A 45,692-nucleotide genomic window follows, 5' to 3' on the forward strand; every position below is an offset into this window, starting at 1 on the left:
TTATCAGGTTTCAACGCACAAAATAAAGAAAGGAGCAGTGAGACACTGTAAACTTTATCGGTAAAAAACAGCATTTTTTAATCGGCAAAAAACGACATTTTCACATCGGCGTTGACAGAACACTCTTTTTGTTAGAAATAAGCGAAAATTTGGTGCCGTTCGACTCCTATTAAGTGATCTTGAGAGAAGTACTAGTATAAAAGCACTTTGGGATTGCTACTTATACTTAAATTTTTCCGATGAAAATAAAACACTTTTGTTTTTCTATCCGTTGACCAATAAACAACTTTTGATTTATTACCATTTCTGTACAAGAAGGCATAGATATTTTTTTTCGTTTTCAGACGTTTATAAAAACTATACCCGTGTAACTGCTTTAGCATATGATGAATATCTTTTCCGGAACTATTCAATGTTCCGTCTTTATTCTCAATTGACCAAGTGTGATCAGTCGAATCCGCAGTCCATAAAATAATCTGTTTAGCACCGAGGGCATCTAAGATTAATATTTCTCGCCTTAGATAGCTACTTTGCTGTTGTCGAGTGTAACTGCCATTAAAATTTTTGGGAGTGCCAAATCCTAGTTCTGTTGCCGATATATCTGAAGCTTTCGCTTTATTCAAAGCCCTAAAAAACTTCTTGTAATATCTATTTGTTAGTAGCTGTTCCGGTCGCCCATAAATGTATGGATGAAAGCTAACATGTTTATTCTTTAATGGTATACCTGCAAAAACAGATAATTCAAAAGAATCAATTGTTTGCTTACCCATAAAAGTATAATTTCCGGTTAAAAGTATGGGATTCTCGACATACTGCATCAAACAGCTACAGATATACTCATCTAGCTTAATGTAATCCTTCGCTTGTGTAAGCGAAACTGGTTGATTAAACCAATAATTACCTCCATAGTTCGCCTCATTCATATCCTCCCAAATGATATTTTCCTGGGCATAGTGTTTAATGGTATTCCTTACTACCAACCTGTAGTGCTTCTGAGCTACCTTATAATCTCCAAAATGATTGGTATGCGACATTCCATCAACCGCATTATTATCTCCTAGAGCAAAGAAAGAAAATATTGGTGTAATATGCTCATCCTTACATTTTTCTAATATATAATCCAACATCTGATTATTCAATTTAGTATTATTGAATGACCCCACAGAGACTCTCAAATAGCTCGGTGAAAATTGCTTGATACCTACAAAGTCTTGATCCACCATTGCCTTAAATGTCTCATAATTACTATTGGAGGCAGTAATCTGCCACGACCAATAATTCACACCTATTTTTTTATTAATAGGTGTATCTTGTTTTTTTAGTGTTCCAATTTGAGAGTGTTGTACAAGTAGTAATCCAATGCCTAAAACGAATACAACAAATACAAATATGACAGTAATTATTGTAATCTTTTTTTTATTCAAGAAAAATTCTCCCGCTACATACATTCTTGTCAACACATTATAGATACTTTTTTACAGGTGGTATCAATCTCACGACATTTATCGTGAGTGCTGCTAAAACAATAACTACTACCACCCAAATCCAACATGCAATAAAAGATCCTACTAATGGTAATAACCATGTAAATACTGGCAACAGTAAGATTCTGTACATCTCTTCTAACAAATAGACTCCAAGAACAGTTGGTGCAAAAAAATTAATGAATAAATGTCGCTTCTTTGAATTTAACTTTTGTTCATGGTTCTGAAAAAACAGAAAAATTGCTCCAGCTGGCAATGTGGTAAACAACATGAAAAAAGTCTGAGAGCTTTGTTCGGTCAAAACATGCGTTAATCGAAACTGATACAATACCATAGCAATAGTTATAACCAGCCCTAAAAGGGCCAATATCCACACGGTTCGTACTATTGACTTATTACCCGCTATATCAGGCCTACGAACATGCAAGTAATACCCTAAAAGCATATAAAAAATTGCATCGGTTGATACGAAAGGAATACTCAGGTCTACTGACCCCATTCTAAAAATATATTGCATTATAGGTAGTATACCTGTTAAAACCAATTGCAAATATATTAAGTATTTGAATTCTTGATCTGACAATTTAGTAGCTAACGCACGTAAAAACGGCAGCATAATCAGAGCGGCTAGATAAGTATACAGAATCCAATAAGGGATTTCCATAGGGGCAGCATATATATATCTGAAAAAGCCAAGTAACGTAAAGCTCTTCCAGTTATTGTAATACTGTAAATCAAATAAATATCTAATGAACGAAAAGACAATAACAATAACTGTATATCTAAGTATTCTCTTTTTCCAAAGCACTCCCAAGCTTTCCTTTTTATTCAATAACAGAGCCCCAGATACCATGAATAGTAAAGGAACTGCAACTTTACAAACTAATGAAACAAGCAGATAAAAATAGAATAATGGACTATTCATTTTCTGAGAAAATAAAAAGAAACCTCTGGTATTAGTGTGGTTAAAGACAACGAATATGATAGCAAATATCTTTATACAATCTAAGTAATAGTACCTTCTAGTGTTAGCCATGATAATTCTCCAGAATGATTGACTGATTCTTCAACAACTTGGTAAAAGCTTCTCTAATATACAATCCCTGTTGCATTCTTTGTGCAACAACCCGTGCATTTTCTGTGTATATTTGATACTGATGATCTGTAACGCCACTTATTATGTCACCTAATTCATCAAGTGATGATACGGAAAGTCCTAAATTATTCTTTTGAACCCAATCACTCATTGCAGAATCATCCCAAACAATTACCGGTAAACCGCTTCGAATATATAACGATACTTTATGTGGATTATTAATTTTTAGATATTCACCATAAACACCAGAACATGTTGTAATACTATCTCCATCCCAGGCCAACCCGTATCCCGAAGCAAATTGCTCACTTAGTTGTTCAGGCGAATATATCCCCTTATAAGCTAAGACTGCAGAGTATTTTTGGGGATTTGGACCATAGATATGATATTTGACATCTGTGCTTGTTATTTTTGTTAAAAAGGAGGACTTTGCAAGATTACCCGCAAAATTCACTACATTACCCGATTTGCGCTGGATTGGAACACTAAAATCAGATAAATAATCAAATGCACCCAATACTTCACTCGGAATCGTCAGACCATGTTCGATTAGCCAGGACTTCATTTTCGTATTATGCACAATTAGAAAGTCAAATCCATTCAACAAATTAATTTCTGCATTAATCGCGTCCTCATGATTGACATCAATGCGTAACGACTCAATATCATGAACAATTGCCATCATCTTAACATTTGGCCTCTTGCCTGCTTCCCTCACTAGTTGCTTGGTAATAACTTTGGAGTAAAGCGGGTATTGCACTACAATTAATCCTTCATTCAGACCGTTGAATGCTTTCTTCCAAACTTTGATGGCATACAATACTCGCTCGACACGATTTGTTGGAATGATCAATGACAATTTTTCTAGCCCAGTCTTAAACAGAATTGTTTCAATATCCTGTTTTGCCTTACTACCAGCATTATTATTTTTTTCCAATTTTGTAGAAACTAAGTAACCCTTCATAACCGATACTCCTTGTATTTTCTCTTACCATTCTTTTAACTCTGCATACCTAACATATGACATTTCATTTTTATGTTCTGATGTTCTATTCATAAACTCAGCACAAATTCCAAGCAAAAATACATTATATTGTACTTCTAGTAAATGCTGATCAACAGCAGAAACAAGTAGAATTGAACACCAGACAAATATATATAATGCATCTTCAGCTTGGATACGGTGATACAGATTTACAGAAATAGCGCTAAGCGTAATCACCGTAAAAATTACACCATAGCAAAGAAGCATTCCAATATACGACGAATCAATAAAAAAATACGTGAGATTTCCAATTGAATTATTGAACATCTCGCTACTGGCTCCTCCCCACCCACTTTGAATGATATATTGACCAAACATTTTTATGCCATTGACCAGATATCCCTGATTTCCAAGTGCTAAACGATTAGTTAATAAACCGTTCAGTCGAACAAAAACTCCATTTTGGTAATTGAACGTAAATGTTAATACACACATCAAAAAGAATATGATTACTGGTGAAAAAAATAAATTTCGTACTGCATGCTTGTAAATCTTTCCGAGCTGCTTTTTCCTTTTTATCCTATTCTGGAAAGCGAATAGGATAGTTAAAAAGAATAACATCCCGATTCCAATCATATCTGCCTGAGTACTGGTCAAAATTGAAACTCCTAGAAACCCCACTCCAATAATACTCAAATCAATTAAATTTATCTTTTCTGCCCTTAAATACACGTATGCACACAACAAGTAGAAAATATGCGAAGCAAAGTCCGTTGGATAAATTGTACCCATGGCATATCGTACATTTCCGGCATCAGAAAAGACCAGATTGGTCGTAAAACCGGTCAGAGTAGACAGATACGCAATGACTAATATCGGCACAACAATCTTCAAATAGCCTTTGATAATTTTCTTAAAAGGAATTTCTGAGCAACCAAGAATCAATAATACCGTTGGGATAATTCCATGTAATCCTGATGTATGAGCTGCAATTAGAGTCACAAAAACGGTTGTAAAAATTAATACGGCACGAATATTGGTTATTCGATCTAAAAAAAATATTTTACTAACTAATAGTATGCTAGCTATACCAGTTAATCCACTCAAAAAAATTCCAGGAATATATGAGGTTAGTACAGTAGTCTGAACTGTCCGAGTGACTAACAACATAACAAATGATATCCAAAAAACTAACCTAGACACCTTAACTCTATTCTTAATTTCTCTTTGATTCACTGTGCTCGTCATGCTGTACCTTTAATCCTCCAAATTCTATGCCAAGCGATACCATACCCATTATAAAGATTCCCACGATACCACTATAGAAAATCACATTTGTATTTCCATGCTGTACTGAGTATCCTGGAATGATTTTGAATGACGCGTTCATCGATTCATCAGCATCCTTAATTCTCAGTTTTATTACATGTGCCATTGCCCGAACGCCATATCGTGATAGTTCTTTGGATGACGAGATGCAATTAATAGTCAATGATTGTCCATCAGCGGCAACTTCAGAGCCAAACATTTGTCCTAGATCCACATTGTTTATCCAAACACCATACTTATAGTGCAAGGAATCGTTGACTGCCTGGATAGTATCATATGACTTCACAACTACTGAATATTTAGAAAGATCATTCAACTCCGTTTTTTTTTGCTTAATATAAGCTTGTTTAGACATGCTCTTCGATCTTGAGTGATATGCTTGCAACGCCACACTTGATTTGTATACAGGTTTCGATCCAAACTGCCTTAGCCCCGCACCAAATAGTAAACCGCCAAAAAGTCCAATTGCGAGCAGCCACCACCATCTTCTCAAAAAAGCAATCCTATCTGAAAAAAAGAACAATTTCGATTTCAACTTATTCAACCCTCAATCCACACTGTCATCGTACAGAAAAGTCATGTGTAGTAAAGTCTATATCTGCCTTTTTTTGCTTTGAAAAACTGCTGTTATTTTTCAAGAACGCACGATACATCATACCATCAGAAAATCCTGTTTTTCGATCAACCAATGTATAGCACATTAATAACCTATTTTTTATACTAATAATTTGTGCTGCTTGATAAGAATAGCGCTTACTAGTTAATACTACTCCACTCTGCTTCCAATTATCTAAGGATGTTGTTGATTTAAGTACCTTAACGTGCCCCTGACTATCGGTACCAGTCAAGTAATACGTATTATCTTGGTAACTAACTGAAACATCCACCAACCTAGCCGGTAGGCTTGAAGCTGCAATCCTATTCCACTTTGATTTCACAGTACCATCTTTGGTATTAATCCGTGCATAGTATACCCTATTTTTTTTGTTCTTATTTGTATTACCCAATATCAGCATATAAGTCTTTCCCTTAGCAGAGAAAACATGTTGTTTCTTGATTCTTCCCTTATTGAAGTGAGAACTCCATCTCAAAGTCTTCCAGTTCTTGAAATCGTTTGTATACATTGCTTCCTTACCAAAATACACATATAGCTCATGTCCATTCCATAGTGGTGTGGTATTACGCATCTGAACATTTGGATAATCAATGTTCAACCTTTGCCAACTAGTACCATTACTACTGGTCAATATTCTTAATCGTGCAACAGAAGAGGAACTGTAGTTAGCTTTTTGGCTACCACCTAGACTCGTTGTACTTAATTCTTGTGCCATACTTAGTATCAAGTGACTCTTATTCAGAGTATTTGTCACATCTTTAAGATTCAGATTTGAGTTATACTTAAGGGTTAAATTTTGATTATTTCTGGTAAAGTTGCTTGGCAAATCAACGCTGTTAGTTAAGTCATAATCCTGTATTTGGGGATTAAAATCATAATTGTGTAGAAATTTTCCAGCTAAAATGATTGGTGAGTTAATTAGTGTTCCATTTCTATCCACCTGTTTTACTTTTATTACAGTATCTTGACCTGTTCCAATTAGATATGTATAACTACCATATGCAATTAGCGCCATAAAAATGCCAGCAATCATTAAATTAATTTTCTTTTTCATTATCTAATTCCCTGATTTGACTGTCCGAATATTTCAGTTAGTGCCATAACAAAGTGATTATCATATTCTTGACTTGAAAACTTATCAGTAGTGCGCATGATTTTATCAACATCTTCAAAAGAATCTAACCGATTCCTTAATATCGTTAGCTTCTTTGTAAAATCTTGGACATTGTTCTGTGTGAATAAATATCCATTTTTACCATTAACTACCTCATCCTCTGGACCAGTCGCACAATCACTTGTAACTACGGGAATTCCACGCTGGAGGGCTTCTAGAATCACCATCGGAAGTCCTTCATAATTGGAAGTTAGCAGCAAAGCATCAACTGCATTCATCTGCGCCCACGGATCCGCCACCCAGCCTTGCCAAACAATTTTATCATCTAATTTTAGCTCTTTAGCGTACATTTTACACAGAGCTAAATCCTTCCCGTCACCAAAAAAATCCATTCGCCATGCAAATTTCAACTGGGCTAGCCCATCCAGCATAAACTTTAAGTTTTTTTGGCCTATATAATCAATTCTTCCAACATATACAAACCTAACTTCATCAGTTTTTGACCTTCTGACCACCTGATCCACATGTTGAATAGGATTGTAAATCAGATATATTTTGTGTTCATCAATTCCAGCGCTTATCAACTGCTTTTTTATACCAGAACTAATTGCAAAATGTGCGTCGGCATATTTGAGGAGTTTAGGCTTTGAGAAACTCGTACCAACCATCGTAAAATGTATCCAAGAAACTATTTTATAGTGTCTTTGAAAAAAGAAACGCATCACATATGCAATTAAAATTGATCTAACACCCAAAATCAATAATACATCTGCGCTACTTGATGCATAGAAGAAAAACTTTTGTAACAAGTTTTGAAGACGATTGTTCTTCGCTAAAGTTAACTTTTTTAGGCTTGGCGCGATGCTCCGTAACCAGCTCTGGTTCTGAACATAGTCTGGAGTAAATAATGAAAACTCTATTTTCGAATTTAATTTTGATGAGTTCAAAACGTGATTAATAACTGTTTCAGTACCACCTTGACCGGAAAGGTTGGGTGCAACTATAGTTACATTCAACTTATTACTCATTTATATATATCCTTTCCCTCCACCATTGTCTTAAAAACATCTTGCATCCCCAAAGCATCACTGCCGATACTTAGCCCCTTTAAAACAAATAGTTGTTCTGTTTGCTCTAAAGTATACTTGCTGCGTTGGAAGTTCCGATTTAAAATGACTTCCATCCAGTCATTTATATCCAACGACTCAAATTTAATATTTCCAGTGATATCAATAGCTCTGGGAACTTCCCGGCTCACAAGGCAAGGCAATCCATTGGCTTGAGCTTCAGCCGCAACAATTCCAAAGCTTTCATACAGTGAAGGAAAGATGAACTGATCGGCTGCTGAATAATAAGATCCAGTATCACTTTGAGATCCAACAAAATGCACGTATCTTTGTATTCCATTTTGTTCACAATATTCCTTCATACTTTCTAAGAGCGGACCAACCCCAACAGCAATCAAATGCACTGCTTCATGACTATCCTTCAATTTTTTTATAAGACGCATCGTGAATGGATAATTCTTTTGTTCTGTGAAAGACCCCACTTGGATTAATACTTTAGCTTCTTCTGGAATACCTAACGAGTCTCTGATTTTTGTCCTTTTACTCTGCGAAAATTCAAAGACCGAGCTATCAATTCCGTTCTTAATTACCAAAAACGGGCGTTTTCGATATAGCCACTCACCTGCTTCGATTCCCGCTGCAAAAGCATAGTCGTAATGCTTAGCAAAATATGGATATAGTAGTTCGTGTAAGATTGGATGTTCCGTCTTAACATTATGTGCGTGCACTACAGTCGTGACATCACACCTATGAGCTGCATATAGCTCTGCTGACATAGTTGCTGAGTTACCATGTACATACACAATATCATACTGATTTCTAATCATAATCTTTGAGAGCCATTTAATATATCTCAACGGATGGGAGTTTCGGCTTGGAAAAATATATACCTTGCCTCCCTGATCAACAATTTTATTCTTATAATCATCTTCGATATACTTATTTACAATAAAATCACATTGGACTACTTTGTGATCAAAATGAGTATAATAGTTCATCATCATCATCGACATACCATTTCTTTTAAATGGAATAGTATTTATCATTAGGACCTTAATCGTTTTCACTACTCCTTACTCTTTTGAACATGTATTCTGGCCCTGTAAAAAAGCACCGAAAAATGGGCCTTAACAAAAGAAATCACTTTGCCAATTGCTAATACTGTTTTCGCCATCCTAAGGCGATAAGGAATCATAAACAACCCAATCAATCCTTTGTTGCTCTTTCCTTTTTTAAAGGCTGATTGTGTGAGTGAATCTGCCAAAACCTTTTTAACGTAGCTCTTTTTTTGGCTAATATGCATATTATTATCTGCAATCTCCTGTGTTAACTGGATCATTCTTAACGCATAATAATTATAGACATACATCAAAATTGCTTTATCTGAAATTTTCCAATCATCGTACACAGCGAGAATATGCTTGAATTGCTGTATTCTATTCGCAAAAAGTTTTTCGTTGAAAACCTTTGTCGTTTCTGAACCGGGTCGGGAGCGGAAAAAATGGTATTCAGCAATATCTAATACACCCACACGTTCAATATTCCTGATTACTTCCATGTTAAAGTGTAAATCATCCCATTTCACCTGTGGAAATTCAAGATGATGATTTTTAAGGTAACTGGTCTTATACAGCTTATTCCATGGTACTGCAAGAAAAGTATTATTTAAATACTCATGCGCATGCAATCGAAAGTCATTTTGTGTTGTAAAGATACGCCTTGGCATTACATTTTTTACAGAGAAAGCTTTTCCCTTCTCATAATATTCGTTGACAAAACCAGCAATAGACAATTGTAATTGATGTTCTTCTGCAAATTCATACATCTTCTGCAGCATAGTTTTTTCCAGCCAGTCGTCCGGATCCAAAAAGTACAAATACTTCCCCTGAGCCCGTTTGATGCCCGTATTTCGGGCTGCTGCGGCTCCTGCATTAACCTGATGGAGTCCTATAATACGATTATCCTTTGCAGCAAAATCATCAATAATTGCCCCCGAAGCATCTGAAGAGCCATCATCAACTAAAATTACCTCAATATCCTTCAAAGTCTGTTTTAATATGCTTGAGACAGATTTCTCCAAGTATTCTTCTACGTTATATACCGGTGCTATCACTGTTATTTTGGGTTTCATTTATACACTACATTCCTTTTGATAATTCTGACTTTACACAGACCAACGCCGCATGAATCACTTGGTGCATATCGTAATAACGATACTGCCCTAAGCGCCCACCAAAAATCACATTGCCTTCTTGCTTTGCAAGCTCAGCATATTGCTTATACAACGTGTTATTGCGAGTGTTATTAACTGGGTAGTATGGTTCGTCTCCACGTTTCCAGTTGGCTGGGTATTCCCGGGTGATGACCGTCTTGCCTTTATCACCTTTACCAAATTCAAAATGCTTATGCTCAATGATCCGAGTATAAGGCGTTTCTGCATCCGTATAGTTGATTACGGCATTGCCTTGGTAGTTATCGACATCGCGTTCTTCAGTTTCAAAACGAAGGGAGCGGTATTCGAGTTCACCTAATTGATAATCGAAGTATTGGTCAATCATCCCAGTAAACACAATCTTTGGATAGTCAGCCAAGTACTGGTCCTTGTGGGCAAAGAAATCTACCCCAGTTTCAACATCAATTTCTGGGTGATCTAACATTTTTTCGACGATTTGAGTATACCCACCGATTGGAATTCCTTGATAAGTATCATTGAAGTAGTTGTTATCGTATGTGTAGCGAACTGGCAGTCGGCGAATAATAAATGCTGGTAAGTCGGTCGCCTTTTGCCCCCACTGCTTTTCGGTGTAGCCCTTAATCAATTTTTCGTAAATGTCAGTACCAATCAACGAAATTGCTTGTTCTTCAAGATTCTTAGGTTCACCACTTAACTGAGCAGCGTCTTTTTGTTCCTGAATTTTTGCTTGTGCTTCTGCAGGTGTCCGAACGCCCCACAGTTCACTAAACGTATTCATATTGAAGGGCAAGTTGTACATATGCCCTTTATAATTTGCAACTGGGCTGTTTGTATAACGATTAAATTCGGCAAATTGATTAACATACTCCCAAATTTGCTTATCAGAAGTATGGAAGATATGCGCACCATATTGGTGAACTTGAATCCCATCTACTTCTTTGGTGTAGATATTTCCAGCAATGTGATTACGCTTTTCAATCACCTTAACATGTTTGCCACGTAATGCTACTTCATGGGCAAAGACTGCGCCGAAAAGTCCAGCACCAACAACCAAATAATCATACTTACTCAATTTAATTTCCTCCAAGAATATAAAGTCTCATCATGTCATTATATCAAAAAAATTTTAATGTAAAAGGGTAATTGTTATATTATTGTATGAATACCGTTAAAAAAGCGACCATTCTTAGAATGGTCGCTTGAAATTATTTATATATTTATTTACCCAATCCCAAAGAACCCATGCATAAACAATGCGGCACAAGCTGCCCCAACAAATGGTGCAATGCCGGGTACGATGATCCCGTATTGCCAGTCGCTGTCAGCCTTGTTCTTGATTGGTAAGATGGCGTGGGCAATCCGTGGTCCCATGTCCCGGGCTAGGTTCATGGCGAAACCAGTAGGACCACCGAGTCCCATCCCAATGGCCCAGACTAAGAGCCCCACACCAATTGGAACGATTCCTGGCGTCTTCACTTCAGAAATAGCTAAAATTCCGGAAATAAAAATAAAGGTATCGAAGAATTCGACGAAGAAGTTCCGTGGTAAGTTACGCACAGCGGGTGCAGTTGAGAATAAGTTCCGAATCGTAATTGGTGAAATCTCATCAGCAGAAGCGGCAAAATGGTCGGCGTACATGATCCAAACGATCACAGCACCAACAACCCCACCCAAGACTTCCGCAACTGAATACGGGATGAAGACTGACCATGATAAGTTGCCCAACATGCATTGAGCCAAGACCATGGCTGGATTAATACAAACATTGCCGAAAATGAAGAGGGCAATCGTAATCCCAAAACCCCATGTGGTAATTGCGAAGATATGGCCGGAACCGCGGTACTTGGTCCCCTTTAAAACCTCACTACAATGTACACCGACACCAAAAATAATCATCAAGGCGGTTCCCATGAACTCTGCCAGAAGCTGATGAATCACTATCTTTCTCCTCCTGTGGCGTTATTACGCCTGTTTATTTTGAAATAGACGCCACTGGCTTTCAGAAAGCACCGGCACTTTTTTCACACGAACACCATTATACACAAAATCCGAATCGTTTAATATGTAAATCGCAAAAAGTTTTGATTTTACATGATTAACGATTCGGATTCAACTAATAAGTTCTAAGATTTCCGTGATTTATTTTTAGCTTTCGGTGACTTATTTTTGTTCCGCTTGAAAAATTGGTGGAAGATTCGGCGCATCACGCGAGGCGATTTCGGCTCGATTTTCTCTTCAAACCACTCCTGAACTGAGGCGTTGACCACCCCACCAAACATCAACAGGATCCCGGAGAAGTTGAGCCAAAACATCAGAACAATCAAACTCCCAATCGTCTGGTAACTCGTTATTCGTTTGGCGAACAATTCAATGTAGATTCGGAACCCTTGCGAGATCACGATCCAGCCAATCGTCGTCACCAGTGCCCCAATCCAGATATACCGCAATTTCACCTGGGCGTTCGGCACAAAGTAGTAAAGCAACATGGCAACTACGAACATGCCGACAAAGGTGATTAAGTTTTTATTCTCCAACAGCTGGTTGATCCAGTTCGGGATAATCGCCCGCGTCAGGTGCGTCAGGCTTAAGACCAAATCCAAGATGACCTGACTGAGCGTGAAGAAGATTGCCAGGCCGACAATCAACAGTAGTAAGCCGAGTGTTAGAAAGAAGGCGATGATCCGTGTCAGAATCGCCCCCTGCGCATCATCGACGCCATACGCTTCGTTTAAGCTCCGGCGAATCGCCGCAATAATCTTGGAAGCCGACCAAATCGTCACCAAAATCCCAATCGACAAACTACTACTACTGCCGCTCGACAAAAAGGAGACCAGAATCGGCTTGAAGGTTTGATAGACGTTGCTGGGAATCACTTCCTGCGCATACGCCAAAATCTGCCCACTTTTCAAATCAAACCGAGCAATCAAGTTCCCGGCAATCAAAATAATTGGCGCAATCGACATCAACGCGTAATAGGCCAACACGATGGCGTTATTACTAACATTGGCCTGATTGTACCGCCGAATGATGATTTCGAGACTCTTCGTAATTTTAGGGTACCGGGCTTTTAAATTCATTCATCCATCCTCAACGCTCACTTATAGTATCTCCAATTATACAATGGAATCTCGCTAGAAACACCTTTTATACTAAAACTGGCTGTTAATTGGTGCCCTGGTGTTTGAAAGCTAGACCAATCCTGGTACAGCTAGTCCAATCATGACGCACCGTTTCCACGCGATTGCGTGTGCCTGGACCACATTTGGCTGCACGTCGCAAAAAAATAACCGGTCGGACACCCCCACGGCATCCGGTTCCGGTTACGCTACTAATTTCACATCTTTTCAGGAGAAGTGAAAATTATTATCACTATGTCACCCAACATATTACACCGTTTATACAAAATTGCAACCGAAATTAATGTGTCCCAATCTTTTTTGTAATAGCCTGCAAAATATATTCGGCAGCGTGGCCATCCCCATATGGGTTAGCCGCATCCGCCATCCGCTGGTACTCAGCCTGATCATCCAACAGTTGCGTCATCGCAGCGGCAACTTTTTCACCATCAGTCCCGACTAACTTCAGGGTTCCGGCTTCAACACCTTCCGGCCGCTCAGTTGTATCACGCAAGACCAGCACGGGTTTGTTCAACGACGGTGCCTCTTCTTGCACCCCACCCGAATCAGTCATGATAAAGGTACTCCGCGCCGCCATGTTATGGAAATCAAGCACGTCAAGCGGGTCAATCAAGTGAATGCGCGCGGTGTTACCCAAGATGCGCTTCGCCACCGTTTGAACGGCTGGGCTCAAATGAACTGGGTAGACCACTTCAACATCTGGATGCGTCGCCACGACCCGTTTGATAGCAGTAAAGACGGCTTCCATCGGCGCACCCTGGTTCTCACGACGATGCATCGTCAGTAAAATCATCCGGTGTCCCGGCTGAATCAGGTCGAGGGCCGCGTGCTGGTAATCGGCTGAAACGGTCTGCTGCAAGGCATCAATGGCCGTATTCCCCGTCACCGTAATAGCCGCGTCTGGATGATGTTCCTTCAGCAAGTTCTGCCGACTCAGTTCCGTTGGCGCAAAATACATGTCAGCGAGCACATCCGTCAACTGGCGGTTCATCTCTTCGGGATACGGCGAATACTTCTGCCAGGTCCGCAAGCCAGCCTCAACGTGTCCGACTGGAATCTGGTGATAAAAGGCGCTGACACTGGCCGCAAAAGTTGTGGTCGTATCGCCGTGAACCAGCACAATATCCGGCTGCTCCGTGTCCATGATCGCATCTAATTTAGTGAGCACTCGACTGGTAATCCCCGCCAACGTTTGGTTGGGCTGCATAATATTCAAATCATAGTCGGGTGTGATGTGAAAAATCGCCAGCACTTGATCGAGCATCTCACGGTGTTGAGCGGTCACCACCGTCACTGGTTCAAATTGCGCTTGTTGCTGCAACTGCAAGACGATTGGCGCCATCTTGATTGCCTCTGGACGCGTCCCGAAAATCGTCATTACCTTAATTGGTTTTGTCATTAACTTTCACCTGCATCATTTAGTTTCTAGTCCCATGATAGCGTTTGTCACCCGGATTCGCCATCTTTTCACCGAAATGTTTAGTGATTGTTAATTGATTTGGACGTGTATTAGCTAAGCGGGGCTGGCTGGGAGTTAGATGGCTGATGGCATAATGAGCTGACTTTATACTTGGGTGCCAGTTTATGTACTCAGTAGACTGGCTTGATACTTGAGCGCCGGGTTACCTACTTCAGTGAACTGTCTCTGTATCTTGGCAAGCCAGGTTGCGTCTCACAGTTGACTTGATTTATCACCCTGAGTCCAAATTAAAACACACCCGCCTGCGCCTCGTCACAATGGTGGTTGTGACTGACAGGCCAAGTGGGTGTGTCGTTTTGCTTCATTAGAGTAGTTTGTTACTGCAATCCTATTTTGAATTGGGTACCGAATTTAAATCGTGGCTAACACGTGGATCGGATAACCTGTCTGTAGGTCTCATCGGTGATGCTCTGCCCAGCGCTAGAAATCAAGTTTTTTTCTGGTCGTGTAGACAATCCCCAGCTTCAATTTCACTTAGGACATCCTTGAGTACAAAATCAGGCTGCACCTCGGAAACCAGCAGACACCAGAATCCACATTCATCTCACACCAAGCCACTTCAGCTCCAGCTTCCGCTCAACCTAACCGCCCCGACTCTAAAATGGCACCGTCTTCAACAAAATATCGCGAATCTTGTAAGCAACTTGGTTATCGCCACCGAAGACGCCTTGATTTTCAAATAGCACCAGTGCGACCTTGGCGTTGCGGGAGCCCATATAATACGTGTGGAAATTATTGTCATTGCCACCGACCCGAATCACCTGGCCCGCTTGATAGTAGATCCCTGCGGAGTACTTGTACTGGAAGTTATCCGCTAGTGAGCGTAAGCCGGCCTGACCGACCAGTTGGCCACTCTGTAAGCCGTACATGAATTTGTAGTAGTCGCCGACACTCATATACAAACTACCACAGCCGAGTTCTGCGGATTGCAGTGGTTTGGAAATGATGCCGCCTTGTCCACTGCCGTTCGTCAAGCGATAGGACAACGGGTTAAGGACGTTACCTGGAATATCATTATATTCATAAGTGTGCTTTAATCCGAGTGGCCGAATGATGTCATTTTTGAGCGCCGTCTGATACGACTTGTGTGTCACCTTACGAATGACGCCGGCCAGTAACGTGAAATTCGCATTGGAGTAAGAATACGCGTGATTATTGGTCGAACGTAAATGTTGTAGCGTATAATTCAGGCGCGCCGTTTCCGTCGGTAAAATCGTCTTCGGTGTCAGTTCTGCCATACGAATGCCGGAACGGTGATCTAATAATTGCCGCATCGTGATTTGGTTGGCATACGGAATGTTCGGATAAAATTGGCTAAGTGGCGTGGTCATGCTCAACTTGCCTTGATTGATCAATTTCTGAATAATGGCACCCGTGACCGCCTTTTGTAAGGAGGCTAATGGATACACCTCATTTGCGGAATTCCGGACTTGGTTCGCATCATCTGCATACCCATACGTCCGAACGCGTACTCCCGCCGGCCCATTGGTGGTTAATAATAACGTGCCCATAATATGATGGCTTTTAATCAGCGCATCGATTTGTTTGATGGCCTGCGCTTCCGTGTACTGGCCTGGTTTTGGTTTCGGTTGCTGCTTAGTGACGTGTTTCTTTTTGGTAGCCGGTTTGATTTTCGACGCGGCCTGCTGCACTTTGATCGTCTTCGGCGTTTCCTGTTGCGCTCCTCGACCTAACTGCTGTGAACCCCACACGCCTAGACCAATCAACCCCAGTAAGATTGGTAAGGCGACTAATAACCAACGACGCTTGTTCATCGCAATCCCCCCCTTGCGCGTATCGTGGCTGGCAACTCCCCGCGAACCACGACTTTTGATTGCTTTTAGCATACGCGCAACCCCACCATTTTGCATTAAAACGCGAATTATTGTTAGTCCGCCGAACCAAAGTCCAAACGCTGATAAGACGCGATTTTTGACACAATCACCAAAAATTCATAAAAATTTAGTTGATTTAACTCGTGCAATTTCCGAACGTGACCAGTAGAATTAAGCATATAGTTAACTTATTCAAGGAAGGATGATCATATTGAGTCAAGCAACCGATTATATTCAACACGTCTATCAAGTTATTGAACACCGTGATCCGAACCAAACCGAATTTTTAGAGGCCATCAGCAACCTCTTCGAAACGATCACGCCCGTCTTGGAACAGCATCCAGAATATATTGAAGCAAATATCCTGGAACGGCTGACGGAACCAGAACGCATCATTCAGTTCCGGGTCCCTTGGCTCGATGATGCCGGCCACGCACGCGTCAACCGCGGCTTCCGGGTCCAATTCAACTCAGCGATTGGCCCTTACAAGGGTGGCTTGCGCTTGCATCCATCCGTTAACCTCAGTATCGTCAAGTTCTTAGGTTTCGAACAAATCTTCAAGAACGCCTTAACTGGCCTCCCAATCGGCGGTGGCAAAGGTGGTTCTGATTTCGATCCCAAGGGCAAGTCCGACAACGAAATCATGCGCTTTTGCCAAAGCTTCATGACCGAACTCAGCAAGTACATCGGCCTTGATACCGACGTTCCTGCTGGTGATATTGGTGTCGGTGGCCGTGAAATCGGCTTCTTATACGGCCAATACAAACGGTTACGGGGCGCTGACCGTGGCGTATTAACCGGCAAAGGCCTCAACTACGGTGGTTCACTTGCCCGGACCGAAGCCACTGGTTATGGTTTGGCCTACTACACCGATGAAATGTTGCAAGCCAACCAACTGTCATTCCCTGGTCAACGGGTCGCCATCTCTGGTGCTGGTAACGTCGCCATCTACGCGATTCAAAAAGTTGAACAACTCGGCGGCAAAGTCATCACTTGTTCCGACTCGAACGGTTACGTCGTTGATGAAAACGGCATCGACTTCAAAATCGTTAAGCAAATCAAGGAAGTTGAACGCGGCCGCATCAAGGAATACGCTGACCGTGTCGACACTGCCACCTACCACGAAGGTTCCGTTTGGGATGCCAAGTTAGCCTACGACATCGCGCTGCCTTGTGCCACTCAAAACGAAATTAACGGTGACCAAGCTAAGACGTTAATTGCCAATGGTGTTAAAGCCGTTGCTGAAGGGGCCAACATGCCAAGTCGTCCTGAAGCCATCGCGGCCTACAAAGCGGCCCACGTGCTTTACGGCCCAGCTAAGGCTGCCAATGCCGGTGGGGTTGCCGTCTCAGCACTTGAAATGAGCCAAAACAGCATGCGTTTAAGCTGGACTTTTGAAGAAGTCGACGACCGGTTGAAGCAAATCATGAAAGACATCTTTGCTCACTCGGTTGCTGCTGCCGACGCCTATGACGTTAGCGGTGACTACCTCAGTGGCGCTAACATTGCCGGCTTTACGCAAGTGGCTGATGCGATGGTCGCGCAGGGATTGGTTTAAAAATTTATCAACAAAAAAGCGGACTGGTTGTCCGCTTTTTGTTTGCATAAAAATTGCAACTAATTAATATTTGATTGCTAAATCTAGGTGCCAAACTCGTTGTTCAAGCGACGACTATCAAGATTGCTTACAAGCTAGACCTTATCAGCCGGATACCCCGTATGAGCCACCAACTGCGCATAAGTTTCGTGTAGTGTCACAGCTGCGACTCGCCAGCCAACTTTTAATAATGGAATTAATCGTAATGGATCTTCAACGGGCACATGATGCTCATGGGCGAATTTGCAGATGGCTGGGATCACTTCCATATCGGAATTGGCAAAGTAATAGTTGCCCGCATCCGTCAAAACGAAAATAGTCGCCCGAAATGCATGGCGTGGATCCATACCCGCGGTCGCGTGACACCGAATTGCCCCGATTTGAATACGCCGAACCTCACTCAGCGGCATTTCACCGAGATTACGGCCCTCAGGTGACCACAAGACGACCTTAGTTGGTGTCAATTCGACCATTGCGTACTTTTCACTTGAGGTCCCCGATAGCCGCCGTAGCCAGTTACGTTCCGGTTTGGGCTTCGGGTACTCCTGGCCTTGAATCTCAAAGTGAAACGGAACGACGCACTTTTGCGCCCGTTCAATTGCCCGGTAGTGCCCAGCAATTTGATGGTTTGTAAAAATAGATGCCATTGGTTTAAACATGACGCTCACCCCTCTCACCGCTAGTATACGCTTTCATTCTGTAAATCGCAGTAATTTCATCACGACAGTTTTCATTTTCTGTCGCACCGTTTGGAAGCGCATCCCATGGCGAATAATAAAAAAATGGTCACCAAATTACCCACGTAATCTAGTCACCACCGTTTGGTCCGCCGGTTCTTCTCAAATTATGTGTTCATTTACCATGCCCCTATGTGTGTCGACCGCCAAGCGACGGTCATCCCCGCTTCAAATTCACCGGCAAACAATGATTGCTGAAGCCTTCAATCACACCTTTTGACCCCGCGACTAAACGCGCGCGTTGCCCGGTCATTTCTGACCAACTTCATTATAACATCTTTGTGGCGTCTTTGTTAGCGGTTACACAAGCTAGGGCTGATTCCGGCGGCGGGATGGCGCTCTTGATGGCGGGCTGTATTGATGAGGGTATAAAAAAAGCTTGTCAGTAATTCGACAAGCTAGACTGGATCATTATTATTCAGCGTCATTAGGTTGACTGTCATCAAAGTCGGCTGGCATGATGGCAAAGTTGCTTGCTTCAGTTGAGAGCAAGGCAGCGTAGGCCCGGACCTTAGCGGACAATGCTGGGATGATGGCCCCATTCAGATTGTTCAACATTTCTTGTTCATCGTCTTCGATGGCCTTGTTGTCGGATTGACGTTCGATGATGCCGACCATTTCACCACTCAAACGAACAATGGCAAATACTGTCGCGGTTAAATCGAACATTTCTTCCTTATAAGTAACTTGTAATTGCGCCTGAACGACGTCATCACCAAAGGTCTTCTTAACGTCTGGATTAGCAGCGGTATAGCTGAATTGGCCTTGCCCTGGCGTGTCATCTTCTTCAGAACGATCGTAAACGATTTGGAAATGTAAGTCTTGGATTGCGGAATTTAAAATTTCAATATTCATTATGCGAAACTCCCTTTTATATATTACTCTCACCTTAAAGGAAAACGGTTCAAATTACAATCACATTTCCCGGCTTTTTGTGAATTCTCGGTTAATCTCGTGTTAAGCTTTTGTAAAGTCAATAACACTTGGCGGCTTGACCTTTAACCCGAATACTTATAAACTGAATAAGTGTTTTAGTTAAAGGGGTTATCGATTATGAAACGACAGCGAATCCTCCCAGCACTGATCATTCTGGGAATTTGTGGCGGACTAGTTGCGACACCGGCAACCAATGCCCAAGCACTCCGCGTCCGTGGCACACGTATCACTCGGGTCAAACGCCACGTTCGACATCATCATCCGCGGCGTCACAGCCACCACCATGCTCGCCATCGTCGCTGAGCACGGATTGCTGACTGCTGACTGCTGACTGCTGACTGCTGACTGCTGACTGCTGACTGCTGACTGCTGACTGCTGACTTAGTATGACACCATGAGACTGATGTTGCGATACAAAATTAATGATAAATAAAACAAGCACTGCTGCCGTTATCTCGTTCACTGAAGATAACGGCGGCGGTGCTTGCTTCGTTTTGTAGCTGATTTATTCATGTGTCGACCCAAACCAACGCGCAGTATTACTCGCTATTTGAATCGCGTGTCTGCGGACCATACACCTGTACTGTGTGGCATTGCAAGCATTGCAGGTATGCAGATACTGCTGGTATTGCAGATGTTGCCCTAGTTTTCCACTCCATGTGCGTGCCGACCTAGTTTTGCACCCGCTGCGCATTTTGTTGCCGGATCTTATTTGGCAAGTTTTCTGCCAGCAGGTATTGTCGAATCAGGCTGACGATTTGTTTATTCTGCGGTAAGTCCGAATGGGCCGTATTGGCACCCGTGACAGTAATCTCCGTGAAATGCTTGACCTGGTCTTGGAAGATGTACTTGCCGTAATTGACACTATTGTACGGTACCGTGCCATCGCTAGTATAGTTTTCAGTTCCGGCAATCGAGTAGACGGTCAGGCTGCGTGGCAATCCAGAACGATACTGGTATAGCTCCTTGAACATGCTCGTTTTTGCTGTCGTGCTCGTCGATTCCATGTTATACGGAGACGCAATCGTCATCAGCCGGTCAATATGAACCTTAGGGCTGTCCTTCAAGTAGCGTTCCAAGAATAGCGTCCAAATCAAACCACCATTGGAATGACCCAGCGCATAGAAATGATTAAAATGATAAGTTTTCACCAACGCTTTAAAGGCCGTATTCAACCACACCGCTTGTTTGTCAATGTTCGCCTTGCCATCCCGATTATTCGCGAAGCCAATCACGATAAAGGGCTCGTTATCATTGGCGGCAATCGAGCCACTATACTTAATGGACCCGTCCGTCTCCACCGTGAGTTTCAAGACGCTGTGTTTTTGCGGCGTTTCTTTTCCTAATTCTGTAATTAAACTATCAAACCGGTTCTGTGAGGCACTCGATCCCGGCACCATGATAACTGGCGCCATCCGCGTTCGACCGGTATTTTTCAACGTTTTAATATTGGCCTGACTCCAGTTATAGGCTGGCCAGCAGACGGCCACTAATAAGCCTAATCCGAGTAGCCAGCACCACCAATTACGTTTAAGCATCCGCTTGGCCTCCCTCATCGACGTGGTTCGCTAGTAAGACAAATGGCAAGTAAATCGCCGTGGCAATCGCGATGTTGAGCACGCTCACCAGTAAAGCGCGCCAATCGCCACCGGTTCCTAACCAGCCCGTTAAGAATCCGGGCATCGTCTTGCTGACCGGGTAAACGACTGGCGGCATCCACTGTAGTTTGAGTGCGACCCACGTCACCAGCATACTCGCAATCGGCGCCAACAAAAATGGAATCGCCAGAATCGGACTATAGGCGATTGGCAGGCCCACGAGTAACGGCTGATTAATGTTGAACAAAACGGGTAAAGCGCTAGTTTTCGCCACGGTTCGATAATTGCGGTTGTGTGACCGCCATAAAATCGCAATCAACAATGCCAGTGTCATGCCGGGACCGCCAACATTGGCAAAAGCATCAAATAAAGTGTGCAACGTTACCGGATTAGGTGCGCCCCAGGCAGAACCATGTTGGAGCGCATATTCCAGGTTCTGGACCGTGCTGGTTGCGCTATTGCCGCTGAAATCGACCGGTCCCATAATGCCAATCAACCAGTACAAATTGCTGAGCGACCCGACACCGATAATTGCCAATACAGATGCACCTGGATTGCTGAACGGCAACGTAAAGACGGCGTAGAACAACCCGTTTAGGCCGCCCTTGCTGACAAAACTGATACCATAACCAATGAGACTAAACAGCAATAACGCACTGACCATCGGCACCCAACTCTGACGAGCGCGTTTTAACAAGTGGGTCTGATCCTCTAACTGTTGATGGACGTGTGGTCGACGCGCGAGATGGCTAAACAACCAGCCGGTGATCAAGCCGACCAATAATGCCAAAAAAATGCCTTGCGTCCCTAGGTTATTTTCTAAAAAGCGACTGCCCGTAGCTTGCCCATGATTACTAAAATAATTGTAATTAATATTAAGCATCATGAAACTAATCGCCGCGGTCAATCCCGCCAGCAAATTATCACGCTGCGCTGAACGCGCTACAAAGTTTGCAGCGGCGAACGCCCCAATAATCGCAATAATGCCGTTAATACTCAGGTTGAGCATCGTGGTATAGGTCGTCAGGTGTTTAAAGCCTGGCACCCAGTGACTCAAATAATAAATGCGGTTTAAAAAACCATTGCGCTGAAAAATAGCTTGATTCAAAAAACTGACGTACGCCCCAATCAGGACGAACGGAAACAGTAATGTCAGCGTATCTCGGAGCGCGCGCCAATACCGCTGCCGCTCGACGACCCGCTCAAACCGCAATAGCGCGTGTTGAACTTGCTTGAACATACCCGATCCCCCCAAAGAAATTCATTGCTTTTAATATACGCCTGTTGGGCGCGCTTGCCCACTAGGTGCGTTTAATTTTCTTGCCGACCACTTATCCATTATAATGAACATAAAGATAAGTGGAGGTGGTTAAGATGCCAAGCCGTTATACCAATATTTTAGTTCCCGTTGATACTTCTGATGCTGCCCAAGCGGCGTTTACCGAAGCTGTGAATATCGCCCAGCGACACCAAGCCAACTTAACAGCGCTCTATGTCGTTGATGACAGCGCCTATCACACCCCGGCACTCGACCCAGTTCTAGCTGAACTACTGGACTCCGAAGCGGCCCACGCCAAGGACGCCATGCGCAAACGGCAGCAATTCGTCGCCACCACATCGGCGCCTAACCTGAAGACTGAAATCAGTTATGGCATTCCTAAGCACACCATTGAGGATTATGCCAAGCAGCACCCGGAGATTGACTTGATCGTACTCGGTGCGACTGGCGCCGACTCCCCCAACCGCGTGTCCGTCGGCTCAACGACGAGCTACGTGGTCGACCATGCCCCTTGTAATGTGATTGTGATTCGTTAATTATTCGGCCCCATCTTGCTCGGTTAGTCGGGAGATGGGGCCATTTTTTGTGGATCATGTGTACTTTGAGGCGCTTGTTGACTGGTGATTGCTGCTGGTTGGTGGGTGCTTTTTTGTGGCTGTGGTATGAAATGGTATAGCTTGGATATGCAGTGACGAGATTAACTGCAGTGTAATAATGATTGTCTGATTATTCAGCCGTGGCGCGTGTATTGACCATGCGATACAGCGCCCTGCTATGCTACAGCGTCATGGCAATTATTGGACAGACAAATCCGCTAGACGCACTCAGGCAGCATATCGACACAGTATACATATTTGACAACACTCGCTTATTAACTGGCTTGTTGATTTTAAAATACATGAAATATGCTGAATATTGGCATCGTTATACGGTATAGTTATTATAACGATATTTATTTCACGTCTATAATTTGTTTATACAGCAGTCGCCCATCACACTTGCGAGATTTTACAATCGGGGGTCTGTCTCGCGGACATGCTTGTGGTGGGTCACTACCATTGTTGGTAGCGCTTACTCTGCCATGACTCAAAGCCTGTCAGATCAGTTTTGTGCCAACAAATATTTTGAACACCATTCTCACGCTTCATCGCAGACAGGTATACGCTGTATGTCCACTTTGTCATCAGCGTGCCCTTTTCTACTTGAAATAACCCGCATTTCAGCTATTGACCAACAATCTCAAGTCATAAAAAGGTGTAATTATTTTGGAGGAATCACCATGAAGAAAATCACCACGCTCACTGCAGTACTCTTGGCAGGGCTAACACTAACTGCTTGCGGCAGCACTAGCAGTTCATCATCATCCAGTTCTAAAGCATCCACCAGTTCCAAAACGTCTACTAACAAACGGTCGTCGTCAAGCGCTAAAACGACGACTGGCATTTCACTTGCGAACTACAAGCAAATCCAAGTTGCGCTTCCCAACAACGGCACCGCAACGACTGAGACCAAAGTCAAGGAAATGTTTGGCAAGCCAGACCAGAGTACTAAGACCAGTATTAGCGGGCTCGATAAAGAAGCGACCCAATATACCTGGACCAATGTTGATCAATCATTGAGCGGTGCAACTGTGACTGCCAGTTTTTATGGTGGTAAAGCAGTTGCCAAGGGCTATAGCAATGCTTCACTAACGCCGAATGACAAACTCACAACGGCCACGCTCAATGGCATCAAGGAAGGCGACACGCTGAGTTCAGTGGAGGCAAAACTGGGGACGCCTAACGCTGAATCAATCTCGGGTTCGGGTGTCTTGAGCGCGCAAATTATTAACTATACCAGTATCAAGGGGAAATCTGGAGCGTCGGTGTCATTCACATTTACTCATAATCGATTGGTGACGACGACGAAGACTAGTTTTAATTAACGGGTTTCTCAACCCGTTGGATTTGAGCTACTAGATCGATCCATCACGTCGAAAACAATACACTGAAGTCTTATTATTAATTGGAGGATTCATTATGACAACACATATTCATTGGCGTAAAGTAACCGGACTATTACTTGCACTGCTGCTGTCAATCACACTGGTCGGCTGCTCGAACAAAACCAGTAAAACCAAGTATTACGACAAGGATTTCATCACCAGCTTGGAACAAGGACTCGAAGCACGTTGGAAATTAACGGATGAAGTTGGTGACCAGGATATCAATCAATCGGATTATAAGTCGTTTATCAATGCTGAGCTCAAACAAATTTCCAGCTATTCTTCCAAAAAGTTCAAAAGTACGTTCCTACAAGAAAACGCCATTGCTTACATCAATAGTTTGAAGAATCAAAAAAAGGCGCTTAAATCTTATAACGACTCCGATTTTTCAACTAAATGGAATAAGGCGTATGACGCTCGCAATGCGATTCTGGTGAAAATTGACAACAAGTACCATTTGAAAGTCGATTCAAAATATAATTCTTATCTCGTAGAGCTTCGGCAATCCGGCAATGCAGCCAACAAAAACACAACGCGAAATGCAGCTGTAGACAGTCTGATCAAATCAATCAAGTTTAATGACAAAACTGATGATGGTTCTGGATGGATTGAATACAGTGCAACCGTCGAAAATACCACAGGAGCTAATATTAAAAACTTTTCTGCAGTAGTCAAATTAAAGGATAAGTCCAACGTCACGACTGATACGCAATACGTTAACACTGAAAATTGGAATAAAAATGAAAAAGTGAAGTTTAAGTTCTCTACTGACAAAGATTTTGCATCATACACCGTCACGAAAGACTACGTCGACTTTGACTAAACAATAATTCCCGCATCAAATTTAGGTGCGGGAATTATTTGTTATTTTACAATCGGACCTCGCGTTCATTGAATATCCGAATGGGACGTAAAAAAGCACCAGTACGCGATGGTTAACGCGCTGATGTTTTTAGCCAACTAAATAATGGTACTTCCTCAGAGCGCCATACAGGTGCAAAGCTACTGGCCTACCAATTATTCATACCGCTATGCGCACTATAAGCCTAGTTGGATGACCCCTGCTATGTACGCCCCTTTTGTACAAAAAGAATTGTTACTGTTAGCAAACCCGAATTCATTCTCCATCCAATGTATTAATTGTTGGTAAAACGATTACTTCTGATGAATCTAAAGTTGACACCATTGAAATAACGCTCCGGGCATACGGAAAAAGTATTGCCACTCCGTTCACAGCCAAAGCTGTTGCAATTTTACTGTTATCCAACTCATTTGAAACTTCAAAATATCCTTCCAATTCTAAGTCAATCACTAGTGTTGACTTTCGAACCTGAATATTTAGAATAACTTTTGCCTTCTTTTTATCAGAAGTGAGCGCAGACTTACTTTGTATTTGAACATTCTTATCCATCTGGTCAGCTTTTACTTTGTCTCTGACCATTTGTAGATTCTGTATCTTATATCCCTTAAAATCAATAATTGGCTCGCTCATTGTAAGTACCTCGTTGTAAAATTATTTTGAATAAAAAAGAGAGGCACCATTGCCTCTCAAAATCGACATATCGGAATCAGGCAAATCCGAGTAACAATCATCCTCTGAAAATGATGGCTCATTAATTTCGACCTTTAAAGAGAGATTTTTGGTATCCTCATCGGTTTCTAAGGAAATATCGAAATCAATATATGGTTCTGGATTACTAGTCTGAATTTCTTGTTGTTGCCGCTGCAATAACTTATTAGTTAATAATCGAGCAGCTTGTGTTGCCATAAACTGAGAAAACATTTCATCATTCTTTTGCCGAAGGACATCTGCTTTCTTTTCAAGGGCTTGCCTATTGTTCAAATATTTTTGCTTTAAAACACGTGAAGTTTCATCAAGAATATTCTGCCTCATACGCGCTCCCTCCATAGCTACATAATAGCATACTTTTGTTATCACACACCAGCGAGCCCCTTTATTTTTTCCATTTTTCGAATTGTGTAGCACTTACCAACAATATCGTCTAATTTGAACTTATAACTAACGATATCCGGCTTAAATGGCTTTTTCCGAATCTTAACCAGAATAAAAAGAATTAGAGAAAGACATACGCACTGTGCCTTGGAACTATTTCCCATACCGTCCATGATAAAGTTCAGAAGAAAAGTCCCCACCAATAAGTATGCATCTATTACCTCATCATCGAAAAACTTATTCCGTAAATCTTCTTCAAAGTTATTTTGAAAGTAATTTGCAATCATCATCAGATCCTCTGGTGAATCAAAATCGAACTCGTTAACTGGTGTGTAGACATCAATTTTAATAACAGTAGAGTTGGGGGTATACGCTTGTGCTTCATCCAAAAATTTAAAACAATATACACCACTGCCTAACCACGGCATTTCCGGGATACCCAGCCATCGATTAGGAAAATCGGCATACGAATCATAAGTATCAATGTTATCTAATAGCTTATCCATAAAATATGGAAAATCATACTGAGTTGGATTAATACGTTTCTGAGCTAATATTTTATCCGCATTCTCTTTTGAAGTACTATGAAAAAAATCCACTACACAATCCCCCTTGTGACAAGAAAAATTATCTCATCTTTAAAACGCTTTAGCAATTAATAGTCCTTAACAGTTGTATAAAATCAAATACAGCCAATGAAATCGCTAAAAACGCTAGTCGATTACAACTAATTAGGGGATTGTATGGCTTAACAAAAGACACTCATCATCAAAGTATGAGTGTCTTCACGCAGATTATGAAACGTTCATTCAATTGACCTTACCCGGACTCGAACCGGGATCAACCGCTTAGGAGGCGGGTGCCCTATCCAGTTGTGCTATAAGGCCATTAACAATCCGTAAAATATCATCTCACGGATTGTGATTTTTGGCAATTACTGATTGCTAAAGCGGTCACGATTTTTCTTGCGCATGCCCTTTTTCTTGGAATGCTTGTTGTGACCCTTCTTCTTTTTAGGCGGTGTCGGGATATGACGCTCCTGAGTCGCCTGCACGCGATTGACCTTGTCTGGGTGACCAACACTCGTCACGCGATGACGGCCGTTAGTCGCCTCACCAGCCTTCTCTGGGTGGTCAAACGTTAATGGTGGGACCACCTTGTCTGGTTTGGTATCCACGATATGATAATCGACCAAATAGCCTGGCTTGATTTCATAGTCGGTAGTGGCCATCAATTTCTTGAAATCACGAATATCATGATCATCACCAAAGGTCAGCACAAGGCCATCCGCACCCATCCGACCAGTCCGACCACTCCGGTGAATATAGGTCGTCACATCTTTTGGCAACTGATAGTTAATGACTGCGGGCAACTCGGGCACATCGAGGCCCCGGGCAGCCAAGTCAGTCGTCAGTAACAAGCCCACCTTGCCCTGCCGAAATAGGCGCAGGGCTTTTTCACGTTCAACCTGGCGCTGATTACTGGTCAACGCAACGTAACTAACGTGTTGGTGGCGCAATTCTAGGGCAACGTGTTGTAATTCCTGCATCTTATTGAAGAAGACTAGCGCCCGCATGTGGTCGACCCGACTGATTCGCTTTAATAAATCAACGCGGTGGCGGTTACCGACTTGCATTGTGCGGTGGCGCACCACACCCTGTGTCTGGTCGATGGCGCGCACGTCGATTTTTTCAACGTGCTGGCCGAACCAGCGTGGAAGTTCATCTAAAATCTTGGTCTCAGTCGCGGAGAAGAAGCCCAACTGCAGGGTTTCAGCAAACGTCGCGTCTAAGATTTCACGAATCTGATCTAAAGTCTCATCCGTCAACAGCTCATCCGCTTCATCGACGATCATCATTTTCAAATGGCCCAATTTGATTTTGCCGTCCGCAATCAAATTAGTGATTCGCCCAGGCGTCCCAACGATCACTTCCGGGTGCTTCTTGAGCTTTTCCATCTGCCGCTTGACGTTGGCGCCACCAGTGATGGCGAGCACCTTGGCGTCGATCAGCTGACCCCACTCGCGAACCACGTTGGTCGTTTGCATGGCTAATTCTTGCGAAGGTGCCAAAATCAACGCTTGCGTGCCCTCGCCAACTCGTAATTTTTCAAGCATTGGCCAAGTGAACGCCAACGTCTTCCCAGAGCCGGTCGGTGCGAGTCCTAATACTGACTGTCCCGCTGCCAGTGGTTCAGCGACCGCAGTCTGAATCGGCGACAATTCGGTGAAACCAGCCGCCGCAAATTTGGTTTTAAATACGTCTAACATAGTGCCTCATTTCTATTCATCGGTAGCCGGAGTCTCACCCGTAAACGTCAAGTGAGCCGATTGCCGTAAATTAAATAATAGTTTATTCACATTGCGACTGAGTTGTCGCCAAGCCAAGTAGTCTGCTTGATATTTTGCTGGGTCATTGATCACAGCCGCAAAGTCACGCGCCTCCGCCAACATTGGATTATCATCGGGCGCCACGCCAATATTGTGCGCGTTCCCGTCATTATCCTGATAAGTCACCTGACCCAATTCGGCCGGATTATCCATCACGATAGCATCACGGGCACCGTTGATTTCAGAAGGCAAAAACGAGTTGCTAGTCTTGCCGACATTCAAGGTGACCGTGAAATCCGCGTAACGTAAGATGGCGACCCCTTTGCCGTCCACCCCGGTCCGTGTCAACGTCGGATAGTAAGCGACTTCTTCTGGCATCCCGAACCAGCCGACAGCATCATAGGCCAAGTAAACGCCCAAATCTTGCAGTGCCCCACCCGCATAGTTCAATGAGAAAATATTGGGCTCTTCGCCAGCCAGCACGGCATCGTAGCGAGACGAGTACTTCATGTACGTCAACGTCGCGCCTTGAACCATGGCCAGTTTTGAGATTTGTTCCTTGACCCGTTTGAAATTAACTTCATGAATCTGCCGCGCCGCTTCAAACAACCGCACATCGGGGTGCGCAGCTAACACGGCGTCTAATTGCTCGAACTCCCGCTGATTCGTCACGGCTGGCTTTTCAACAATGACGTGCTTGCCATAAGCGATGGCCTGCTTAGCTTGGGCAAAATGCAGACTGTTCGGCGAGGCAATGTACACCGTATCAAAACTGCCCTGACTGAAGAACTCATCCAGATCCGTAAACGTTTCTGCCGCATGATTTTTGTCGGCAAAGGCCTGCGCAGTGTCGGCGTGACGTGAATAAACGGTCGTTAACTGCCATTCTCCAGATTCAACCGCAGCATCCACAAACTGCTGGGTAATCCAATTCGTCCCAATAATTCCAAATTTTAACATTGATTGTACTCCTCTCAATGGCGCCCCAAATTAGCGGTGCTTACTCATAACTCTATTTTAACAGTTTTCAGCGCTGAGTTGGGCGGCAATGATTGGTCAGGAGGACTTTTAGCGTGATAATTGGTTTTTCAGAGCAAATTGGCCGATAAACCGAGTCGCAGTCAGACGTCAAACTTCCACCAGATTCCCGGCTTTAGGAGCTCTAATCCGGCACGCAGTCTGATGATGGTTGACAGAAACTGCACTTGACGAAATGGCGAACAGGGCGAACAGGGCGACTCAAGGTAAGCTGGCGATCGAGACTAAAAACCGAGGTGCTCCCCCCAAAAAATTGTCGTACGATATTATCACGCCCCAATTTTGGCCGAAAAAAAGAGCCGCCACGCGGGCAGCTCTTTTAAAAGCTAAGCTTATTGAGGAACAACGTTAGCAGCTTGTGGGCCACGATCGCTTGATTCTTCATCAAAAGTAACTTTTTGGCCTTCTTCTAAGGTCTTGAAACCGTCAGTTTGGATAGCTGAGAAGTGAACGAATACATCGTTGCCATCTTCACCAGTGATAAATCCATAACCCTTATCAGCATTGAACCATTTTACAGTACCATTTTTCATGAACTAAATCCTCCTAGGATATAAAAAATTAAAGTAACAAAACAAATGTTATTAACACCTATAAAGAATTTACGGTAACACAATTAAATGATACTTTAAAACTTCACATAAATGCCAATCACATTATATAGATTAACACACTCACCCAGTAAATTCCAATCAGAACCCAAATTAATTCAAAAAAAGTACTAACCCCCGTCACCCAAGTTAACGAATTGTTACGTTCATTACCCGCAAGTAACAAGTGAATAAAGCCTTTGATAAGAAGCCACTTATTACGTGACGGAGACCGTATTTTAGTGGTATATTTTAACCATAGACTTATCCGAAAGAAGGTTGATCCGGTGAAGCGACGAGGCGCAATTTTATTTGGTTTATCATTATTAGCAGGACTCTCCAGCACATTGGTCCGCAAACGTCACCCCAGCCAGATTGCTGATGGTGATCTAGCCGTGTTCTATGCTGGCACCTGGACGTACCGCGACGAGGCTCATCACCGGGATCACACGCTCGAAATTGACCCCAACATGATGATTCGCATCGACGGTCGCGCCATGCCCGCAACGGTTGAATCCATCTCATCAAGTGAACTGATTTTACTCGATCAGTACGGGTTTCACCTTGAAGTTAAAGCGAGCGAGCAGCGGCCCGTCGCCCTATTCGACGAAGCCGACGACCGCAGTTACGTGATTTTATCACCGCACCAAGCCAAACGCTTAACTGATTAAACCCACGCAGCTACTGGTTCATCAGCTGCTTTAAAATAAGTCCCAAGCTCATCATCTGATGGTCTTGGGACTTATTTTTTGATTCGGCGGTGCTTAATTAGTGTAAAGATTTATTGCTAGTTTGCACGTTCACCACTAGTGCCAGCACTTGGTACTGGTTTAAATCCGGCAATTAAATACTACGTACCAATTTAAATGCACGCTGATAATTGAAATACCCGTCATTAATTAATTTGAACGCTGGCCACTAACTTACAGGTGCACCACTAGATTAGGAAACCACTATTTGAACCGTACAATTCTAGTCCTACTGCGTAACACGCATTTAAGCATCCGCCGCCAAGTCAAGCTTACTAATTCAAACTCTCCGCAACGACTTGATTATACTGTGCCGAATTACCGTTAAAAATCAAGCCACTAAACTCTTGGCGCGTTCCATTTTGCTGATAAACGGCGCGGTCAGAATAGTGCATGAACAGCACACGTTTGGACCGATGATGGGTGTTCGTCGTATCCAGCCACAACGGGCTCTGCTTAATCGCCGGCTTCACGACTTGTTTCATTAATTCTGGCGTCGACCAGATCACACACTTGCGGTCATAATCCTGCGTCAGCTTGGTCACGAGTGCGCGTAATTTTTGTCGCGCTTGCCGCACCGCAATCGTTTTATCCGTATAATTGCCATAATAATTGACTTGAATCGCAATCGGTAAATTGCCGATGCTGTCGCCGACCGTCTTCTCAAAATAGGCAGCTTGGGCTGACGCGGACGACGAGAAACTAAACGTATGGACAACGCCCACGCCGAGACTGGTCCCGATAATGCGTTCATAGTTGCTGGAAAAGTTGTCATCTGTATAGCTCGCGCCTTGAGTCGCATGCATATAGACAAACTTCAGGCCGTCATTTTGCAAGGCTGCAAAGTCCAAGTAGCCGTCATTTTGCGAAACGGCGACGCCTCGAATATTGAAGCCTTCGACGACGGACGCACTCCGCCAGCGTAACCACATCAACCCACCCCAAATACTACCGAGGAGCAGGACTAGAATTAACAGCCAGCCAAGTCGGTGACGCCAGCGCGCCCACCGCGTTCGTGCATATACTGGTCGATAATGTTGCCGCTTTGTCATCTCATCAATCCTTTGCCTACAGCATTAAAGCTCTGTTCGCGTCTGACTAATGGCCTCGCGAACCCGGCCAAGACTTTCAGCCATTTCGATATTCCCGTGAACAGCCGTCATCAAAAAGAGACTGTCGATAATGCTCATTTGCGCAATCAACGAGGTCAGTCCTTCTGAACGATAATTAATTTCTTCGGCCACCGAGATAAAGGCGACCGTGCTATTTTTTGCCAATGGTGAATTGCCGAAGCTAGTTAGGGCAATCACCGGCACTCCTTGCGAGTTTAAGGTCGATAACACTTGTAGCGTCTGCTGGTTGCGTCCAGTGTGTGAAATCACAACAGCGACGTCCTGAGCATTCATCTGGGCCGCCTGCATCAGTTGCATATCATAGTCGCTATTATGCGCACATGGAATGCCCGTGCGGACGAATTTGTGGTAGCCATCTAAGGCTGCGACCGCCGAGCCTCCGAGGCCGTAAAACCCAATTGAGCGCGCATTTAACAATAATTCGACCGCCTGTTTTAAGTCGGCCTCCGTCATCACCTGACTGGTCTGATCCAGAGAGCTCCGAATACTATTGAAAGTCGATTCAGCAATGCCCTTAAAAGTCGTTTGCTTTTCAACATCTTGAAAGGCTTCGGCATTCGTCTGTTCGATGGGTTCCGCGGCCGTTAACTCACGTGAAAAATCGCGAAAACTGCTAAAACTAATACGTTTAACGAACCGTGAAACGGTCGCTGTCGACACGCCAACTGCCGCGGCTAGATCTGAAATCGACTGCGCCGCCGTTTTGACTGGGTCGGCAATAATATAATCCGCAATCTTGCGGTCAGTAACACTGAGATTCGGATAATAAGACCGAATCAGCGTCAGAACGCGATTACGATGTACTGGTGTTTGTGTGGACATGCTGACCACCTCCATGTCCAAATTTTACCACAATTCTGATGGTCACTATCAATTTCTTGTCATCATCACCAATTGACGTGCTGTTTTCGCTGACCAGTCAGCTGCCGCGAATCACCAACAATCACCGTCATCAGCTTTAATCATCCGGCTAAAGAAACGCTGGCACGCTGCCAACCAATCTGATCTGCTGACAGGCTGAGCGGTTGGCTTCTGATAAATTATGGCGTCGGATTTGCCGAGATCAGTCCCTTGTTCGTCGGTTTATTTTTATCGAGCATATAAGTCCGAATCAAGGTCACGATTTGCGCGTTTTGAGGCAGATCTGAGTGTTGGGCATTATTCCCCGTGACCGTGATTTCAGTGAAGTGTTTGACCTGGCCCTGATAAACGTACTTGCCCGCTTCTACACTGCGCGCGGGGACTAGGCCGTCCGAATCGTAATTTTCAGTCCCAGCCACCGAATACATCGTGGCAGACTTCGGTAGTCGGTCCCGATATTTGATGAAATCCGCCAGCATCTGAGTCTTATGATTCAGATTTGCTTCAGAAAAGTTATACGGCGAGCCAATCGTCATGATGCGCTTGACCGTAATATCATCCCGATTAAAATAATGCTCGAAGTAATACGTATAAATCAGCCCACCATTCGAATGACCGATGGCTTTGAAATTATTAAATTGATATTTGGCGGCCAACTTTTTAAACGCCAGCGAGAACCAACGCGCCTGTTTTTTGATATTGTCATAGCCGTCCCGATTATTTTGAAAGCCGACGACAATAATTGGCTCATTGTCCCGCGCCCGCAACGTTCCCGTCATTTTGATACTGTCATCCGTGTTGACGGTCAATTTGATCAAACTATGCCGGCGATGATCCGCCTTATTGAGCTGTTTGACCAGGGTATCAAACCGATTTTGAGTGGCACTACTCCCGGGAATCATGATGATCGGTGACATTTGCGAGTCATGACGGCCAGTCATCGCGGCCACATTGGCGCGGGTCCAATGATAAGACGGGCCAACTAGGCAGCCGAGGAAAATCAAGCCCAGTATTAAAACTAGCAGACTACGCCGTCGACGCCAATTTGGTTGATTACGCATTTGAATCGCCTCCCACCGACTGCTGAGCAGCGCGCACAATGGCTTCCGCTAACCGCATGAATGGCAAATAAATCGCGACTGATAACGCTAAGTTGATTAGCCCTAACCCAAGCGCCACCACGTTTCCGTTTGTCCCGATAAAAGCAATCAACGGCCCCGGAGTCCCAATCGGTACTGGGTACACGACCGGTGGAATCCAATGCAACGCAATCGCGATGGCTGCGGTGCCCATATTGACCAGTGGCGCCAGAATAAATGGAATCAGATAAATTGGATTATATAGGACTGGTAACCCAGTCAGTAACGGACCGTTGCTATTGAAGAGTGACGGCAACAAGCTCCACCGCGCGACGACGTGATAATTATGATTATCGCTGCCGATATAAATTGCAATCAGCAGTGCGAGCAACATCCCCGTCCCACCGAACGTGCCAAACGCGTGATAGAGCGTGTTTGCCGTGTACGGATACGGGACATGATAAGCCGAATGGTGCGTCAGGGCATAATTCAGGTTCGCAGTCATCGTCGAACTATTGGTCACCAACCGTTCTTGATAGGGCCCCGCTAATCCCAGAATTTCAAGTAAAAGCGCTAACGCGGCTAAGGCAAACGTCATCCAGAGGCTGTGACTCGTCATCGCGTACTTTTGAAACGCCGACTAGCTGTCCATCGAATAGGTCAAAATCATCAACCAATTCAGGGCCAAACTAAGCCCCACCGCTAGCACTAAGATCAGGGCCATCGGTAACAACGAGCCAAACGTCCGGGTCAATATATCGGCCGTGTGCGGACTGGCTTGTTCGGGCACGGGTTTACTGAACCATTTAAAACACAAGCCGGTCAGACCACCAACCAGCAGTGCGCCCGTCAGGCCATTCGTCCCAATCAGCAACGTATTAAAGAGACCAACTTGATTCTGATTCGTATATTGATAGGCAATGATTAGCAAGGCAATCGCCGCGGTCAACCCAGCTAACTGGTCATCGCGCTGATGCAACTTGGCATGATACTTGGCCGCCCCAAACGCCGCTACGACAGCCACCCCATTCAGCGTGAGCGTCGTCAAACTATCAAAGGGATAGTGTAAGTAACGATAATACGGCACCCACTTAGACAAGTGAAAAATACTGGCAATAAAACCCGACTTAGTCAGAACCGTCAGCTGAATAATCTGGCTGAACGTCCCAATTAAGATAAATGGAAAAATCAACATCAGGGTGCGCTGAATGATACGATAAAAATTGGTTTGCCGGAAACGGACTAGGCGCGGCACTAACCGTTGAATTAATTGCTGCTGACTGATTCCCATTGACAACCCCCCGATTCCTGTCATTTACTGGTTCTTATTATAAGCCGTTTAGTCCGCTTCTGCCTATTACAATCTTTCACAAATTTTGACACGTCAACATTATCGATGATTGTATTAACAAAATTATGCTCGCGATAGCCACTGGTGAGCGTTCTCGGGCTGCATCTGGTGAATTCATGTCAAAGTAAAACCGATTATTCGGCCTGATTTATCGCACAATCTCGTGAGACTCATCACATCATTTATTGATTGCTAATCTGCAACCAAAAAACGTGCAGGTCAGTCCTTGACTTGGACTCACCTGCACGTTTAGTAATTAATTGATTAATTGTTAACGATGACCGAACTGATTATCTTAAACTAATCGACCCTGACCGTGCGCGACCACTAATCAGATAAGTGGCCGTGGTACCGACCCGACCCGCCTGGTAACCATCCGCATGGTGATCCACTTGGGCAAAGTGCGGCGCGGTGACTCGACCACTTTGGGACTCTAATTCATAACGGTAGCTGGCATCTGTGGGTGTCGAAACCTTGATCGATCCACTATGTGCCGCAAGCGTGGTATCCCCGTTAATAGCGGCCAAGGCAAGCTTGATGCTCCCCGATTTGGCCGTCCATTGACCGCCACCACGGACTTGCTGGCCGCTAACGCTACCACTAGTCACACGGACGTTGTAATTCCCAGCAGCGACGTCAAGTAGCCGCGCCCGACCGCTTTTAACGTTCAACACTAATTGTTCAGCAACCTGAACATCAGCCATCGTCAAGCTTCCTGATGTCACCTCGCTGGTGAAAGTCGTCATACCAACCGCCACCAGCCGGGCACTACCACTGACAACTTGGAGTTGTAACTCAGACAAGTGCTGGAGATTGCCCATAATGACGTTGCCGGAGCGGTCGCTCAGTGTCAGTTGACCTGCATATGACGCTGGAATCAGGATTTGGACGTGGACCCGTAATGGAATCAAAAACGGCACCTTGCCTTGCACGATTTCAAGTCGGTCCTCAAACGTCGTGACCTGACTGTAATAAGCCGGGTTATTATAATTCATGTAGTCACGAATAATCACGTCATCCCCCGCTTCACGCGTTGGCAAGACTTTGACCGTCGCTGCGCGATAATTGATGGCGATGTGTGCCAATCCAGTCAGTGACACACGTTGCTCATTGACCAATGGATGCCGTTCACGATAGACGTCGTCCAGGTTCGCGGTGACGTGCTGATTCGACTCGTCAGTCGCGGCATCGTCCGTGGTTGACTGCTCCTGATCAGCATCGGTTTCGGGCTGGGACGTTTCACCTGGTCGCTGTGACTGTTCCTGTTGTTGCGACTGCCCACGTTGTTGCGAGCGTCGTTCATCGTCAAAATCTGTCTCGGCCTGGTTTTGAAGACCGTGTTCATCCAGAATCCAATTGCCCACCTTCAACCCATTAGCATCCGCTTTGATGGTGCCGTTATTAATTGAGAGGCCGTCCGCATTGATTTTGAGCGTCTTACCATCGTCAATTTCAATGCCGTTGTCATCCACGATGACTTGATGTCCGTGGACGTGTTCAGCAGTCCCATTCTCTTCGTTGATCTGTTTGATCAAGGCATTAATATCACCGAAGTCACTAAACGCTCCGGCGACCGCCTCTTCTGGTTCAAGTCCACTAGCTGCTTTATCATTTGCCGCTTCGTTCAAATCAGCTGATAGTTCCGTTTTTAATTCTGCCAATGCGGCAGTGTCTGGTTGGTGCTTAAAATAAGTATTCAATCGCATTGCGACGAGTTGTTCAATCTTGGCTGACATCGGCCTCAATCCTCCCTAAAATCAATTCATCAATCACTTGCTTTGCAAAATTCCATTCATCGATATTGTGTTGCAGTGTCTGTTGGCCCTGCGTCGTAATCTGGTAATACTTGCGCCGACCACCCTGCGTTTCATTGCCCCAATAGCTGCGAATATCCCCATTTTTCTCTAACCGCCGAAAAACGGTGTAGAGTGTTGCTTCGTTGATGACGTACGCGCCATGGCTCAACTGCTTGATGGTCTTCGCAATCGCATAGCCGTAACTGTCACCCTGGTTCAAAATATTGAGCACAATGGTTGTCGTGTGCCCCCGAATCGTATCCTTGGAAATTTCTGGTTTCACCAAATTGACCTCCTCTCAACTACTTTGTCAGACATAGTAATTTGATGAACATAATATACCACCAATTACTGTGTGTGTCAAAGTAATTTGTTCTGAAAAATGTTCAGTTCTCAATTGGGGCCCATTTTTGAGAATTAAGTGCCGCCGGAATCATGCGATTGACGCCAAATGTGCGCATGTTTGCCGAGTAGTGCGATAGCCACCGCTGGTTTAATTTTCCACATAACTAACCCGGCGTCGCCCTTACAATGGCCGCATCTCATCTAAAACGCAATTAATTATGTTAGCCGCGGTACCAATGCGCTCATTCTGTCGATACGCAAAAAAGCGACGCTGTCTGCATCACACGTCGCTTAATATCGAATCTATTAATTTTGAATTGTGATTACCGGTCAGCAGTCCAGTTGCCCGCCGTAACTATACACAACTCAGGCATCAGTTTTTCAGCTATTCAGATTGAACTGCACTTGAGATTGGCAGCTGACCCGGTTTCTCACGCCATTCACACAAATGCAACCGTGTCACAACTAGTGTAACCAGTCAGAAACTCTGGCCACTAATTACAAGCCACTATAATTACAAACTAGTTAGCATACCAGCTACTATAATGACAAACTGGTTAACAGTGACTACCCGCTATCGCCAGTTAATTCGGCTCAGCACCCGTTTACCCAAGCCGTTTTGCAAGATAATGAAGACTGGGTAGGCGCTAATCATCAGTGGCAAGTAAATCATTGCCAGCGACCAATCCAACAGATTGACTAGCGAGAAAATCTTGCCACCAAATAAGAACACGAGAACAAATAAGGTAGCCATCAAAGCGACCAGCCCGATTTTAAACCGGTTCAGTGGTCGTGCGGCAATCAGCAAGGCGTTCAAACTAAAAATTCCCGTCATCAAGACGCTCAAGGTCGCGGTCGTTTCAAAGTTCAAATTGAAATGGCTGCCGAGCGCCATAATAATCATAATATAACTGACGACACACAGGGCGGCTGGCACCGCAATCTCCATGACTTGTTTCATAAAACGACCCGTAATTCGCGTATAATCTGGCTGTAACGCTAAGAAGAATGTTGGGATTCCGACCATCAGCGAGGAAATCGGCGTCAGTTGAATCGGCTCAAACGGGTAGCTGTGGCTCATAAAGATAAAAATCAGCGTCAACGCTACCGAATACATCGTTTTGATCAGATACAAGGCGGCGACCCGCTCAATATTGTTGATGACCCGCCGACCTTCATTTAAAACTTGGACCATCGCATCAAAATTTGAATCAATTAGGACAAAGTCGGCGAGACTCTTCGTGGCTTCACTCCCACTCGCCATGGCGATGCTACAGTCGGCTTGTTTCAACGCTAACAAATCATTGACCCCGTCACCCGTCATCGCCACCGTATGACCATCACGTTGATATGCTTTGATCAACTGTTCCTTTTGTTGCGGGGTCACCCGACCGAATACCGTGTAATCCGCAACCAATTGGTCATAGTTAGGGTCATCACCGACCTGGCTCATGTCGACAAGTCGCTCTGCACCCTGAATTTCCGCGCGTTTGGCAATACTTGCGACCGTCACGGGATTGTCTCCGGAAATGACTTTCAACGCAACATCCTGATTGGCAAAAAAGCCAAAGGTGGCTTTCGCTCGCGGACGTAATTCATCCGTTATTAAGATTAAGCCCAGACACTTTGGCGCCGTTGGTTTAGGCGTCGTCAGAGCCGCAACTTCCGCAAGCACTAAGACCCGGTAGCCTTGTTGCGCCAATGACTGAATGCGCGCTTGTAGATCAGTTGGTACCGTTGTAAAAATAAATTCCGGTGCGCCTAAGACTTCCGCATGATCTGCAAACGCCGCCCCACTCCATTTCCGACTAGACGAAAACGGCATGACCTGAGTTGGCTGAACATCCGGTTGGCCTAACGCTGCTTTGATTGCCTGGGCGGTCTCATTATCATCATCAATGGCTGTGACCAATGCGGCCAGTCGGTCTTCCACAGCCTTCTGAGCAATCTGGCCCCATGGTTCGACCCGTTCAAAGACGAGCTTGCCACTCGTAATCGTCCCGGTCTTATCTAGGCACAGCGTATCGACCCGCGCGAGCGCTTCGATTGCTGGTAACTCCCGGACTAAGACCTGGTGACGACCAAGGGTAAACGCCCCGGCAGCTAGGGCCACTGAGGTCAGTAACACCAGCCCTTCTGGAATCATACCGACCATTGCCGCCACGGTTCCTAAAATCGCGCGATTCTGGCTTTCACCACGCATCATTGTCGAAATGAAGAGTCCGGCACCTAGTGGAATAATCGTGAACGTCAATATTTTGATAATTCGATTGATAATCGTTAATAATTGACTCGGTGTCCGCCGCTTCTGTTTGGCCGCCCGCGCCATCTGTTTGATAAAGCTACCGTGTCCGACCTGTGTCGCCTGCACGACCCCGTGGCCACCAAGGATGACACTGCCGGAGACCAGTTCGTCACCGGCGCCCTTAATGACGGGGTCAGCTTCACCGGTAATTTGCGACTCATCGACTTCGAGGCCACTCGTTTCACGTACCAAGCCGTCGACTGGAAGTTGCTCACCACGTGTGACCAGTAATAAATCATCCTGGACGATTTCATCCTGTGCAATTGCCAACGTTTGGCCATCGCGCCGGACTTTTACCTTCGTAGCTGACAACAGCGACAACTTGTCCACCTGCCGTTTAGCCCGAATCTCTTGGAATATCCCGATTGCCGTATTGACGATGACGACGAATAGAAACAGCATGTTCTTATAGCTACCCGTCAACAGGACTAATCCGGCTAACAAAACATTGATACAATTAAAAAGTGTCAGTAAATTGTCACGAAAAATCTGTTTGACCGACCGCGTCAAAGGCGGTAACGGCTCATTTTTTAGGCCCGCTGTCAGGCGCTGGTCAACCTCTTTGGACGTTAACCCGTGTTCAATTGCTGATAAATAACGTTCTGACATGGCGCGCCCTCCCCGTTTACAAAAATAACGTTAACCTTATTGTAAACGATTTTTTAAAGGCGATGCGAAAAAAACGCCCGAATTTATGCTTTCCATTGTAAAATTAATCTTTTCATTATGATTACGATACTATCAAACTGATTGCCATGGGGCTAGAAGCTGCGCACGTGCTTCACAACCAAGGCTGACAGCGCCAACACGCTTCTGTGACTGCCTGCCCATTTTTGTGTTATTACGGCACTAATCATCCGTGACGTGTCCCACAAAGTTGGCAGACATTTTGCATTTTGACCGAATAAAAAAACGGCCACCCGATATGGCTAGCCGTGATTATCATTAATCGTTAGTTTCATCCGCTGGTAAATGCGTCTGGTCAATTGCCAGCTGCATGACCTTTGTAAAACGTTCATCAAGTTCTGTCCCGCTCATTTTGAAAAAGCCACCGATTTCCTGAATGATGAAGCCGAATAAAGTCGACCGGTACAACGTATTTTCAACCCGCGCTGAGTCGTCCAATTGTAAAGGTTTAAACATCATTTGATACAACTGCACGATTGCTTTACGTGAGCGTGGAATCTTCAAGTTGTCATTCAAATCCAGTAATAGCGGTGCCAAACGTTGATGTTGAACACAGGCCGCCCGAAATTCCTGTGCAAAGGCCATCAAGGCTTCATCGCCATCAACATTGGCAATTTTTTCAGTCAACCGATCAGCCACATTTTGAACAAATTGGAGGCCGACCTGATCCAATAGATCACTCAGGCTATCAACATAATTATAAATGGATTGTGGCCGGACATCCAAAACTAACGCTAAGTCACGAATCGTTAATCCGTTAATACCCTTACTCTCAATTAACTGATTAGCTGTCGCTAATACTTTTGCTTGTGTTAGTGTTCTTCTCTTTACCATTATGCTCCCCCGTTTTTTGGTTTATTTCGTGTTTCATTATAACCCATACTGCGCAAAAACCGGGATAAAACGCTTATTTTTTATTTATTTTAAGATATTCGATGGCGTTTGCGTTTAATAATTGACCAATAAATACAATTATTTACGGGGGTACTTATTGAAATTCAAATAGCCAACTGACCCACACCGAAAAAATTCAACCAAGCGTAATCTTGATAAATTGTCACATAAGCATTTTTGTTTTTAGTGTATTAGTTGTCGCTAACTGGCTAAGGGTGATAACCAATTTGTAAGTGGCTAAATCAACACCAACTGCCTAAAATCATCGCAAACATTCACGCTTACAAAGACTCCCCTATTCTTCATATGGCACGTCATTTTCGTGGCACCACTCAACGGCCATATCGTGATAGGCTTGCGCTTCAAAATCATACCATTGCTCTAATAAACCAAGTTGTTCAATTGTTGACCGAAACCTACGAAAGGCGCCTCGGCCACTGATTGCTTGTTCTAGCCGCTCTCTTTGACGATCATCGGCCACTTGATCAACATAATCCCTCATAATCTGATAATCGTGAATGTCGATCTCAGTTGGAAAGCTCACATAGTCATCACGATTGTCATCAATGGCTTCTGCTAATTTATCATTGCTGTCGTCATCCGCAAATTGATCATTTACTAGTACCACAATCTCATCCGTTGAACGACGGTAGTAGTAGACCATACCATCTTCAGCATTAACAAACGGGTCAACCAGATCATCTAATTTCATGGAAAACATCCTTTCACGCTCACTAGAGTATAGGTCCATTGTAGCCCTTTCCACGGACTATTTCTGCTAGGGTCAACAATTTATGTGATTGTGGTCAGTTTCAATTACTGAGGGCACCAAGGCGCTGCTACTAGCGTCACTAGGATGCTTAGTTCATAGTAATTGTAATTAAAAAGTCTAGCTTTAATTGCTAGACCAAGTTGGCACAATAATATTCTTAAACTGTCCTTGTTGCGTGATCCAACATCAGGGACGCTGGCAATATCATCGTAAATATTGTCCAAAAAGACTGGTTTTATTGGCTTCATCATTACTCATTTTCAGAGATGCATTTACAGGCCAATTGCCTTAGCAGCTTCCTCTTTAGTCATTGTTACGCCATCGTCCGAATCCTCAATTAGACGATCCATCGCTTTAGGCAACTGCTTTTTCATCTTTTTGAACTGGGTGATTAATTCTTGGCCTTCGTACCCTTGATGAACCAAATCCTGAAGAATGTTTTCACTAAAGTCTAAGCAGTCATCGTCCTGAGCAAATTCATAAAAGATACCATAATCGGTTAGATGTGGCCTAACCGTTACACCAACACCAATGTTGAATGATTCAGGAACCGTTAGCGTAATCGCATTACCCTGCCGTCTAGTTTTTGTCGTTTTCATGACTATCACCTCTTCGTGAATGATCTCATCATTTGTAATAATTGCTTATGATTATAACTTGATGCTCGCCTTTTCAACAAACTATTCCATACAAATAGACCAGCAAAAGGCCCTATATAGAGCTGTCTTGAAACTAGAACTTCAGGTACAATCTGAGAAAAAACGAATCGCGGCTATTCTCATGCCGATACCTAACCGTTACGTACTGGAGAATAGTCAACGAGAAACAATTAAAGGCTACTTCCCAACATACTGCATTAGCTCCTCCTCAAGACTATACGCCCGTACCGTCTGTAATACCACCTTTTGAATCATAATTATGTGATTAGCTTGCACCATAAATGAAGATAATACTCACACTATTTACGCTGGACGAGTTCACTGACGAAATGATTGCAAATGCTTGCTATTAGATTGCAAAAAAGATAATGACACATCAACAACTTGAATGTGGAGGTAATTAATATGGCAAAGCCAATCAAAAAAACAGCCAGCGTTTTTACTAGAGTCAGCCCAGAACTGAAGAACCAGGCTGAAGATGTATTAGACAAACTTCAAATTCCGATGTCAACAGCACTCAGTATGTTTCTACAACAAGTGGTGGAACAACGAGGCATCCCTTTTGAAGTCAAGCTTCATCATCAACCATTAGATGCCTCGACTTTAACGACAGAACAATTTGATCAAGAAATTCAAAAAGGCTTCGATGACTTTAAGCATGGTAAGACCTACACTGACGAACAAGTACACCAACAATTACAAGAAAAGCATCGTCAATCGTGACAACAAAAAAAGTGTACCAATTTCCGTCAACAAAAACGGAACTGGCACACTTTTCAGCTATCATGAATACCTTTATACCGGCATTCAAAAAACTATTTTTCTTTACGTTCCAGCACCGTCACCGATTCAATATGCGGCGTCTGTGGGAACTGGTCTACAGGTTGAACTGGTGCACTGATCTGGTACCCGTATTCCGCAAACCGTTGAACGTCGCGAACTAAGGTCGATGGGTTACAACTAATGTAAACGACCCGTTTTGGTGCCATTTCGCCGGCGCTCTTGATGAAGTCAGCGTCCAGACCCTTGCGTGGTGGATCAACGACGATCACGTCTGGCTTGATACCATCCGCTTGCCACTTAGCCATCGCTTTTTCAGCGCTATCCAGCACAAACTTGGCATTCGTGATACCATTCTTATCCGCGTTCTGGCGAGCATTATCAATCGCAGCGGGAACAATTTCGACCCCATACACCTGCTTAGCATGTTGCGCCATCGTCAGTGAAATGGTTCCGATACCGGAATAAGCGTCAATCACCGTTTCGTTGCCCGTCAATCCAGCGCGGTCAATCGCCAATTGATACAGTTTTTCAGTCTGTTGTGGATTGACCTGGTAGAATGATTGTGCCGAAATAGCAAACGTCAATCCTAATAATTGGTCATCAATTGTCGACTTTCCTGCTAACACGTTGTTAACTGGCCCTAAAATAACGTTAGTCTTCTTTGAGTTAACGTTTTGAATCACACTGACCACTTCTGGTAAGGCGGCTTGAATCTCTTGTGTGACCACGTCAGCCATTGGTAAGTGCTTCGTCCGAGTGACGATGACCACCATCATCTCGTGGCTGTAGTAACCCCGACGAACCATAATCGTCCGAATCGTGCCACTATGATGGAATTCATCATAGGCTGCTTCGTGATACTTCCGCAAAATGTCGCGTACGACCACGATTGCCTTATCAATTTCAGGATCCTGAATATAATAATCTTCAATTGGCATCAATTGATGACTGTTCTTCTTGTAAAAACCAGTCGTTAATTGTCCCTGAACCTGACGAACAGGCACTTGCGCCTTATTCCGATACTGGGTCGGATTGTCCATCCCAATCGTTGGCAAGACTTCGACATCATCCATGTGCACTTTAGCGAATAATTCAGCGACCTGATGTTGTTTGAATTTCAGCTGTTCACTGTATTCTAGGTGTTGCAATGGCGCAATCCCAGTCTGCCGATAAACGCGGCCCTTTGGATTGACCCGGTGCGGACTGACTTGGTTGATTTTTTCAACTTCCCCGAACGCAAAATTCTTTGTCGTCTTCGTCACTTTGACCGTGATTTTTTCTTCCGGTAAGGCATTTTCAATAAAAATCGGGTAGTTATCAACTTTGGCAACTCCCATGCCTTGATACGTTAAGTCCATGATGATGACATCTAACACGTCACCCTTATGCACTGGTAAATTAACTTTCATTGGTTTCCTCTTGCTTTCTTTGTGGGTTCTTTTGATTGTCTGTTTGGCTGGATATAACTGTACTACCAGGCGTTCAAACGGGTCGCAGGTCGTGTTGCTAAGCTGAACGTGCACTCGTTTTGGGTCGAAACTGCATCATTTCATTTCACACGCCCCGTCCTAGCCTTGCTGTTAAAACGTTCAATCTTCAGCTGTGCACTCCGCTTGCTACGCCAGTTGACCATTGCCAAAGCCGCAATAATCAACTCACTCGGTCTCGTCCTAGTCTTATTGTCGAAACGTGCAACCTTCAGCTGTGCACTCCGCTTGCTACGCCAGTTGACCATTGCAAAAACCGCAATAATCAACTAGCTCGGTCTCGTCCTAGTCTTACTGTCGAAACGTGCAACCTTCAGCTGTGCACTCCGCTTGCTACGCCAGTTGACCATTGCAAAAACCGCAATAATCAACTAGCTCGGTCTCGTCCTAGTCTTACTGTCGAAACGTGCAA

At 44.1% G+C, this 45,692-nt stretch carries 43 protein-coding genes and 1 tRNA gene; 7 read left to right on the forward strand and 37 right to left on the reverse strand.

Annotated features, from left to right (window positions below; genetic code table 11):
• Window positions 1-191: 191 nt before the first annotated feature.
• From MZO40_RS12850 to MZO40_RS12915, 14 genes are all read right to left on the reverse strand, one after another.
• Window positions 192-1,424, reverse strand: coding sequence for a hypothetical protein (locus MZO40_RS12850; protein WP_252133317.1), 1,233 nt, complete (start codon window positions 1,422-1,424; stop codon window positions 192-194).
• 37 nt (window positions 1,425-1,461) lie between these two features.
• Window positions 1,462-2,520 (reverse strand): acyltransferase, encoded by a 1,059-nt coding sequence (locus tag MZO40_RS12855; RefSeq protein ID WP_105962134.1) that lies wholly within the window; start codon window positions 2,518-2,520, stop codon window positions 1,462-1,464.
• Window positions 2,513-3,544, reverse strand: a complete 1,032-nt coding sequence (locus tag MZO40_RS12860; RefSeq protein WP_105962133.1) for a galactofuranosyltransferase — start codon at window positions 3,542-3,544, stop codon at window positions 2,513-2,515. Before MZO40_RS12860 ends, MZO40_RS12855 begins: the two co-directional genes overlap by 8 nt.
• Window positions 3,545-3,568: 24 nt before the next feature.
• On the reverse strand, window positions 3,569-4,813 hold the full coding sequence (locus tag MZO40_RS12865) for a hypothetical protein (RefSeq protein WP_105962132.1): 1,245 nt from the start codon (window positions 4,811-4,813) through the stop codon (window positions 3,569-3,571).
• Window positions 4,782-5,429, reverse strand: a complete 648-nt coding sequence (locus MZO40_RS12870) for a hypothetical protein (RefSeq protein WP_252133318.1) — start codon at window positions 5,427-5,429, stop codon at window positions 4,782-4,784. Before MZO40_RS12870 ends, MZO40_RS12865 begins: the two co-directional genes overlap by 32 nt.
• A gap of 25 nt (window positions 5,430-5,454) precedes the next feature.
• Complete coding sequence (locus tag MZO40_RS12875) at window positions 5,455-6,564, reverse strand: hypothetical protein (RefSeq protein WP_105962130.1); 1,110 nt, start codon at window positions 6,562-6,564, stop codon at window positions 5,455-5,457.
• Window positions 6,564-7,652: a glycosyltransferase gene (locus tag MZO40_RS12880; protein WP_252133319.1), complete on the reverse strand. Its 1,089-nt coding sequence runs from the start codon at window positions 7,650-7,652 to the stop codon at window positions 6,564-6,566. Before MZO40_RS12880 ends, MZO40_RS12875 begins: the two co-directional genes overlap by 1 nt.
• Complete coding sequence (locus MZO40_RS12885) at window positions 7,649-8,758, reverse strand: glycosyltransferase (RefSeq protein WP_252133320.1); 1,110 nt, start codon at window positions 8,756-8,758, stop codon at window positions 7,649-7,651. The genes MZO40_RS12880 and MZO40_RS12885 overlap by 4 nt, the downstream gene beginning before the upstream one ends.
• Window positions 8,758-9,822 (reverse strand): glycosyltransferase, encoded by a 1,065-nt coding sequence (locus MZO40_RS12890; RefSeq protein WP_105962127.1) that lies wholly within the window; start codon window positions 9,820-9,822, stop codon window positions 8,758-8,760. Before MZO40_RS12890 ends, MZO40_RS12885 begins: the two co-directional genes overlap by 1 nt.
• 7 nt (window positions 9,823-9,829) lie before the next feature.
• Entirely contained in the window at window positions 9,830-10,957 is a 1,128-nt protein-coding gene (gene glf / locus MZO40_RS12895) for a UDP-galactopyranose mutase (RefSeq protein ID WP_105962126.1), read from the reverse strand.
• A gap of 149 nt (window positions 10,958-11,106) precedes the next feature.
• On the reverse strand, window positions 11,107-11,823 hold the full coding sequence (larD, locus tag MZO40_RS12900) for a D/L-lactic acid transporter LarD (protein WP_003638198.1): 717 nt from the start codon (window positions 11,821-11,823) through the stop codon (window positions 11,107-11,109).
• A 185-nt stretch (window positions 11,824-12,008) separates the two neighbouring features.
• On the reverse strand, window positions 12,009-12,962 hold the full coding sequence (locus tag MZO40_RS12905; RefSeq protein ID WP_105962125.1) for a YihY/virulence factor BrkB family protein: 954 nt from the start codon (window positions 12,960-12,962) through the stop codon (window positions 12,009-12,011).
• 340 nt (window positions 12,963-13,302) lie between these two features.
• Window positions 13,303-14,421 carry a non-hydrolyzing UDP-N-acetylglucosamine 2-epimerase gene (gene wecB / locus MZO40_RS12910; RefSeq protein ID WP_105962124.1) on the reverse strand — a complete coding sequence of 373 codons (1,119 nt, stop codon included), beginning with the start codon at window positions 14,419-14,421 and terminating at the stop codon, window positions 13,303-13,305.
• Between the two features lie 677 nt (window positions 14,422-15,098).
• Window positions 15,099-16,277, reverse strand: a complete 1,179-nt coding sequence (locus MZO40_RS12915; RefSeq protein ID WP_105921487.1) for a serine hydrolase — start codon at window positions 16,275-16,277, stop codon at window positions 15,099-15,101.
• A 262-nt stretch (window positions 16,278-16,539) separates the two neighbouring features.
• On the opposite strand from MZO40_RS12915, the gene gdhA reads away from it, so the two are divergent.
• Window positions 16,540-17,895: an NADP-specific glutamate dehydrogenase gene (gene gdhA, locus MZO40_RS12920; RefSeq protein WP_252133322.1), complete on the forward strand. Its 1,356-nt coding sequence runs from the start codon at window positions 16,540-16,542 to the stop codon at window positions 17,893-17,895.
• A 134-nt stretch (window positions 17,896-18,029) separates the two neighbouring features.
• On the opposite strand, the gene MZO40_RS12925 is transcribed toward gdhA, so the two are convergent.
• Both MZO40_RS12925 and MZO40_RS12930 read right to left on the reverse strand, forming a co-directional pair.
• Complete coding sequence (locus MZO40_RS12925; protein WP_003638192.1) at window positions 18,030-18,593, reverse strand: hypothetical protein; 564 nt, start codon at window positions 18,591-18,593, stop codon at window positions 18,030-18,032.
• 492 nt (window positions 18,594-19,085) lie between these two features.
• Entirely contained in the window at window positions 19,086-19,526 is a 441-nt protein-coding gene (locus tag MZO40_RS12930; RefSeq protein WP_003638191.1) for a hypothetical protein, read from the reverse strand.
• 198 nt (window positions 19,527-19,724) lie between these two features.
• Between MZO40_RS12930 and MZO40_RS12935 the strand changes: the two genes are divergently transcribed.
• Window positions 19,725-19,910, forward strand: a complete 186-nt coding sequence (locus MZO40_RS12935; RefSeq protein ID WP_082230254.1) for a hypothetical protein — start codon at window positions 19,725-19,727, stop codon at window positions 19,908-19,910.
• Between the two features lie 368 nt (window positions 19,911-20,278).
• Here the strand turns inward: MZO40_RS12935 and MZO40_RS12940 are convergent, their stop codons facing one another.
• A complete protein-coding gene (locus MZO40_RS12940) occupies window positions 20,279-21,145 on the reverse strand; it encodes an alpha/beta hydrolase (protein WP_105962122.1) in 867 nt (288 codons plus the stop codon).
• On the reverse strand, window positions 21,138-22,445 hold the full coding sequence (locus tag MZO40_RS12945) for a PTS transporter subunit EIIC (protein WP_050338891.1): 1,308 nt from the start codon (window positions 22,443-22,445) through the stop codon (window positions 21,138-21,140). Before MZO40_RS12945 ends, MZO40_RS12940 begins: the two co-directional genes overlap by 8 nt.
• 134 nt (window positions 22,446-22,579) lie before the next feature.
• On the opposite strand from MZO40_RS12945, the gene MZO40_RS12950 reads away from it, so the two are divergent.
• The 3 genes from MZO40_RS12950 to MZO40_RS12960 all read left to right on the forward strand — a co-directional run bounded on the left by MZO40_RS12950 (window position 22,580) and on the right by MZO40_RS12960 (window position 25,291).
• On the forward strand, window positions 22,580-23,020 hold the full coding sequence (locus tag MZO40_RS12950; protein ID WP_088769830.1) for a universal stress protein: 441 nt from the start codon (window positions 22,580-22,582) through the stop codon (window positions 23,018-23,020).
• A 743-nt stretch (window positions 23,021-23,763) separates the two neighbouring features.
• On the forward strand, window positions 23,764-24,408 hold the full coding sequence (locus MZO40_RS12955) for a DUF3862 domain-containing protein (RefSeq protein ID WP_181186604.1): 645 nt from the start codon (window positions 23,764-23,766) through the stop codon (window positions 24,406-24,408).
• Between the two features lie 94 nt (window positions 24,409-24,502).
• Complete coding sequence (locus MZO40_RS12960) at window positions 24,503-25,291, forward strand: FxLYD domain-containing protein (RefSeq protein WP_105962120.1); 789 nt, start codon at window positions 24,503-24,505, stop codon at window positions 25,289-25,291.
• Between the two features lie 294 nt (window positions 25,292-25,585).
• On the opposite strand, the gene MZO40_RS12965 is transcribed toward MZO40_RS12960, so the two are convergent.
• The 7 genes from MZO40_RS12965 to MZO40_RS12995 all read right to left on the reverse strand — a co-directional run bounded on the left by MZO40_RS12965 (window position 25,586) and on the right by MZO40_RS12995 (window position 30,322).
• On the reverse strand, window positions 25,586-25,960 hold the full coding sequence (locus MZO40_RS12965) for a protein-export chaperone SecB (protein ID WP_003638181.1): 375 nt from the start codon (window positions 25,958-25,960) through the stop codon (window positions 25,586-25,588).
• A gap of 21 nt (window positions 25,961-25,981) precedes the next feature.
• Window positions 25,982-26,362 carry a hypothetical protein gene (locus MZO40_RS12970; protein ID WP_105921485.1) on the reverse strand — a complete coding sequence of 127 codons (381 nt, stop codon included), beginning with the start codon at window positions 26,360-26,362 and terminating at the stop codon, window positions 25,982-25,984.
• A 41-nt stretch (window positions 26,363-26,403) separates the two neighbouring features.
• Window positions 26,404-27,021: a hypothetical protein gene (locus MZO40_RS12975; protein WP_252133323.1), complete on the reverse strand. Its 618-nt coding sequence runs from the start codon at window positions 27,019-27,021 to the stop codon at window positions 26,404-26,406.
• A gap of 215 nt (window positions 27,022-27,236) precedes the next feature.
• Window positions 27,237-27,309 (reverse strand) — tRNA-Arg (locus MZO40_RS12980).
• Between the two features lie 47 nt (window positions 27,310-27,356).
• Window positions 27,357-28,691: a DEAD/DEAH box helicase gene (locus MZO40_RS12985; protein ID WP_003638176.1), complete on the reverse strand. Its 1,335-nt coding sequence runs from the start codon at window positions 28,689-28,691 to the stop codon at window positions 27,357-27,359.
• Between the two features lie 12 nt (window positions 28,692-28,703).
• Window positions 28,704-29,711 carry a Gfo/Idh/MocA family protein gene (locus tag MZO40_RS12990; RefSeq protein WP_105962119.1) on the reverse strand — a complete coding sequence of 336 codons (1,008 nt, stop codon included), beginning with the start codon at window positions 29,709-29,711 and terminating at the stop codon, window positions 28,704-28,706.
• 410 nt (window positions 29,712-30,121) lie between these two features.
• Window positions 30,122-30,322, reverse strand: a complete 201-nt coding sequence (locus MZO40_RS12995) for a cold-shock protein (RefSeq protein ID WP_003638174.1) — start codon at window positions 30,320-30,322, stop codon at window positions 30,122-30,124.
• A 344-nt stretch (window positions 30,323-30,666) separates the two neighbouring features.
• On the opposite strand from MZO40_RS12995, the gene MZO40_RS13000 reads away from it, so the two are divergent.
• Complete coding sequence (locus tag MZO40_RS13000) at window positions 30,667-31,050, forward strand: DUF4828 domain-containing protein (protein WP_252133324.1); 384 nt, start codon at window positions 30,667-30,669, stop codon at window positions 31,048-31,050.
• A gap of 353 nt (window positions 31,051-31,403) precedes the next feature.
• Here MZO40_RS13000 and MZO40_RS13005 read toward each other — a convergent pair whose 3' ends face one another.
• From MZO40_RS13005 to MZO40_RS13055, 11 genes are all read right to left on the reverse strand, one after another.
• Window positions 31,404-32,180, reverse strand: a complete 777-nt coding sequence (locus MZO40_RS13005) for a GH25 family lysozyme (protein ID WP_050338899.1) — start codon at window positions 32,178-32,180, stop codon at window positions 31,404-31,406.
• 24 nt (window positions 32,181-32,204) lie between these two features.
• The gene (locus MZO40_RS13010; RefSeq protein ID WP_003638171.1) at window positions 32,205-33,083 is read right to left on the reverse strand and encodes a MurR/RpiR family transcriptional regulator; all 879 of its coding nucleotides are present in this window, start codon (window positions 33,081-33,083) and stop codon (window positions 32,205-32,207) included.
• Window positions 33,084-33,301: 218 nt separating this feature from the next.
• Window positions 33,302-34,183: an alpha/beta hydrolase gene (locus MZO40_RS13015; protein ID WP_050338901.1), complete on the reverse strand. Its 882-nt coding sequence runs from the start codon at window positions 34,181-34,183 to the stop codon at window positions 33,302-33,304.
• Window positions 34,176-34,820: a PTS transporter subunit EIIC gene (locus MZO40_RS13020; protein ID WP_252133325.1), complete on the reverse strand. Its 645-nt coding sequence runs from the start codon at window positions 34,818-34,820 to the stop codon at window positions 34,176-34,178. The genes MZO40_RS13015 and MZO40_RS13020 overlap by 8 nt, the downstream gene beginning before the upstream one ends.
• A gap of 21 nt (window positions 34,821-34,841) precedes the next feature.
• Entirely contained in the window at window positions 34,842-35,492 is a 651-nt protein-coding gene (locus MZO40_RS13025) for a hypothetical protein (protein WP_252133326.1), read from the reverse strand.
• Window positions 35,493-35,842: 350 nt separating this feature from the next.
• Entirely contained in the window at window positions 35,843-37,288 is a 1,446-nt protein-coding gene (locus MZO40_RS13030; RefSeq protein WP_105962116.1) for a DUF4097 family beta strand repeat-containing protein, read from the reverse strand.
• Window positions 37,272-37,631 carry a PadR family transcriptional regulator gene (locus tag MZO40_RS13035; protein WP_050338904.1) on the reverse strand — a complete coding sequence of 120 codons (360 nt, stop codon included), beginning with the start codon at window positions 37,629-37,631 and terminating at the stop codon, window positions 37,272-37,274. The genes MZO40_RS13030 and MZO40_RS13035 overlap by 17 nt, the downstream gene beginning before the upstream one ends.
• 636 nt (window positions 37,632-38,267) lie before the next feature.
• Window positions 38,268-40,607 (reverse strand): cation-translocating P-type ATPase, encoded by a 2,340-nt coding sequence (locus tag MZO40_RS13040; protein ID WP_252133327.1) that lies wholly within the window; start codon window positions 40,605-40,607, stop codon window positions 38,268-38,270.
• A gap of 336 nt (window positions 40,608-40,943) precedes the next feature.
• Entirely contained in the window at window positions 40,944-41,519 is a 576-nt protein-coding gene (locus tag MZO40_RS13045; RefSeq protein WP_056952189.1) for a TetR/AcrR family transcriptional regulator, read from the reverse strand.
• 355 nt (window positions 41,520-41,874) lie between these two features.
• Window positions 41,875-42,291: a UPF0158 family protein gene (locus MZO40_RS13050; protein WP_165860600.1), complete on the reverse strand. Its 417-nt coding sequence runs from the start codon at window positions 42,289-42,291 to the stop codon at window positions 41,875-41,877.
• A gap of 332 nt (window positions 42,292-42,623) precedes the next feature.
• Window positions 42,624-42,950, reverse strand: coding sequence for a toxin-antitoxin system (locus MZO40_RS13055; protein WP_105921477.1), 327 nt, complete (start codon window positions 42,948-42,950; stop codon window positions 42,624-42,626).
• A gap of 465 nt (window positions 42,951-43,415) precedes the next feature.
• Between MZO40_RS13055 and MZO40_RS13060 the strand changes: the two genes are divergently transcribed.
• Entirely contained in the window at window positions 43,416-43,733 is a 318-nt protein-coding gene (locus MZO40_RS13060; protein ID WP_181186379.1) for a type II toxin-antitoxin system RelB/DinJ family antitoxin, read from the forward strand.
• 92 nt (window positions 43,734-43,825) lie between these two features.
• On the opposite strand, the gene rlmD is transcribed toward MZO40_RS13060, so the two are convergent.
• Complete coding sequence (rlmD, locus tag MZO40_RS13065) at window positions 43,826-45,202, reverse strand: 23S rRNA (uracil(1939)-C(5))-methyltransferase RlmD (RefSeq protein WP_050338909.1); 1,377 nt, start codon at window positions 45,200-45,202, stop codon at window positions 43,826-43,828.
• Between the last annotated feature and the right edge of the window lie 490 nt (window positions 45,203-45,692).

The sequence above is a fragment of the Lactiplantibacillus sp. B652 genome, assembly GCF_023806745.1.
Taxonomy (GTDB): domain Bacteria; phylum Bacillota; class Bacilli; order Lactobacillales; family Lactobacillaceae; genus Lactiplantibacillus; species Lactiplantibacillus pentosus.

Coding starts and splice junctions, on each gene's coding strand:
- MZO40_RS12855 (WP_105962134.1), bottom strand. CDS start 2,520: ATGGCTAACACTAGAAGGTACTATTACTTAGATTGTATAAAGATATTT.
- MZO40_RS12860 (WP_105962133.1), bottom strand. CDS start 3,544: ATGAAGGGTTACTTAGTTTCTACAAAATTGGAAAAAAATAATAATGCT.
- MZO40_RS12865 (WP_105962132.1), bottom strand. CDS start 4,813: ATGACGAGCACAGTGAATCAAAGAGAAATTAAGAATAGAGTTAAGGTG.
- MZO40_RS12875 (WP_105962130.1), bottom strand. CDS start 6,564: ATGAAAAAGAAAATTAATTTAATGATTGCTGGCATTTTTATGGCGCTA.
- MZO40_RS12880 (WP_252133319.1), bottom strand. CDS start 7,652: ATGAGTAATAAGTTGAATGTAACTATAGTTGCACCCAACCTTTCCGGT.
- MZO40_RS12890 (WP_105962127.1), bottom strand. CDS start 9,822: ATGAAACCCAAAATAACAGTGATAGCACCGGTATATAACGTAGAAGAA.
- MZO40_RS12905 (WP_105962125.1), bottom strand. CDS start 12,962: ATGAATTTAAAAGCCCGGTACCCTAAAATTACGAAGAGTCTCGAAATC.
- wecB (WP_105962124.1), bottom strand. CDS start 14,421: ATGACAAAACCAATTAAGGTAATGACGATTTTCGGGACGCGTCCAGAG.
- MZO40_RS12915 (WP_105921487.1), bottom strand. CDS start 16,277: ATGAACAAGCGTCGTTGGTTATTAGTCGCCTTACCAATCTTACTGGGG.
- gdhA (WP_252133322.1), top strand. CDS start 16,540: ATGATCATATTGAGTCAAGCAACCGATTATATTCAACACGTCTATCAA.
- MZO40_RS12925 (WP_003638192.1), bottom strand. CDS start 18,593: ATGTTTAAACCAATGGCATCTATTTTTACAAACCATCAAATTGCTGGG.
- MZO40_RS12930 (WP_003638191.1), bottom strand. CDS start 19,526: ATGAATATTGAAATTTTAAATTCCGCAATCCAAGACTTACATTTCCAA.
- MZO40_RS12935 (WP_082230254.1), top strand. CDS start 19,725: ATGAAACGACAGCGAATCCTCCCAGCACTGATCATTCTGGGAATTTGT.
- MZO40_RS12940 (WP_105962122.1), bottom strand. CDS start 21,145: ATGCTTAAACGTAATTGGTGGTGCTGGCTACTCGGATTAGGCTTATTA.
- MZO40_RS12945 (WP_050338891.1), bottom strand. CDS start 22,445: ATGTTCAAGCAAGTTCAACACGCGCTATTGCGGTTTGAGCGGGTCGTC.
- MZO40_RS12950 (WP_088769830.1), top strand. CDS start 22,580: ATGCCAAGCCGTTATACCAATATTTTAGTTCCCGTTGATACTTCTGAT.
- MZO40_RS12955 (WP_181186604.1), top strand. CDS start 23,764: ATGAAGAAAATCACCACGCTCACTGCAGTACTCTTGGCAGGGCTAACA.
- MZO40_RS12960 (WP_105962120.1), top strand. CDS start 24,503: ATGACAACACATATTCATTGGCGTAAAGTAACCGGACTATTACTTGCA.
- MZO40_RS12965 (WP_003638181.1), bottom strand. CDS start 25,960: ATGAGCGAGCCAATTATTGATTTTAAGGGATATAAGATACAGAATCTA.
- MZO40_RS12970 (WP_105921485.1), bottom strand. CDS start 26,362: ATGAGGCAGAATATTCTTGATGAAACTTCACGTGTTTTAAAGCAAAAA.
- MZO40_RS12985 (WP_003638176.1), bottom strand. CDS start 28,691: ATGTTAGACGTATTTAAAACCAAATTTGCGGCGGCTGGTTTCACCGAA.
- MZO40_RS12990 (WP_105962119.1), bottom strand. CDS start 29,711: ATGTTAAAATTTGGAATTATTGGGACGAATTGGATTACCCAGCAGTTT.
- MZO40_RS12995 (WP_003638174.1), bottom strand. CDS start 30,322: ATGAAAAATGGTACTGTAAAATGGTTCAATGCTGATAAGGGTTATGGA.
- MZO40_RS13005 (WP_050338899.1), bottom strand. CDS start 32,180: ATGACAAAGCGGCAACATTATCGACCAGTATATGCACGAACGCGGTGG.
- MZO40_RS13010 (WP_003638171.1), bottom strand. CDS start 33,083: ATGTCCACACAAACACCAGTACATCGTAATCGCGTTCTGACGCTGATT.
- MZO40_RS13015 (WP_050338901.1), bottom strand. CDS start 34,183: ATGCGTAATCAACCAAATTGGCGTCGACGGCGTAGTCTGCTAGTTTTA.
- MZO40_RS13020 (WP_252133325.1), bottom strand. CDS start 34,820: ATGACGAGTCACAGCCTCTGGATGACGTTTGCCTTAGCCGCGTTAGCG.
- MZO40_RS13025 (WP_252133326.1), bottom strand. CDS start 35,492: ATGGGAATCAGTCAGCAGCAATTAATTCAACGGTTAGTGCCGCGCCTA.
- MZO40_RS13030 (WP_105962116.1), bottom strand. CDS start 37,288: ATGTCAGCCAAGATTGAACAACTCGTCGCAATGCGATTGAATACTTAT.
- MZO40_RS13040 (WP_252133327.1), bottom strand. CDS start 40,607: ATGTCAGAACGTTATTTATCAGCAATTGAACACGGGTTAACGTCCAAA.
- MZO40_RS13045 (WP_056952189.1), bottom strand. CDS start 41,519: ATGGTAAAGAGAAGAACACTAACACAAGCAAAAGTATTAGCGACAGCT.
- MZO40_RS13050 (WP_165860600.1), bottom strand. CDS start 42,291: ATGAAATTAGATGATCTGGTTGACCCGTTTGTTAATGCTGAAGATGGT.
- MZO40_RS13055 (WP_105921477.1), bottom strand. CDS start 42,950: ATGAAAACGACAAAAACTAGACGGCAGGGTAATGCGATTACGCTAACG.
- MZO40_RS13060 (WP_181186379.1), top strand. CDS start 43,416: ATGGCAAAGCCAATCAAAAAAACAGCCAGCGTTTTTACTAGAGTCAGC.
- rlmD (WP_050338909.1), bottom strand. CDS start 45,202: ATGAAAGTTAATTTACCAGTGCATAAGGGTGACGTGTTAGATGTCATC.